At 50.8% G+C, this 57,671-nt stretch carries 53 protein-coding genes (1 of these 53 running past the window's edge); 30 read left to right on the top strand and 23 right to left on the bottom strand.

All coding sequences use genetic code 11. The annotated features are described in order from the left end of the window. From lolA to BZK41_RS00240, 6 genes are all read left to right on the top strand, one after another. A protein-coding gene (gene lolA / locus BZK41_RS00265) for an outer membrane lipoprotein chaperone LolA (RefSeq protein WP_003831898.1) crosses the window boundary here: on the top strand, nucleotides 1-302 show its end. 310 nt of this gene lie to the left of the window's left edge; only the last 302 of its 612 coding nucleotides appear in the window; the start codon falls outside the window, past its left edge; the stop codon is at nucleotides 300-302. Nucleotides 303-312: 10 nt separating this feature from the next. After that, a complete protein-coding gene (gene rarA, locus BZK41_RS00260; RefSeq protein ID WP_079936795.1) occupies nucleotides 313-1,656 on the top strand; it encodes a replication-associated recombination protein RarA in 1,344 nt (447 codons plus the stop codon). Nucleotides 1,657-1,748: 92 nt separating this feature from the next. Then, nucleotides 1,749-3,041: a serine--tRNA ligase gene (gene serS / locus BZK41_RS00255; RefSeq protein ID WP_003831902.1), complete on the top strand. Its 1,293-nt coding sequence runs from the start codon at nucleotides 1,749-1,751 to the stop codon at nucleotides 3,039-3,041. 236 nt (nucleotides 3,042-3,277) lie between these two features. Next, entirely contained in the window at nucleotides 3,278-5,722 is a 2,445-nt protein-coding gene (gene dmsA / locus BZK41_RS00250; protein ID WP_079936794.1) for a dimethylsulfoxide reductase subunit A, read from the top strand. Between the two features lie 10 nt (nucleotides 5,723-5,732). Continuing rightward, complete coding sequence (gene dmsB / locus BZK41_RS00245) at nucleotides 5,733-6,350, top strand: dimethylsulfoxide reductase iron-sulfur subunit DmsB (RefSeq protein WP_003831905.1); 618 nt, start codon at nucleotides 5,733-5,735, stop codon at nucleotides 6,348-6,350. Between the two features lies 1 nt (nucleotide 6,351). After that, a complete protein-coding gene (locus tag BZK41_RS00240; RefSeq protein WP_079936793.1) occupies nucleotides 6,352-7,215 on the top strand; it encodes a dimethyl sulfoxide reductase anchor subunit family protein in 864 nt (287 codons plus the stop codon). A 110-nt stretch (nucleotides 7,216-7,325) separates the two neighbouring features. Here BZK41_RS00240 and ycaC read toward each other — a convergent pair whose 3' ends face one another. Beyond that, on the bottom strand, nucleotides 7,326-7,952 hold the full coding sequence (gene ycaC / locus BZK41_RS00235; protein WP_003035746.1) for an isochorismate family cysteine hydrolase YcaC: 627 nt from the start codon (nucleotides 7,950-7,952) through the stop codon (nucleotides 7,326-7,328). A 385-nt stretch (nucleotides 7,953-8,337) separates the two neighbouring features. Here ycaC and BZK41_RS00230 point away from each other — a divergent pair, with 385 nt between their 5' ends. Continuing rightward, a complete protein-coding gene (locus tag BZK41_RS00230) occupies nucleotides 8,338-9,486 on the top strand; it encodes an MFS transporter (protein WP_079936792.1) in 1,149 nt (382 codons plus the stop codon). Between the two features lie 213 nt (nucleotides 9,487-9,699). Then, on the top strand, nucleotides 9,700-11,121 hold the full coding sequence (locus BZK41_RS00225; protein WP_079936791.1) for an amino acid permease: 1,422 nt from the start codon (nucleotides 9,700-9,702) through the stop codon (nucleotides 11,119-11,121). Nucleotides 11,122-11,239: 118 nt separating this feature from the next. On the opposite strand, the gene pflA is transcribed toward BZK41_RS00225, so the two are convergent. The 4 genes from pflA to ycaO all read right to left on the bottom strand — a co-directional run bounded on the left by pflA (nucleotide 11,240) and on the right by ycaO (nucleotide 17,655). Then, nucleotides 11,240-11,980: a pyruvate formate lyase 1-activating protein gene (gene pflA / locus BZK41_RS00220; protein ID WP_003035751.1), complete on the bottom strand. Its 741-nt coding sequence runs from the start codon at nucleotides 11,978-11,980 to the stop codon at nucleotides 11,240-11,242. 310 nt (nucleotides 11,981-12,290) lie between these two features. After that, the gene (pflB, locus tag BZK41_RS00215; protein WP_003035753.1) at nucleotides 12,291-14,573 is read right to left on the bottom strand and encodes a formate C-acetyltransferase; all 2,283 of its coding nucleotides are present in this window, start codon (nucleotides 14,571-14,573) and stop codon (nucleotides 12,291-12,293) included. A 59-nt stretch (nucleotides 14,574-14,632) separates the two neighbouring features. Next, nucleotides 14,633-15,490: a formate transporter FocA gene (gene focA, locus BZK41_RS00210; protein ID WP_003035756.1), complete on the bottom strand. Its 858-nt coding sequence runs from the start codon at nucleotides 15,488-15,490 to the stop codon at nucleotides 14,633-14,635. 404 nt (nucleotides 15,491-15,894) lie between these two features. Then, complete coding sequence (ycaO, locus tag BZK41_RS00205; RefSeq protein ID WP_079937009.1) at nucleotides 15,895-17,655, bottom strand: 30S ribosomal protein S12 methylthiotransferase accessory factor YcaO; 1,761 nt, start codon at nucleotides 17,653-17,655, stop codon at nucleotides 15,895-15,897. Nucleotides 17,656-17,791: 136 nt separating this feature from the next. Between ycaO and BZK41_RS00200 the strand changes: the two genes are divergently transcribed. The 13 genes from BZK41_RS00200 to BZK41_RS00140 all read left to right on the top strand — a co-directional run bounded on the left by BZK41_RS00200 (nucleotide 17,792) and on the right by BZK41_RS00140 (nucleotide 32,764). Then, nucleotides 17,792-18,484 carry a DUF421 domain-containing protein gene (locus BZK41_RS00200; protein WP_079936790.1) on the top strand — a complete coding sequence of 231 codons (693 nt, stop codon included), beginning with the start codon at nucleotides 17,792-17,794 and terminating at the stop codon, nucleotides 18,482-18,484. A gap of 212 nt (nucleotides 18,485-18,696) precedes the next feature. Continuing rightward, nucleotides 18,697-19,785: a 3-phosphoserine/phosphohydroxythreonine transaminase gene (serC, locus tag BZK41_RS00195; protein WP_032942886.1), complete on the top strand. Its 1,089-nt coding sequence runs from the start codon at nucleotides 18,697-18,699 to the stop codon at nucleotides 19,783-19,785. A gap of 69 nt (nucleotides 19,786-19,854) precedes the next feature. Then, nucleotides 19,855-21,138 carry a 3-phosphoshikimate 1-carboxyvinyltransferase gene (aroA, locus tag BZK41_RS00190; protein WP_079936789.1) on the top strand — a complete coding sequence of 428 codons (1,284 nt, stop codon included), beginning with the start codon at nucleotides 19,855-19,857 and terminating at the stop codon, nucleotides 21,136-21,138. 171 nt (nucleotides 21,139-21,309) lie between these two features. Then, on the top strand, nucleotides 21,310-21,993 hold the full coding sequence (gene cmk, locus BZK41_RS00185) for a (d)CMP kinase (protein WP_079936788.1): 684 nt from the start codon (nucleotides 21,310-21,312) through the stop codon (nucleotides 21,991-21,993). Between the two features lie 113 nt (nucleotides 21,994-22,106). Then, on the top strand, nucleotides 22,107-23,780 hold the full coding sequence (gene rpsA, locus BZK41_RS00180; RefSeq protein ID WP_003035776.1) for a 30S ribosomal protein S1: 1,674 nt from the start codon (nucleotides 22,107-22,109) through the stop codon (nucleotides 23,778-23,780). Between the two features lie 159 nt (nucleotides 23,781-23,939). Continuing rightward, the gene (gene ihfB / locus BZK41_RS00175) at nucleotides 23,940-24,224 is read left to right on the top strand and encodes an integration host factor subunit beta (RefSeq protein ID WP_003035780.1); all 285 of its coding nucleotides are present in this window, start codon (nucleotides 23,940-23,942) and stop codon (nucleotides 24,222-24,224) included. Nucleotides 24,225-24,430: 206 nt separating this feature from the next. Then, nucleotides 24,431-26,695: a ComEC family protein gene (locus BZK41_RS00170; protein WP_079936787.1), complete on the top strand. Its 2,265-nt coding sequence runs from the start codon at nucleotides 24,431-24,433 to the stop codon at nucleotides 26,693-26,695. Between the two features lie 36 nt (nucleotides 26,696-26,731). Further along, nucleotides 26,732-28,480 carry a lipid A ABC transporter ATP-binding protein/permease MsbA gene (msbA, locus tag BZK41_RS00165; protein WP_079936786.1) on the top strand — a complete coding sequence of 583 codons (1,749 nt, stop codon included), beginning with the start codon at nucleotides 26,732-26,734 and terminating at the stop codon, nucleotides 28,478-28,480. Further along, nucleotides 28,477-29,454: a tetraacyldisaccharide 4'-kinase gene (gene lpxK, locus BZK41_RS00160; RefSeq protein ID WP_079936785.1), complete on the top strand. Its 978-nt coding sequence runs from the start codon at nucleotides 28,477-28,479 to the stop codon at nucleotides 29,452-29,454. The genes msbA and lpxK overlap by 4 nt, the downstream gene beginning before the upstream one ends. Before the next feature lie 41 nt (nucleotides 29,455-29,495). Beyond that, nucleotides 29,496-30,728: a winged helix-turn-helix domain-containing protein gene (locus BZK41_RS00155; protein ID WP_079936784.1), complete on the top strand. Its 1,233-nt coding sequence runs from the start codon at nucleotides 29,496-29,498 to the stop codon at nucleotides 30,726-30,728. 51 nt (nucleotides 30,729-30,779) lie between these two features. Beyond that, a complete protein-coding gene (gene ycaR, locus BZK41_RS00150; protein ID WP_003035793.1) occupies nucleotides 30,780-30,962 on the top strand; it encodes a protein YcaR in 183 nt (60 codons plus the stop codon). Further along, nucleotides 30,959-31,705 (top strand): 3-deoxy-manno-octulosonate cytidylyltransferase, encoded by a 747-nt coding sequence (gene kdsB / locus BZK41_RS00145; protein WP_003831932.1) that lies wholly within the window; start codon nucleotides 30,959-30,961, stop codon nucleotides 31,703-31,705. The genes ycaR and kdsB overlap by 4 nt, the downstream gene beginning before the upstream one ends. Before the next feature lie 165 nt (nucleotides 31,706-31,870). Continuing rightward, nucleotides 31,871-32,764, top strand: coding sequence for a YcbJ family phosphotransferase (locus BZK41_RS00140; protein WP_079936783.1), 894 nt, complete (start codon nucleotides 31,871-31,873; stop codon nucleotides 32,762-32,764). 116 nt (nucleotides 32,765-32,880) lie between these two features. On the opposite strand, the gene elyC is transcribed toward BZK41_RS00140, so the two are convergent. Then, nucleotides 32,881-33,645: an envelope biogenesis factor ElyC gene (gene elyC / locus BZK41_RS00135; RefSeq protein ID WP_079936782.1), complete on the bottom strand. Its 765-nt coding sequence runs from the start codon at nucleotides 33,643-33,645 to the stop codon at nucleotides 32,881-32,883. Between the two features lie 135 nt (nucleotides 33,646-33,780). Between elyC and cmoM the strand changes: the two genes are divergently transcribed. The 7 genes from cmoM (at nucleotide 33,781) to BZK41_RS00100 (ending at nucleotide 44,457) form a co-directional block, all read left to right on the top strand. Then, the gene (gene cmoM / locus BZK41_RS00130; RefSeq protein ID WP_079936781.1) at nucleotides 33,781-34,584 is read left to right on the top strand and encodes a tRNA uridine 5-oxyacetic acid(34) methyltransferase CmoM; all 804 of its coding nucleotides are present in this window, start codon (nucleotides 33,781-33,783) and stop codon (nucleotides 34,582-34,584) included. Then, the gene (gene mukF / locus BZK41_RS00125; protein WP_003836877.1) at nucleotides 34,577-35,899 is read left to right on the top strand and encodes a chromosome partition protein MukF; all 1,323 of its coding nucleotides are present in this window, start codon (nucleotides 34,577-34,579) and stop codon (nucleotides 35,897-35,899) included. Before cmoM ends, mukF begins: the two co-directional genes overlap by 8 nt. Beyond that, nucleotides 35,880-36,584 (top strand): chromosome partition protein MukE, encoded by a 705-nt coding sequence (mukE, locus tag BZK41_RS00120; RefSeq protein ID WP_003035809.1) that lies wholly within the window; start codon nucleotides 35,880-35,882, stop codon nucleotides 36,582-36,584. The genes mukF and mukE overlap by 20 nt, the downstream gene beginning before the upstream one ends. After that, entirely contained in the window at nucleotides 36,584-41,044 is a 4,461-nt protein-coding gene (gene mukB / locus BZK41_RS00115) for a chromosome partition protein MukB (RefSeq protein WP_079936780.1), read from the top strand. The genes mukE and mukB overlap by 1 nt, the downstream gene beginning before the upstream one ends. Before the next feature lie 259 nt (nucleotides 41,045-41,303). Further along, a complete protein-coding gene (gene ldtD, locus BZK41_RS00110; RefSeq protein WP_079936779.1) occupies nucleotides 41,304-43,055 on the top strand; it encodes a L,D-transpeptidase in 1,752 nt (583 codons plus the stop codon). Between the two features lie 177 nt (nucleotides 43,056-43,232). Next, the gene (locus BZK41_RS00105) at nucleotides 43,233-43,781 is read left to right on the top strand and encodes a YcbK family protein (protein ID WP_003831948.1); all 549 of its coding nucleotides are present in this window, start codon (nucleotides 43,233-43,235) and stop codon (nucleotides 43,779-43,781) included. A 28-nt stretch (nucleotides 43,782-43,809) separates the two neighbouring features. After that, nucleotides 43,810-44,457, top strand: a complete 648-nt coding sequence (locus tag BZK41_RS00100) for an MBL fold metallo-hydrolase (RefSeq protein WP_079936778.1) — start codon at nucleotides 43,810-43,812, stop codon at nucleotides 44,455-44,457. A gap of 53 nt (nucleotides 44,458-44,510) precedes the next feature. On the opposite strand, the gene aspC is transcribed toward BZK41_RS00100, so the two are convergent. From aspC to BZK41_RS00015, 17 genes are all read right to left on the bottom strand, one after another. Then, nucleotides 44,511-45,701 (bottom strand): aspartate transaminase, encoded by a 1,191-nt coding sequence (aspC, locus tag BZK41_RS00095; RefSeq protein WP_079936777.1) that lies wholly within the window; start codon nucleotides 45,699-45,701, stop codon nucleotides 44,511-44,513. 183 nt (nucleotides 45,702-45,884) lie between these two features. Further along, nucleotides 45,885-46,973: a porin OmpF gene (gene ompF, locus BZK41_RS00090; protein ID WP_003035828.1), complete on the bottom strand. Its 1,089-nt coding sequence runs from the start codon at nucleotides 46,971-46,973 to the stop codon at nucleotides 45,885-45,887. A 600-nt stretch (nucleotides 46,974-47,573) separates the two neighbouring features. Continuing rightward, nucleotides 47,574-48,974, bottom strand: a complete 1,401-nt coding sequence (asnS, locus tag BZK41_RS00085; protein WP_079936776.1) for an asparagine--tRNA ligase — start codon at nucleotides 48,972-48,974, stop codon at nucleotides 47,574-47,576. 167 nt (nucleotides 48,975-49,141) lie between these two features. Next, nucleotides 49,142-50,344 carry a nicotinate phosphoribosyltransferase gene (gene pncB, locus BZK41_RS00080; RefSeq protein ID WP_079936775.1) on the bottom strand — a complete coding sequence of 401 codons (1,203 nt, stop codon included), beginning with the start codon at nucleotides 50,342-50,344 and terminating at the stop codon, nucleotides 49,142-49,144. A 197-nt stretch (nucleotides 50,345-50,541) separates the two neighbouring features. Beyond that, nucleotides 50,542-51,831: a site-specific integrase gene (locus tag BZK41_RS00075; RefSeq protein WP_048214561.1), complete on the bottom strand. Its 1,290-nt coding sequence runs from the start codon at nucleotides 51,829-51,831 to the stop codon at nucleotides 50,542-50,544. 44 nt (nucleotides 51,832-51,875) lie between these two features. Further along, entirely contained in the window at nucleotides 51,876-52,133 is a 258-nt protein-coding gene (locus BZK41_RS00070) for an excisionase family protein (RefSeq protein ID WP_079936774.1), read from the bottom strand. After that, on the bottom strand, nucleotides 52,117-52,488 hold the full coding sequence (locus BZK41_RS00065; RefSeq protein WP_139762560.1) for a hypothetical protein: 372 nt from the start codon (nucleotides 52,486-52,488) through the stop codon (nucleotides 52,117-52,119). Before BZK41_RS00065 ends, BZK41_RS00070 begins: the two co-directional genes overlap by 17 nt. Nucleotides 52,489-52,588: 100 nt before the next feature. Next, a complete protein-coding gene (locus BZK41_RS00060; RefSeq protein ID WP_079936772.1) occupies nucleotides 52,589-52,813 on the bottom strand; it encodes a hypothetical protein in 225 nt (74 codons plus the stop codon). Then, nucleotides 52,810-53,235, bottom strand: coding sequence for a hypothetical protein (locus BZK41_RS00055; protein WP_079936771.1), 426 nt, complete (start codon nucleotides 53,233-53,235; stop codon nucleotides 52,810-52,812). The genes BZK41_RS00060 and BZK41_RS00055 overlap by 4 nt, the downstream gene beginning before the upstream one ends. Beyond that, on the bottom strand, nucleotides 53,232-53,990 hold the full coding sequence (locus BZK41_RS00050) for a BRO family protein (RefSeq protein WP_079936770.1): 759 nt from the start codon (nucleotides 53,988-53,990) through the stop codon (nucleotides 53,232-53,234). Before BZK41_RS00050 ends, BZK41_RS00055 begins: the two co-directional genes overlap by 4 nt. Next, a complete protein-coding gene (locus BZK41_RS00045) occupies nucleotides 53,983-54,267 on the bottom strand; it encodes a hypothetical protein (RefSeq protein WP_139762559.1) in 285 nt (94 codons plus the stop codon). The genes BZK41_RS00050 and BZK41_RS00045 overlap by 8 nt, the downstream gene beginning before the upstream one ends. A 5-nt stretch (nucleotides 54,268-54,272) precedes the next feature. After that, on the bottom strand, nucleotides 54,273-54,779 hold the full coding sequence (locus tag BZK41_RS00040) for a hypothetical protein (RefSeq protein ID WP_079936769.1): 507 nt from the start codon (nucleotides 54,777-54,779) through the stop codon (nucleotides 54,273-54,275). Beyond that, nucleotides 54,769-55,008: a hypothetical protein gene (locus BZK41_RS00035; RefSeq protein WP_079936768.1), complete on the bottom strand. Its 240-nt coding sequence runs from the start codon at nucleotides 55,006-55,008 to the stop codon at nucleotides 54,769-54,771. Before BZK41_RS00035 ends, BZK41_RS00040 begins: the two co-directional genes overlap by 11 nt. After that, nucleotides 54,998-55,345, bottom strand: coding sequence for a hypothetical protein (locus tag BZK41_RS00030; protein WP_079936767.1), 348 nt, complete (start codon nucleotides 55,343-55,345; stop codon nucleotides 54,998-55,000). Before BZK41_RS00030 ends, BZK41_RS00035 begins: the two co-directional genes overlap by 11 nt. Nucleotides 55,346-55,441: 96 nt before the next feature. Beyond that, a complete protein-coding gene (locus tag BZK41_RS00025; RefSeq protein ID WP_232018020.1) occupies nucleotides 55,442-55,726 on the bottom strand; it encodes a hypothetical protein in 285 nt (94 codons plus the stop codon). 60 nt (nucleotides 55,727-55,786) lie between these two features. Next, on the bottom strand, nucleotides 55,787-56,008 hold the full coding sequence (locus BZK41_RS00020) for a hypothetical protein (protein ID WP_079936766.1): 222 nt from the start codon (nucleotides 56,006-56,008) through the stop codon (nucleotides 55,787-55,789). A 191-nt stretch (nucleotides 56,009-56,199) separates the two neighbouring features. Next, a complete protein-coding gene (locus BZK41_RS00015; RefSeq protein WP_079936765.1) occupies nucleotides 56,200-56,901 on the bottom strand; it encodes a helix-turn-helix transcriptional regulator in 702 nt (233 codons plus the stop codon). Between the two features lie 124 nt (nucleotides 56,902-57,025). Here BZK41_RS00015 and BZK41_RS00010 point away from each other — a divergent pair, with 124 nt between their 5' ends. Further along, nucleotides 57,026-57,253: a YdaS family helix-turn-helix protein gene (locus tag BZK41_RS00010; RefSeq protein WP_047345111.1), complete on the top strand. Its 228-nt coding sequence runs from the start codon at nucleotides 57,026-57,028 to the stop codon at nucleotides 57,251-57,253. Nucleotide 57,254: 1 nt separating this feature from the next. Beyond that, nucleotides 57,255-57,548, top strand: a complete 294-nt coding sequence (locus tag BZK41_RS00005) for a hypothetical protein (RefSeq protein WP_079936764.1) — start codon at nucleotides 57,255-57,257, stop codon at nucleotides 57,546-57,548. Nucleotides 57,549-57,671 lie beyond the last annotated feature (123 nt).

The raw sequence follows: 57,671 nt of genomic DNA, 5'->3' as shown, positions 1-57,671 counted from the left end.
ACGCCACGGGCAACACGCCGTTCATGCTGATTGCGCGTAACCAGGCCAGCGACTGGCAGCAGTACAACATTAAGCAAAACGGCGACGACTTCGTGCTGACGCCAAAAACCAGCAGCGGTAACCTGAAGCAGTTTACTATCAATGTTGGGCGGGACGGGACGATCCACCAATTTAGCGCCGTTGAGCAAGACGATCAGCGCAGCAGTTATCAGCTGAAATCACAGCAGAATGGTGCGATTGAACCTTCGAAATTCACCTTTACCCCGCCGCAAGGTGTAACGGTTGACGATCAACGTAAGTAGAGGCGTGTGAGTGAGCAATCTGTCGCTCGACTTTTCTGATAATACCTTTCAGCCACTGGCCGCACGCATGCGGCCAGAAAATTTAGCACAGTACATCGGCCAGCAGCATCTGCTGGCTGCAGGTAAACCCTTGCCGCGCGCCATCGAGGCCGGGCACCTGCACTCTATGATTTTATGGGGGCCGCCGGGGACGGGGAAAACCACGCTAGCCGAAGTTATTGCCCGTTACGCCAACGCCGATGTTGAACGAATTTCGGCGGTTACCTCTGGTGTAAAAGAAATTCGTGAAGCAATTGAGCGGGCGCGTCAAAATCGTAACGCGGGTCGACGTACGATCCTGTTCGTGGACGAAGTTCACCGTTTTAATAAAAGCCAGCAGGATGCGTTTTTACCGCATATTGAAGACGGTACCATCACGTTTATTGGCGCCACCACAGAAAACCCCTCGTTTGAACTTAACTCGGCACTCTTGTCGCGGGCGCGTGTTTATTTACTGAAGTCGTTAACCACCGACGATATTGAACAGGTGCTTGATCAGGCGATGTCAGATAAAGCCCGTGGTTACGGCGACCAGGATATCGTACTGCCGCCAGAGACGCGTCGGGCGATTGCCGAACTGGTTAATGGCGACGCGCGGCGAGCGCTGAATACGCTGGAAATGATGGCCGATATGGCCGAAGTTGATGATTCTGGCAAGCGCGTATTGAAACCAGAATTGCTCACTGAAATTGCCGGTGAGCGCAGCGCACGCTTCGATAACAAAGGCGATCGTTTTTACGATCTCATCTCCGCATTACATAAGTCGGTTCGCGGCAGTGCTCCGGATGCAGCGCTTTATTGGTATGCACGCATCATTAGTGCAGGCGGTGACCCGCTGTATGTTGCTCGTCGCTGTCTGGCAATTGCCTCTGAAGATGTGGGCAATGCCGACCCTCGCGCCATGCAGGTGGCAATTTCCGCATGGGACTGCTTTACCCGCGTGGGACCAGCGGAAGGCGAACGTGCGATTGCACAGGCGATTGTTTATCTGGCCTGTGCGCCGAAGAGTAATGCGGTTTATACCGCCTTTAAAGCCGCGCTGGCAGATGCCCGCGAACGACCGGATTACGACGTGCCGGTCCACCTGCGCAATGCGCCGACCAAGCTGATGAAAGAAATGGGCTATGGTCAGGAGTATCGTTACGCCCATGATGAACCAAATGCCTATGCCGCTGGAGAAGAGTACTTCCCGCAGGAAATGGCACAAACGCGCTATTATCACCCCACAAACAGAGGTCTTGAAGGCAAGATTGGCGAAAAGCTCGCCTGGCTCGCCGGACAGGATCAAAATAGCCCTATAAAACGCTACCGTTAGTGTTATCGTTGCGGTAATGTTGTCTCTGTATCCCTGTGACCGCAGGCTGTGGTCACTTTCTCCTATTTTAATTCGATAAGCACAGGATAAGCATGCTCGATCCCAATCTGCTGCGTAATGAGCCAGACGCAGTCGCAGAAAAACTGGCAAGCCGGGGCTTTAAGCTGGATGTAGATAAGCTGCGCGCTCTTGAAGAGCGTCGTAAAGTTCTGCAGGTACAAACTGAAAACCTGCAGGCAGAGCGTAACTCTCGATCGAAATCCATCGGCCAGGCAAAAGCGCGCGGGGAAGATATCGAGTCTTTACGTCTGGAAGTGAACAAACTGGGCGAAGAGCTGGATGCCGCGAAAGCTGAACTTGATACCTTACAGGCCGAGATCCGCGACATTGCGCTGACCATTCCTAACCTGCCAGCGGACGACGTTCCGGTGGGTAAAGATGAAAATGACAACGTCGAAGTCAGCCGTTGGGGTACTCCGCGTGAGTTCGATTTTGAAGTGCGCGATCACGTTACCCTGGGTGAAATGCACACGGGTCTTGATTTTGCCGCTGCGGTTAAGCTGACCGGCTCTCGTTTCGTCGTGATGAAAGGGCAGATCGCGCGTATGCACCGTGCGCTGTCTCAGTTCATGCTGGATCTGCATACCGAACAGCATGGTTACAGCGAAAACTACGTTCCGTATCTGGTTAACCATGACACGCTGTACGGTACAGGCCAACTGCCGAAATTCGCTGGCGATCTGTTCCACACCCGTCCGCTGGATGAAGAAGCTGACAGCAGCAACTATGCGCTGATCCCAACGGCTGAAGTTCCGCTGACTAACCTGGTGCGTGACGAAATCATTGACGAAGATGCGCTGCCGATCAAAATGACCGCGCATACGCCGTGCTTCCGTTCTGAAGCAGGTTCTTACGGTCGTGATACCCGTGGTCTGATCCGTATGCACCAGTTCGATAAAGTTGAGATGGTGCAGATCGTTCGCCCGGAAGACTCTATGGACGCGCTGGAAGAGATGACCGGTCATGCCGAGAAGGTCCTGCAACTGCTGGGTCTGCCGTACCGTAAGATCATCCTGTGCACAGGCGATATGGGCTTCGGCGCATGCAAAACGTACGATCTGGAAGTGTGGATCCCGGCGCAGAACACCTATCGCGAAATCTCCTCTTGCTCTAACGTGTGGGATTTCCAGGCCCGTCGCATGCAGGCGCGTTGCCGCAGCAAATCCGACAAAAAGACCCGTTTAGTACATACGCTGAACGGTTCCGGTCTGGCGGTTGGGCGTACGCTGGTTGCGGTGATGGAAAACTATCAGCAGGCTGATGGCCGTATTCAGGTTCCGGAAGTGTTACGTCCGTACATGAATGGCCTGGAATTTATCGGCTAAGCTACCTTTCTTTGCTAAAAAAGCGCCTCAGGGCGCTTTTTTTATGCCCGTTTGACGTCGGACAATAACACCTACCTCCATAGGAGTAATACTGCCTTCGAATGAAAGTCAGTATTTATCTCTGTCTTTTTGCAAATTCAGTATCTACCAGTCTGTATATCGCTATTAACGCTATATAAAAATATATACAACGAGTATTTCTCTTTTGTTTATTGTGAGCAGCAGAGTGAGCCACTATGAAAACTAAGATCCCCGATGCCATGCTGGCAGCTGAGGTTAGTCGCCGAGGTTTGGTGAAAACGACGGCGATAGGCGGACTGGCGGTGGCCAGTAGCGCGTTTACCCTGCCATTTACCCGAATTGCAAATGCTGCAGAAGCCCTTAATCCGACACAGTCCAATGAGAAAGTCATCTGGAGCGCGTGTACGGTGAACTGTGGTAGCCGCTGTCCTCTGCGTATGCACGTGGTAGACGGTGAAATAAAGTATGTTGAAACCGACAACACCGGTGATGACAACTACGACGGCTTGCACCAGGTACGTGCCTGTCTGCGTGGTCGCTCCATGCGCCGTCGCGTTTATAATCCCGACCGTCTGAAATACCCGATGAAACGCGTCGGCAAACGCGGCGAAGGTAAATTTGAACGTATCAGCTGGGATGAAGCTTACGACATCATTGCCAGCAATATGCAGCGTCTTATCAAAGACTACGGCAACGAGTCTATCTACCTGAACTACGGCACAGGTACGCTGGGCGGTACCCTGACACGCTCCTGGCCGCCGGGCAAAACGCTGGTGGCACGGTTGATGAACTGCTGTGGTGGTTACCTGAATCACTACGGTGACTACTCTTCAGCGCAAATCGCTGCCGGGTTGAACTACACCTACGGCGGCTGGGCAGACGGTAACAGCCCGTCCGACATTGAAAACAGCAAGCTGGTGGTTCTGTTCGGGAATAACCCAGGTGAAACCCGTATGAGCGGGGGTGGGGTAACCTATTACCTTGAACAGGCGCGACAGAAATCCAATGCCCGCATGATCATTATCGATCCTCGCTACACGGATACTGGCGCGGGTCGTGAAGATGAGTGGATCCCGATCCGCCCAGGTACCGATGCGGCGCTGGTTAATGGTCTGGCGTATGTGCTGATCACCGAAAACATGGTCGATCAACCGTTCCTTGACAAATATTGCGTGGGTTACGACGAGAAAACCTTACCGGCCAACGCACCGAAAAACGGTCACTATAAGGCGTATATTCTTGGGCAGGGCAAAGATGGTATCGCCAAGACCCCGGAATGGGCAGCGCAAATTACCGGTATTCCTGCTGAACGAATCGTCAAACTGGCCCGTGAAATCGGTAGCGCTAAACCGGCATACATCAGCCAGGGGTGGGGACCGCAGCGTCATGCTAACGGTGAAATAGCGACCCGTGCCATTTCTATGCTGGCTATTCTGACCGGTAACGTTGGGATTAACGGCGGCAACAGCGGGGCGCGTGAGGGCTCATACAGTTTGCCGTTTGAACGTATGCCTACGCTGGAAAACCCTGTAGAAACCAGCATCTCTATGTTTATGTGGACGGACGCCATTGAGCGAGGTCCGGAGATGACGGCGCTGCGTGACGGTGTTCGTGGGAAAGATAAGCTCGATGTTCCGATTAAGATGATCTGGAACTATGCGGGTAACTGCCTGATTAACCAGCACTCTGACATCAACCGCACACATGAAATCCTGCAGGACGATAAGAAGTGCGAGATGATCGTTGTCATCGACTGCCATATGACCTCCTCGGCGAAATATGCGGATATTTTGCTGCCGGACTGCACCGCTTCGGAGCAGATGGACTTCGCACTGGATGCCTCTTGCGGAAATATGTCGTATGTGATTTTCACCGATCAGGCGATCAAACCACGCTTCGAATGTAAGACTATCTACCAGATGACCAGCGAGCTGGCGAAACGCCTTGGCGTTGAGCAGCAGTTTACAGAAGGTCGTACTCAGGAAGAGTGGATGCGTCATCTCTACGAGCAGTCGCGCAAAGCCATTCCAGAACTGCCAACGTTTGAAGAATTCCGCAAGCAGGGGATCTTTAAACAGCGCGACCCGCAAGGGCATCATGTGGCGTACAAGGCGTTCCGTGAGGATCCTAAAGCTAATCCGCTGACCACGCCGTCAGGTAAGATCGAAATTTATTCGCAGCAGCTTGCCGAGATCGCGTCAACCTGGGAACTGCCGGAAGGTGATGTGATCGATCCGCTGCCGATTTATACCCCAGGCTTTGAGAGCTTAAACGATCCGCTGGTGGAGAAATTCCCTCTGCAGTTGACCGGTTTCCACTACAAGTCTCGCGTCCACTCGACCTATGGCAACGTGGATGTTCTGAAAGCATCCTGCCGCCAGGAAATGTGGATCAACCCGATGGATGCACAGCGGCGCGGCATTAACAACGGCGACAAGGTGCGCATCTTTAACGATCGTGGTGAAGTGCATATCGAGGCGAAAGTAACGCCGCGTATGATGCCAGGCGTGGTGGCATTGGGCGAAGGGGCGTGGTATGACCCAGACGCAAAACGCGTGGACCAGGGCGGTTGTATTAACGTCCTGACGACCCAGCGTCCGTCTCCTCTCGCGAAGGGGAATCCATCACACACGAACCTTGTTCAGGTTGAAAAGGTGTAAGGAGTAACCGATGACAACCCAGTATGGATTTTTTATTGATTCCAGCCGTTGCACCGGTTGCAAAACCTGCGAACTGGCCTGCAAAGATTTCAAAAATTTAACCCCTGAAGTCAGCTTCCGCCGCATTTATGAGTACGCGGGCGGTGACTGGCAGGAAGACAACGGCGTCTGGCATCAGAACGTCTTTGCCTATTACCTCTCCATTGCGTGTAACCACTGTGAAGACCCGGCCTGTACCAAGGTGTGTCCGAGCGGTGCGATGCACAAACGTGAAGATGGCTTTGTTGTTGTCGATGAAGATGTGTGCATCGGCTGCCGCTATTGCCACATGGCCTGTCCTTACGGCGCACCACAGTACAATGCTGACAAAGGGCACATGACCAAATGCGATGGCTGCCATGAGCGCGTCGCTGAAGGTAAGAAACCTATTTGCGTCGAGTCCTGTCCACTACGTGCGCTGGATTTTGGCCCAATTGATGAACTGCGCAAGAAACACGGTACTTTGGCTGCGGTTGCGCCACTGCCGGGAGCGCACTTTACCAAACCGAGTATTGTCATCAAACCTAACGCCAATAGCCGCCCAACCGGGGATACCACAGGTTATCTGGCCAATCCGAAGGAGGTGTAAGATGGGAAGTGGATGGCATGAATGGCCGCTGATGATCTTCACGGTCTTCGGACAGTGTGTGGTTGGCGGTTTTATTGTTCTGGCACTTGCGTTGATGAAAGGTGACTTACGCCCAGAATCGCAGCAGCGCGTGATTACCTGTATGTTTGGGTTGTGGGTATTAATGGGCATTGGTTTTATTGCCTCCATGCTCCACCTGGGCTCACCGATGCGTGCCTTTAACTCTCTCAATCGCGTTGGGTCATCTGCGTTGAGTAACGAAATTGCCAGCGGCTCACTCTTCTTTGCTGTTGGCGGTATCGGCTGGCTGCTGGCTATGTTGAAAAAAATGTCGCCCGCATTACGCAATCTATGGTTAGCTGTCACCATGGTGCTGGGTGTGGTTTTTGTCTGGATGATGGTGCGCGTGTATAACACCATTGATACCGTACCGACCTGGTACAGCGTCTGGACACCGCTGGGTTTCTTCCTGACGATGTTTATGGGCGGTCCGCTGCTGGGATATCTGTTACTGAGAATTGCTGGTGTGGATGGTTGGGCGATGCGCCTGCTGCCGGCTATATCAGTGCTTGCTCTGGTCGTGAGCGCCATCATGTCGGTAATGCAGGGAACTGAACTGGCAACGATCCACAGTTCGATTCAACAGGCATCTGCACTGGTTCCGGATTACGGTTCGCTGATGGCGTGGCGGATTGTGGCACTGGCGTTAGCGCTGTGCTGCTGGATAGTACCGCAGGTGAAGGGTTACCAGCCTGCCCTTCCACTGCTTTCCGTCGCGTTTATTCTGCTGTTGGTCGGCGAGCTGATTGGTCGTGGCGTATTCTACGGGCTGCATATGACCGTCGGTATGGCGGTGGCGAGTTAATTCATAACATGCCGGATGGCGGTTCGCGTTTTATCAAGCCTACAGTATCCGTAGGCCTTAACGCTGCGCGCCATCCGGCGATATGCCAGGCCAGGGGTTTGCCCCAGTCTTTACTTCTGCTTAGTTAACGTGTCATAGCTGGTCATCAGATTGCGATAATCCGGAATGTGATTAGAGAACAATGTCGCCAGACCTTCGATATCGTTGCGCCAGTCGCGGTGCAGTTCGCACGCTACTCCGAACCATGTCATCAATTGAGCGCCTGCTTGAGACATCCGGTCCCATGCTGAATGGCGGGTAATTTCATTAAACGTACCTGAAGCATCGGTGACAACAAAAACGTCAAAACCTTCTTCAATAGCCGAGAGCGCAGGGAAGGCGACGCAAACTTCCGTCACGACACCAGCGATAATCAGCTGCTTTTTGCCGGTCGCTTTTACTGCCTTCACGAAATCTTCGTTATCCCACGCGTTAATGTTTCCTGGGCGAGCAATATAGGGCGCATCGGGAAATTGGGCTTTCAGTTCCGGAACCAGCGGTCCGTTTGGTCCTGTTTCAAAACTGGTTGTCAGAATGGTTGGGAGGTTGAAGTATTTTGCTAAGTCACCCAGGGCTAGCACGTTGTTTTTAAATTTATCGGGATCGATATCCCGAACCAGTGAGAGCAGGCCAGCCTGATGGTCGACCAGCAGTACTGCCGCATTGTCTTTATCAAGTCTTACGTAAGGTTTAGTCATGGTATTTCTCCTGTTCAGTATCAGTGGGGGAAATTTGATGAGTTTAAGTCTACGAAAAGAACGATATTTGGATTAGATAGATAAATAAGAACTCACTGTTCTATTTTGGAGACAATGCGGCTCAGCATCCCGCATAGAGTTTAGTAAGAAATAAAAGTAAGGGGAGTCCATGAAATTTTTCGACTGAACGTACCGCGAGATTTTTGTTTTAGATCAATAAAAACAAGCAGATGTGTTTTTGTGTTTTTTATCTATTCACATTAAGAATCAGTAATGCAAATCGATCGACCAGAAAGCGCCTCAGCCCTCTGATTACGCCGATTGACAATGTTTTTAGCAGTGGCATGATGCGCATGAAATTTGAACTTCCTCACGGTTTTTATTCATGTCTACCTATACCCGACCCGTCATGCTATTGCTGTGCGGGCTACTTCTGTTGACCCTGGCGATCGCCGTGTTAAACACGCTCGTCCCGCTTTGGCTCGCCCATGAAAATCTGCCCACCTGGCAGGTAGGCGTAGTGAGCTCGTCTTATTTTACCGGTAATCTGGTAGGGACGTTGCTGACAGGGTATTTAATAAAGCACCTTGGTTTTAACCGCAGCTATTACATCGCCTCGCTTATTTTTGCCGCGGGTTGTGTCGGGCTGGGGATCATGGTGGGATTCTGGAGCTGGATGACCTGGCGTTTTATCGCCGGTGTTGGCTGCGCCATGATCTGGGTGGTCGTGGAAAGCGCGCTGATGTGCAGCGGGACGTCACGTAATCGCGGACGATTACTTGCCGCTTATATGATGATCTATTACGTGGGAACGTTTTTAGGCCAACTGCTGGTCAGTAAAGTATCAACAGAATTGATGAACGTCCTGCCGTGGGTGACGGGTACTATCCTGGCGGGTGTTCTGCCATTGCTCTTTACGCGCATCGCCAATCAGCAGGGTGATGAACAGCAATCTACGCCTATTGCCTCCATGCTGAAGCTGCGTCAGGCGCGTCTGGGTGTTAATGGCTGCATTATTTCCGGGATCGTGCTGGGATCTTTGTATGGTTTGATGCCGCTGTATCTCAATCATCAGGGAGTGAGTAACGCCAGCATTGGTTTCTGGATGGCGGTTTTGGTAAGTGCTGGTATTCTGGGACAATGGCCAATTGGCCGTCTGGCGGACAAGCTGGGACGTCTGTTGGTTTTACGCGTCCAGGTTTTCGTGGTGATCGTCGGAAGTATCGCCATGCTGAATCAGGCGGCGATGGCGCCTGCGTTGTTTATGTTGGGTGCGGCAGGTTTTACCCTCTATCCGGTCGCGATGGCCTGGGCCTGTGAAAAGGTAGAACATCATCAACTGGTCGCCATGAATCAGGCATTGTTATTGAGCTATACCGTGGGCAGTCTGCTGGGTCCTTCATTTACAGCGATGCTGATGCAGAATTATTCAGATAGCTTGCTGTTTATCATGATCGCCAGCGTATCGTTTATTTATTTACTGATGCTGCTGCGTAAGACGGGCCATACGCCCAATTCTATTGCGCACATTTGACGTGATTTAACAGAATGTGAACAGGTTCCCATACATATTGTTTATGTATGCTTTATGGGAACCTGCATTATTTAATCACACACTTCTTTCCTGAAAATAAAGTGTGCAGAAGGTTATAGTTTTACATCCTGCCGTTTCCGCTCTCTCATTTTACCGCGCATAATCCCACGCCTTATTTATTGATAATCAAAAAGCTTCCACAAAGGATTGCGTATGTCTGGTGTGCAGGAAAAACAATTGCGGTGGTACAACATTGCATTGATGTCATTTATTACCGTTTGGGGTTTTGGCAACGTCGTTAACAACTATGCTAATCAGGGATTGGTTGTTGTCTCCTCCTGGATATTTATTTTCGCGCTCTATTTTATTCCTTATGCGTTGATCGTCGGGCAGCTTGGCTCAACCTTTAAAGAGGGTAAAGGCGGCGTCAGTACCTGGATTAAACATACCATGGGGCCAGGGTTGGCCTATCTTGCTGCCTGGACCTATTGGGTTGTGCATATACCTTATCTGGCGCAAAAACCGCAGGCTATTCTGATTGCGCTGGGATGGGCGCTGAAGGGCGATGGTTCGCTGATAAAAGAGTACACCGTCGTGGCATTGCAGGGGCTGACGCTGGCGCTTTTTGTCTTTTTCATGTGGGTTGCGTCCCGTGGCATGAAGTCGCTGAAAATTGTTGGGTCAGTTGCAGGCATCGCGATGTTTGTGATGTCCATTTTGTATGTCGTGATGGCGGTAACTGCGCCTGCAATTACGGATGTGCAGATAGCGACAACCAATATCACCTGGGAATCGTTTATCCCGCACATCGATTTTACCTACATTACCACGATCTCCATGCTGGTCTTTGCCGTGGGCGGCGCGGAGAAAATTTCACCCTACGTTAATCAGACACGTAATCCGGGCAAAGAATTTCCGAAAGGGATGCTCGTTCTGGCTGTTATGGTAGCGGTATGCGCGATTCTCGGGTCGCTGGCTATGGGAATGATGTTTGACTCCCGGCATATTCCAGATGACCTGATGACGAATGGTCAATATTACGCCTTCCAGAAATTGGGTGAGTTTTATGGCATGGGTAATTCGCTGATGGTTATTTACGCGATTGCCAATACGCTGGGACAGATTGCGGCTTTGGTATTTTCTATTGATGCACCGCTTAAAGTTCTGCTGGGCGATGCTGATCGTAAATATATTCCCGAGAGCCTGTGTAAAACCAACGCTTCCGGTACGCCGGTAAATGGTTATATTCTGACTCTGGTGCTGGTGGCGATTCTGATTATGTTGCCAACACTAGGAATTGGCGACATGAACAATTTGTATAAATGGCTATTGAATCTTAACTCTGTCGTGATGCCATTGCGTTATTTATGGGTGTTTGTGGCGTTCATTGCCGTTATTCGCCTGGCGCAAAAATATAAATCGGAATATGTCTTTATTCGCAACCGATCGCTTGCGATGACCGTAGGGATCTGGTGCTTCGCCTTTACCGCCTTTGCCTGTCTGACCGGGATCTTCCCGAAAATGGAAGCCTTTACCCCTGAGTGGACATTCCAGCTCACGCTGAATATTGTGACGCCGTTTGTGCTGGTAGGACTGGGATTGATTTTCCCGCTACTGGCGAGAAGAGGGCGCTAAAGACGAGAGCAGGAGATAGCGTCGCTTTCTCCTGTTAACCGTACCTTCGATTTAAATATTGTCGCTTAGATAGCAAAACGGCTGCCATTTGGGGCAGCCGTTTCGTGGAGGCTAAAACTCAATACATCACTTTATGTCCATATTGCTCGAGAATGCCCTTCACGCGCTCCATGGTCTCTTTCTTCGGCGGTTTAACGCCATCCAGTTTGTACTCTTCGCCCATTGCCACCCATTTGTGTTTGCCCAGTTCGTGGTAAGGCAGCAGCTCGATTTTTTCAACGTTGCCCATATCGCGGGTAAATTCGCCGAGACGGTGTGCGGAGTCGTCGTCATCAGACCAGCCAGGGACGACAACATAGCGGATCCACACTTTGATGTCTTTGTTTGACAGGTAACGCGCGAACTCCAGCGTACGATGGTTAGATACGCCGACCAGATTCTGATGGATTTCATCGTTCATCTGTTTGAGATCGAGCATGACCAGGTCGGTGACTTCCAGCAGCTCATCGATCACCGGATCGTAGCGGCGAACAAAACCGTTAGTATCCAGACAAGTATGAATACCTTCTTTTTTACAGGCGCGGAACCAGTCACGTACGAATTCAGCTTGCAGGATAGCTTCGCCGCCGGACGCCGTCACGCCGCCGCCGGATGCGTTCATAAAGTGACGATAGGTCACCACTTCTTTCATTAATTCGTCGACGGTGACTTCTTTACCGCCGTGCGTATCCCACGTGTCTCGGTTATGGCAATACAGGCAGCGCATCAGGCAGCCCTGAAAGAAGGTAATAAAACGGATGCCCGGGCCATCAACAGTGCCACAGGATTCAAAGGAGTGAATGCGACCAATAACTGACATTGCGGTGTTTCTCCAGGTGTGGCCCATCCGGGGCCAGTGTTAGTGCACAGTTATTAACTGTGTCGAGTCTGTTTTGGCAGTTATCCATACTTTTCGTCTTTCAAGCTGCATCTTTGTTAGCTTCCTTCGCTCACCCCAGCCACGTACTTCTGTACGCTCCAGGGGATTCACTCCGTTGCTGCCTCAATGCAACTCGAAATCCATCGAGTATATAAGTATAGATAGCTGACAAAGCAGGCTATTAAAAAGGCCCCACTTACGTGGAGCCTTTATTGTACGCTTTTTAAAGTACGATTTCAGTCAAAACCAATTACATGGTCTGAGTGAAGGTACGAGTAATAACGTCCTGCTGCTGTTCTTTAGTCAGGGAGTTAAAACGTACTGCGTAGCCAGAAACGCGGATGGTCAGCTGCGGATATTTTTCCGGATGTTCCATCGCATCCAGCAGCATTTCACGGTTCATGACGTTCACGTTCAGGTGCTGACCACCTTCGATGGACGCTTCGTGGTGGAAGTAACCATCCATCAGACCCGCCAGGTTGGTCTTACGAACTTCGTCGTCTTTACCCAGAGCGTTCGGAACGATAGAGAAGGTGTAAGAGATACCATCTTTAGCGTAAGCAAACGGCAGTTTAGCAACGGAGGTCAGAGAGGCAACAGCACCTTTCTGGTCACGGCCGTGCATTGGGTTAGCACCCGGTCCGAACGGCGCGCCAGCACGACGACCATCTGGGGTGTTACCAGTTTTCTTACCATAAACCACGTTAGAGGTGATGGTCAGAACAGACTGAGTCGGGATAGCGTTACGATAAGTAGTCAGTTTCTGAATTTTCTTCATGAAACGTTCTACCAGGTCAACCGCCATGTCATCAACGCGAGAGTCGTTGTTACCAAACTGCGGGTATTCGCCTTCGATTTCGAAGTCGATAGCCAGACCGTCTTCGTCACGAATCGGTTTAACTTTCGCATATTTGATTGCAGACAGGGAGTCAGCAGCAACGGACAGACCAGCGATACCACACGCCATGGTGCGGATAACGTCACGGTCGTGCAGCGCCATCAGAGAGGCTTCGTAGCTGTACTTGTCGTGCATGTAGTGGATAACGTTCAGTGCAGTGACGTACTGTTTAGCCAGCCAATCCATGAAGTGATCCATGCGATCCATAACTTCGTCGAAGTTCAGAACGTCGCCTTTGATCGGTTCAGATTTAGGACCAACCTGCATTTTCAGTTTTTCATCAACGCCACCGTTGATTGCGTACAGCATGGTTTTCGCCAGGTTTGCACGCGCACCGAAGAACTGCATTTGTTTACCAACAACCATCGGGCTTACGCAGCAAGCGATAGCGTAGTCGTCGTTGTTGAAGTCCGGACGCATCAGGTCATCGTTCTCATACTGCAGAGAAGAGGTGTCGATGGACACTTTAGCGGCGAATTTCTTGAAGTTCAGAGGCAGTTTTTCAGACCACAGAACAGTGATGTTCGGCTCCGGAGAAGGACCCATGGTGTACAGGGTGTTCAGGAAGCGGAAGCTGTTTTTGGTAACCAGAGTACGGCCATCAACGCCCATACCACCGATTGATTCAGTTGCCCAAATCGGGTCACCGGAGAACAGTTCATCATATTCAGGAGTACGCAGGAAGCGAACCATACGCAGTTTCATGACCAGGTGGTCGATCATTTCCTGTGCGTCTTGCTCGGTGATTTTGCCTGCTTTCAGGTCACGTTCGATGTAAGCATCCAGGAAGGTGGATACGCGACCGAAGGACATTGCTGCACCGTTCTGAGATTTAACTGCGGCCAGGTAGCCGAAGTAAGTCCACTGGATAGCTTCCTGAGCGTTGGTAGCCGGACCAGAGATATCGCAGCCATATTTAGCAGCCATTTCTTTGATCTGACCCAGAGCGCGGTGCTGTTCAGCGATTTCTTCACGCAGACGGATAGTTGCTTCCAGGTTTACGCCGTTTTCCAGATCGGACTGCAGAGAGACGAACTGAGCGTATTTGTCTTTCATCAGGTAGTCGATACCGTACAGCGCAACGCGACGGTAGTCACCGATGATACGGCCACGGCCATACGCATCAGGCAGACCAGTCAGAACACCGGATTTACGGCAGTTCAGAATGTCTTTGGTGTAAACATCGAATACGCCCTGGTTGTGGGTTTTGCGGTATTCGGTGAAGATTTTTTTCAGCATCGGGTCCAGTTCGCGATTGTACGCTTTGCAGGAACCTTCAACCATTTTGATGCCGCCAAACGGAATGATCGCACGTTTCAGCGGAGCTTCAGTCTGCAGACCAACAATCTTCTCGAGCGCTTTGTTGATGTAGCCAGCGTCGTGAGAAGTGATGGTAGAAGCAACGGAGGTGTCAAAGTCAACAGGCGCGTGAGTGCGGTTTTCCTGTTTAACGCCTTCCATCACGCTGTCCCACAGTGCAGTGGTCGCATCAGTTGCGCCAGCCAGGAAGGACTCGTCACCCTCATACGGAGTGTAGTTTTTCTGAATGAAGTCACGTACGTTTACTTCATTCTGCCAGTCACCTTTGGTAAAACCTTCCCAGGCTGTGGCTAACTTTTCATTAAGCTCGGACATGTAACACCTACCTTCTTAAGTGGATTTTTTATTTACTGCGTGTAATGGGCATCATCAGATTAATGATGATCGTTACCACGCAGATAAATGACCCAGTATGTCAACCCGACCAACAAACCGCCGCCGATAATGTTACCGATCGTAACCGGAATCAGGTTATCGGTGATGAAATTCATCACGGTCAGGTGAGAAAAATTCTCCGGAGAAGACCCAACTGCGGTCCAGAATTCCGGGGTGGCGAAATCGCGTATTACAATACCCATAGGGATCATAAACATGTTTGCGATACTGTGCTCAAAACCACTGGCAACAAACATTGCGACCGGTAATACCATGATAAACGCTTTGTCCATCAGGCTGCGGCCCGAGTAGCTCATCCATACGGCCAGACACACCATCAGGTTAGCCAGGATACCAAGGCTCACTGCCTCAACAAAAGTATGGTGCACTTTGTGGTCGGCTGTCTGCAGGACGTTGAGCCCCCACGCGCCGTTGGCGGTCATGTATTCGCCGGAAAGCCACATCAGTAGCACGAAGAGCAAGCAACCAACCAGGTTACCGACATAAACGTTAAGCCAGTTTTTAGCCAATTGGCCCCAGGTAATACGACCACTGGCTTTAGCAACGACGATCAGTACGGTTGAGGTGAAGAGGTCTGCGCCGCAGACAACACAAAGAATCAGCCCCAGGGAAAAGCAGATACCACCTACTAATTTTGCCATGCCGAAAGGCATAGTTCCGGTACCGGTTGTGGCGGTGATATAGAAAACAAAGGCAATTGAAATGAATACACCGGCAGTAATTGCCAGATAGAACGTCTTAAGCGGATGTTTCGTTGCTTTATAGACGCCTGCTTCTTCGGCAACTTTGGCCATTGCAGCAGGTAGAATAAGATCAAAAGGGTTGTCAGCTTTCACACTAACTCTCTCTTTATTAAGTCGGCGACGAGATACTAACAAAGCATTATAGATGAGAATTTGATATAGATCATATCTCGCCTGGCTTATAGGCCCGTAAGACGCATGGTTTTTATGCGATTACGGTGTAACGTGTTGATTATCCATATAAAAATAAATTTTAAAAATTATAAAGTGAGTTGAATTTTTTCTTTCAGCCTCCTGTCGGGCGGTTAATTAAAATGGAGTAATTGAGATAAAAAACCACATTAATAAGCTAAATTTTTTAATATCAACTACTAATATTTAACCTTGTTTTTACATTTATTTTTTGATTTGACCAAAATAAAAAACAGGGCGCTTTAAGCGCCCCGTAATATAGCCCAGACAATACATTTAGCCTACTCGAGGCAAGTTGTTTGTCACTATTTTGACCAGTGTGCAGCTTTCGCGCGTTGCAATTTCTCATAGGCTTTCAGCAGAGACTGATGTGCCGGGAATGCGTGCAGATCGCTGTCTACTGGCTGAAGTCCATAAAATGGCGCTTCACCACTCAGTGCCGCACTTGCCGCTTCAACTGCCTCTGCGCCGTACATGCGGACAAATGCGTTCAGATATTGCAGCGGCTGACGGTCTTCTTCCTGAGACAGCAGCAACAATGTTTGCAGGCAGCGATAGTAGTTTGCACGTTCCGCGCTAAAGACGGAGGCGTTAAATTCCATCGTCCATTCTGTCCACACCAGTGCCTGCTCCAGATCGCCACCGGCCAGCGCCAGCATTACTTTAAGCTCGCCAATACGCAGGGTGTACCAACCGTTATCCGCACCGGTCGCCAGGCCGAGCAGCTCGCGCACGCGGGTGAAGTCGTCAAAACCTTCTTCATCCAACTGTTCAATCAGATTGAGATAGTCTTCTTTATCCCACTCACTGCCTGGCAGAGAGAGAATGGTGTCACGCAGATGGGCGCCCATGGCGTTGTTGGCTAACCACAGATCTTCTGCCGGATAGATGTCAGACATTCCCGGAACAATAATGCGGCACGCGTAAACGCTCAGATGCTCATAGTCAGCGATATACACTTCTTTATCTTCAGCATTGAAGATGGCCATCAGGGTGGCGAACTCTTCTTCCGTGGTGCCGGAGAAATTCCAGTCAACGAACGGATAGTCGGCATCCTGCTTGAACAGATCCCAGGAGATCAGACCGCTGGAATCGATGAAGTGAGTTTCAAGGTTGGTATGTTCTGCCACTTCCTCATCGTCGAAGGTCGGTGGGGTGAAGACATCAAGATCCTTCAGACCACGGCCCTGCAGCAGTTCAGTCACGGTACGCTCCAGCGCAACGCCGAAATCCGGGTGTGCGCCGAAGGAGGCAAAGCAGGTACCGTTGGCCGGGTTGAACAGGACAACGCAAATCACTGGGTACTTGCCGCCCAGCGAGCCATCATAGGCAAAAATTGGGAAACCTTCTGCTTCCAGTGTGGCGATGGACTCCACCACTGCCGGATAGCGCGCCATCACCTCGGCCGGGATTTCCGGCAGGCTGATGCTTTCGGCGATAATGCGGTTCTTCACATGGCGCTCAAAGACTTCAGACAGACCCTGAACGCGAGCTTCGTTAGGCGTGTTACCTGCAGACATGCCGTTAGAAACATACAGGTTGCCGATAATATTCATCGGAATGTAGACGGTCTGGTTATCCGACTGGCGGGTAAACGGCAGGCCGCAGACGCCACGCTCTTCATTACCAGACTGCAGATCGATAAGCATGCTGCCGGTCAGTTCGTTATCTGGATCGTAAAACGCACGCAGACGTGTATCCAGTAAACCTTCTGGAACATCGTCTTCTTCAGTCAGCGGGAACCATTTTTCGTTCGGGTAATGTACGAACGGGCCATTGGCGATAGTTTCGCCCAGCCAGAAATCCGCAAAGAAGTAGTTAGTCGACAGACGCTCAAAGTATTCGCCCAGCGCAGAAGCCAGCGCCGCTTTTTTTGTCGCGCCTTTACCGTTGGTGAAGCACAGCGCGCATTCTTTGTCGCGAATATGTACAGACCAGACGTTAGGGACGGGATTCAACCACGAAGCTTCTTCAATTTGAAAACCGAGGTCGAGCAATTTTTGCTGGAAGCGAGCGATGGAGTCTTCCAGAGCGGCATCTTTGCCGGGGATAAATGTTTGCGTCATGAAAATCACTTTTGTCGTACGGAAAGCGCGCAATGATACGGGTTTTCAATGAATGGCGCTATCGTCGCCGGAGCCCATGCGTAAATAAAAGCATTGGCTATGCTTTCTTACAGCCAACCACGTTTAGAGCATATTAATGAAAGCTTTCGATTTACACCGTATGGCGCTTGATAAGGTGCCCATGGATTTTCTTGGGGAAGTTGCGCTACGCAGCCTTTACACCTTTATATTGGTTTTTCTGTTTTTAAAAATCACCGGACGTCGCGGCGTACGCCAGATGTCGCTTTTTGAAGTGCTGATTATCCTTACGCTGGGTTCCGCCGCGGGAGACGTGGCATTCTATGACGATGTCCCGATGCTGCCGGTGCTGGTGGTCTTTATTACTCTTGCTGTGCTGTATCGGCTGGTGATGTGGCTGATGGCGCATAGTGAAAAAATGGAGGACCTGCTGGAGGGCAAACCTGTTGTGATCATTGAGGACGGTGAGCTGGCATGGTCAAAGCTCAATAGCGCCAATATGACGGAATTTGAATTCTTTATGGAATTACGTTTGAACGGCGTGGAGCAATTGGGACAGGTGAAACTGGCCATTCTGGAGACGAATGGGCAAATCAGCGTCTATTTCTTTGCCGATGAAGACGTAAAGCCGGGGCTCAGTATTCTGCCTAAACGTTGTACGCAACGATTTAAAGTAATACCTGAAGCAGGGAACTATGCCTGCATACGTTGTAGCGAAGTGGTGCAAATGAATGCCGGAGATCATCAATTATGTCCGCGCTGTGCAAATCCAGAATGGTCGAAGGCCAGTCGGGCAAAACGGGTTACCTGACAGCAAAAATCTCGGTTTTTACCCGTCAATCCGATAGATTCTGTTGTGTGACCGATGACACGTTTTTACCCTTGCCAGTTTTACCCATTGCGGCGCGTGTCACTGAATGATAAAACCGATATCCACAGGAATAACTTATACCAATGTCTGTCACCGGATTATCGTCAATGACAGGATGTTGATTGGACAACAACACAACGTGGTGAGGGGAAATGGCTCAGGTCTTCAATTTTAGTTCAGGTCCGGCAATGTTACCGGCAGAAGTACTTAAACTGGCTCAACAGGATCTTTGTGACTGGAACGGTCTTGGCACGTCAGTGATGGAAATTAGCCACCGTGGCAAAGAGTTCATCCAGGTAGCAGAGGAAGCGGAGCAGGATTTTCGCGATCTTCTCAGCATCCCCTCCAACTATAAAGTGTTGTTCTGCCATGGCGGTGGTCGCGGGCAGTTCGCGGGTATCCCGTTAAATATTCTGGGCGATAAAACCACCGCGGATTACGTCGATGCCGGTTATTGGGCCGCCAGTGCAATTAAAGAAGCGAAAAAATACTGCACGCCAAACGTTATTGATGCCAAAGTCACCGTGGACGGCTTGCGTGCTGTTAAGCCGATGAGTGAATGGCAGCTTTCTGATAACGCGGCGTACCTGCACTATTGTCCGAACGAAACCATCGATGGCATTGCGATCGATGAAACGCCGAATTTTGCCAGCAATGTAGTGGTCACGGCGGATCTGTCCTCTACCATTCTTTCCGCACCGCTTGACGTTAGCCGTTATGGCGTAATTTATGCCGGGGCTCAGAAAAACATCGGTCCGGCCGGCCTGACGATTGTCATCGTCCGTGAAGATTTGCTGGGTAAAGCTCATGTCTCATGCCCGTCAATCCTCGACTATACCGTGCTGAATGACAACGATTCCATGTTCAATACACCGCCAACCTTTGCCTGGTATCTGTCTGGCCTGGTCTTTAAATGGCTGAAAAAGCAGGGCGGTGTTAATGCGATGGATAAAATTAACCAGCAAAAAGCGGAACTGCTGTACGGCGTAATTGATAACAGCGATTTCTACCGTAACGATGTGGCGAAATCCAACCGTTCACGCATGAACGTACCGTTCCAGCTGGCTGACAGCGCATTGGATAAACTGTTCCTGGAAGAGTCTTTTGCTGCGGGCCTGCACGCGCTGAAAGGGCATCGTGTGGTCGGCGGTATGCGTGCGTCCATCTACAATGCCATGCCGCTTGAAGGTGTTAAAGCACTGACCGATTTCATGGTCGATTTCGAACGCCGTCGCGGCTAATCTGCTGTACTTTTCATCCCCACAGCCCGTCTGTGGGGTTTTTATGTCTGTTTTTGAGAGTCGAGTTTCATGGAATCCCTGACGTTACAACCCATTGCGCGGGTGGATGGCACCATCAATCTGCCTGGATCCAAAAGTGTTTCTAACCGCGCTTTGCTGCTGGCTGCATTAGCCAATGGCACCACTGTCCTGACCAATCTGCTGGACAGTGATGATGTTCGCCATATGCTCAATGCTCTGAATGCGTTAGGGATTAGCTATACCCTTTCTGCCGATCGTACCTGCTGCGAGATAATTGGCAATGGCGGTGCGCTGCACGCAGAAGGCGCAGTTGAGCTGTTCCTTGGCAACGCCGGAACCGCAATGCGCCCGCTGGCCGCAGCACTATGTCTGGGCAGCAATGACATCGTGCTGACGGGCGAACCGCGCATGAAAGAGCGCCCGATCGGCCATCTGGTTGATGCGCTGCGCCAGGGCGGAGCCAAAATTGATTATCTGGAGCAGGAAAACTATCCACCTTTACGTCTGCGCGGTGGCTTTACCGGAGGCCAGGTTGAGGTAGACGGTAGCGTTTCCAGCCAGTTCCTCACTGCGCTGCTGATGACTGCGCCGCTGGCGCCGCAGGATACGACGATCGCAATTAAAGGTGACCTGGTATCCAAACCTTACATTGATATCACACTGAACCTGATGAAAACGTTTGGTGTTGAAATTGAAAATCAAAACTACCAGCGCTTTGTCGTGAAGGGGCAGCAGCAGTATCAGTCACCGGGTGCATACCTGGTTGAAGGCGATGCTTCTTCCGCTTCCTATTTCCTCGCAGCGGGCGCCATTAAAGGTGGCACGGTAAAAGTTACCGGGATTGGCCGCAACAGCATGCAGGGTGATATTCGTTTTGCTGATGTACTGGAAAAAATGGGTGCGACTATTACATGGGGCGACGATTTCATTGCCTGTACTCACGGCGAGTTGAACGCAGTGGATATGGATATGAACCATATTCCTGATGCGGCGATGACCATTGCAACGGCGGCGCTGTTTGCGAAAGGCACCACGACATTACGTAATATCTACAACTGGCGCGTCAAAGAGACCGATCGTCTGTTCGCGATGGCGACGGAGTTACGCAAAGTGGGCGCGGAAGTGGAAGAGGGGCATGATTTTATCCGCATCACCCCGCCTGCAACATTGCAATTTGCGGACGTCGCGACCTACAACGATCACCGCATGGCGATGTGTTTCTCGCTGGTGGCGCTGTCTGACACGCCGGTGACCATTCTTGACCCAAAATGTACCGCCAAAACCTTCCCGGATTATTTCGAACAGCTGGCTCGTATTAGTACACCTGCCTGATTTTATTGCCGCACTTTCGGGTGCGGCACATTCTGACATCTCCGATTGCCTATTTATTCTACACTCAGCTTCAATGATTCTGCATTTTTCACACAAAGATAACGATCGTTGGCGTTGGCGCGTATAATGCGCGGCGTTCACGTTAATGTACGCCCGTTTAAGGAGAAAAAGATGACGGCAATTGCCCCGGTTATTACCATTGATGGCCCAAGCGGTGCAGGTAAAGGCACCTTGTGCAAGGCAATGGCGGAAGCATTGCAGTGGCATCTGTTAGATTCAGGCGCGATCTACCGCGTACTGGCGCTCGCAGCGTTACATCACCATGTTGATGTCACATCTGAAGATGCTCTGGTACCGCTTGCCACACACCTGGATGTGCGTTTTATCTCAACAGACGGCAACCTTGAAGTCATTCTTGAAGGTGAAGATGTCAGTGGTGAAATACGTACCCAGGAAGTGGCGAATGCCGCCTCTCAGGTCGCGGCTTTTCCCCGCGTGCGTGAAGCGCTTTTACGTCGTCAACGCGCGTTTCGCGAAACCCCAGGTCTGATTGCCGATGGACGTGATATGGGAACCGTGGTGTTCCCGGATGCGCCGGTGAAAATTTTTCTGGACGCCTCCTCGAAAGAACGTGCGCATAGACGTATGCTACAGTTGCAGGAGAAGGGCTTTAGTGTTAACTTTGAACGCCTTTTGGCCGAGATCGAAGAACGCGATTATCGCGATCGTAACCGTGCTGTAGCGCCGCTGGTTCCCGCTGCTGATGCTTTAGTTTTGGATTCAACCCGATTAAGCATTGAGCAAGTGATTGAAAAAGCGTTACAATACGCGCGCCAAAAACTGGCTCTCGCTTAAGTGCGACCGAATTTGCAGTACCCCCGTTGCAATGGATTGACAGCGGGTATGTTAAACAACCCCATCCGGCATGGAGCCAGGTGGACGTTAAATATGAAACCTGAAGATTAAACATGACTGAATCTTTTGCTCAACTGTTTGAAGAATCCTTAAAAGAAATCGAAACCCGTCCGGGTTCCATCGTTCGTGGTGTTGTTGTTGCTATCGACAAAGACGTAGTACTGGTTGACGCTGGTCTGAAATCTGAGTCCGCCATTCCGGCAGAGCAGTTCAAAAACGCCCAGGGCGAGCTGGAAATCCAGGTTGGTGACGAAGTTGACGTTGCTCTGGATGCAGTAGAAGACGGCTTCGGTGAAACCCTGCTGTCCCGTGAAAAAGCTAAACGTCACGAAGCTTGGATCACGCTGGAAAAAGCTTACGAAGAAGCTGCAACCGTTACTGGTGTTATCAATGGCAAAGTCAAGGGTGGCTTCACTGTTGAGCTGAATGGTATTCGCGCGTTCCTGCCGGGTTCCCTGGTAGACGTTCGTCCGGTCCGCGACACGCTGCACCTGGAAGGCAAAGAGCTTGAATTCAAAGTAATCAAGCTGGATCAGAAGCGTAACAACGTTGTTGTTTCCCGTCGTGCCGTTATCGAATCCGAAAACAGCGCAGAACGCGATCAGCTGCTGGAAAACCTGCAGGAAGGCATGGAAGTTAAAGGTATCGTTAAGAACCTCACTGACTACGGTGCATTCGTTGATCTGGGTGGCGTTGACGGCCTGCTGCACATCACCGACATGGCATGGAAACGCGTTAAGCATCCGAGCGAAATCGTAAACGTTGGCGACGAAATCACTGTTAAAGTGCTGAAGTTCGACCGCGAGCGTACTCGTGTATCTCTGGGCCTGAAACAGCTGGGCGAAGATCCATGGGTAGCTATCGCTAAGCGTTATCCGGAAGGTACCAAACTGACTGGTCGCGTGACCAACCTGACCGATTACGGCTGCTTCGTTGAAATCGAAGAAGGCGTTGAAGGCCTGGTTCACGTTTCCGAAATGGATTGGACCAACAAAAACATCCATCCGTCCAAAGTTGTTAACGTTGGCGATGTAGTGGAAGTTATGGTTCTGGATATCGACGAAGAACGTCGTCGTATCTCCCTGGGTCTGAAGCAGTGCAAAAACAACCCATGGCAGCAGTTCGCGGAAACCCACAACAAGGGCGACCGTGTTGAAGGTAAAATCAAGTCTATCACTGACTTCGGTATCTTCATCGGCCTGGACGGCGGCATCGACGGCCTGGTTCACCTGTCTGACATCTCCTGGAACGTTGCAGGCGAAGAAGCAGTTCGTGAATACAAAAAAGGCGACGAAATCGCAGCAGTTGTTCTGCAGGTTGACGCAGAGCGTGAGCGTATCTCTCTGGGCGTTAAACAGCTCGCAGAAGATCCGTTCAACAACTGGGTTGCACTGAACAAGAAAGGCGCAATCGTAAACGGTAAAGTCACTGCAGTTGACGCTAAAGGCGCAACCGTAGAACTGGCTGACGGCGTTGAAGGTTACCTGCGCGCTTCTGAAGCTTCACGTGACCGCGTTGAAGATGCAACTCTGGTTCTGAGCGTAGGCGACGACGTTGAAGCTAAATTCACCGGCGTTGATCGTAAGAACCGTGCAATCAGCCTGTCTGTTCGTGCTAAAGACGAAGCTGATGAGAAAGATGCAATCGCAACTGTTAACAAACAGGAAGATGCTAACTTCTCTAACAACGCAATGGCTGAAGCTTTCAAAGCAGCTAAAGGCGAGTAATATCGAGTGCTCTAAATCCTTTGTGCTGTTAACAGCACAAAGGGTGACGAGTAGCTTGACAGATTACAGGATTCGTCCTGTAATCAATGACAAAGGGCGGCTACGGCCGCCCTTAATCAATGCAGCAGCTAATTATGCCTTTAAGGAACCGGAGGAATCATGACCAAGTCAGAATTGATTGAAAGACTTGCAACCCAGCAACCTCATATTCCCGCGAAAGCGGTTGAAGATGCAGTTAAAGAGATGCTGGAACATATGGCCTCGACTCTTGCGCAGGGCGAGCGTATTGAAATCCGCGGTTTCGGCAGCTTCTCTTTGCATTACCGCGCACCACGCACCGGACGTAATCCGAAGACCGGCGATAAAGTGGATCTGGAAGGGAAATACGTTCCGCACTTTAAACCAGGTAAAGAATTGCGCGATCGCGCCAATATTTACGGTTAAGTTTTTAGCGAGACTTAACGCCGAGAAAAGCACCCAAATGGGTGCTTTTTTCATTTCTGTCCGCCTATCCTGGAATCCTCATCCCAGTTAATTTGTACGTTACAACCACCACTGAATGTCTGCGGAACTCAGGTCGTATAACGATAAATTTATGCCAGACAACCGTCGAAGAGTACTGCACACTCCCTGTAACAGGGAGGTGATTGATGAAAATAACAACGGTGAGTACCTGTGCATTATTCGGCATTCTCCCACTCATGCTATTACCTACGCTGCCAGGCATGTTGTGTATCGGTATTGTATTTTGTCTGGCATGTCTGCTCTGTTTTCTCCCCCACAAATATATACGTTCCGTCGGAATAACCCTGCTGTTTTTTCTTTGGGGAATCCTGGCCGCGAAAGAGGCTCTGTGGGCCGGTAATACACTGCCTGCGAAAACCCAGCAAGCCATTGTGCGGATAACTGGAACTGACAATATAACAACGCACTACGGCCAGATCACTCACCTTCAGGGGAAACGAATCTTTCCTGCGCAAGGAGTCGTCTTGTACGGGCAGTATTTACCCGGTGATGTTTGTGCGGGTCAGACATGGGCGATGACGTTGAAAGTCCGCGCCGTACACGGTCAATTAAACGAAGGCGGATTTGATAGCCAGCGTTACGCGTTGGCGCAGCATCAACCGCTGACGGGACGATTCTTGCAGGCTTCGGTAATCACACCACAATGCAGTTTGCGTTCTCGGTATCTCACCTCGCTGAAAACGGCACTTGCCGACTATCCCTGGCAGCAGGTCATACTGGGTCTGGGAATGGGGGAGCGCTTGTCCGTGTCACAAGAGGTGAAAACGATTATGCGTGATACCGGCACGGCTCATTTGATGGCAATCTCCGGGCTGCATATTGCATTTGCCGCATTACTGGCCGCAGGATTGATACGTGCTGGACAATTTTTTATGCCAACAAGGTGGATTTGCTGGCAGATGCCATTAGTGGGTGGGATTGTCTGCGCCACATTTTATGCCTGGCTGACGGGGCTGCAACCCCCGGCATTACGAACGGTTGTTGCGCTGCTAGTCTGGGGGGCGCTGAGACTTAGCGGCAGGCAGTGGAGTGGATGGTCGGTCTGGATTTGCTGTCTGGCAGCCATTCTGGTGGTGGATCCTGTTGCTGTTCTTTCGCAAAGCCTATGGTTGTCTGCATCCGCCGTTGCGGCACTGCTGTTCTGGTACCAATGGGTACCGCTCCCGGACTGGCCGCTGTCGCGTGCTGGACGTCAATTTCTGGCGCTGGCGCATCTGCAATTGGGTATTACGCTTCTGCTTCTTCCCGTACAGATCGCAATGTTTCACGGTTTTAGTCTGACCTCGTTTCTGGCTAATTTGTTTGCTGTCCCTTTGGTCACGTTTGTTTCCGTACCCTTGATATTAGCAGGTATGATCGTGCACTTAGCCGGGTCGATGATGATTGAGTCGAACCTGTGGTATCTAGCGGATCGTTCTCTGGCGCTGCTATTTTGGGGGCTCAGGAGCCTGCCTGAAGGGTGGGTTAATATTGATGCACGCTGGCAATGGCTCGCATTTTTACCCGGAATGATGATTATCGCATGGCGACTAAATATCTTGCGTACGCTACCGGTGGTCTGTTTCTCTGTGCTCCTTTTGCTGAGTGGGCCTCTTTGGCGAGCACCGCGTACAGATGTGTGGCAAGTGCATATGCTGGATGTCGGGCAGGGGCTGGCGATGGTGATCGCGCGTAATGGGAAAGCGCTGCTTTACGACACCGGTCTGGCATGGCCTGAAGGCGATTGCGCGCAACAGCTGATTATTCCCTGGTTGCGTTGGCATAATCTGGAGCCGGAAGGGGTCATTTTAAGCCATGAGCATATGGATCATCGTGGCGGGTTGCGTTCGCTGCAGCAAGTCTGGCCGTCGCTATGGATAAGAAGTCCGCTGGGCTGGAAAGACCATCTCCCGTGTTTTCGCGGAGAACGTTGGCAATGGCAAGGGTTAACCTTCAGTGCGCACTGGCCTGTGCGTGGAAATACAGGGCAGGGGAATAACCACTCCTGCGTGGTTAAGGTTGATGACGGGTATCAGAGTATTCTGCTGACCGGGGATATTGAGTCCCCCGCTGAACAAAAAATGCTAAGTCACTATTGGCAGCACCTTCAGTCGACGGTGATGCAGGTTCCGCATCATGGCAGCAATACCTCATCATCATTAGCATTGATTCAGCGGGTCGGCGGACAGGCCGCGTTGGCCTCCGCATCCCGTTACAATGCCTGGCGTCTGCCATCCTGGAAAGTGAAGCAACGTTATCGGCAACAAAACTATCAGTGGCTGGATACACCACATCAGGGGCAGATTACGCTGGATTTTTACCAAAAAAACTGGCGAATACGCAGCATGCGGGATCAGATTTTACCTCGTTGGTATCATCAGTGGTTTGGCGTGTCGGAGGATAACGGGTAGAATATGCGGCTATTCTAACAAATGCTGGTTTTTTGAATGCATAACGATAAAGATCTCTCTACGTGGCAGACGTTTCGCCGACTATGGCCAACCATAGCGCCTTTTAAATCGGGTCTGATCGTGGCGGGTATAGCGTTAGTCCTTAACGCGGCCAGCGATACCTTCATGTTATCGCTCCTTAAGCCATTACTGGATGATGGTTTTGGTAAAACTGATCGCTCGGTGCTGCTGTGGATGCCACTGGTGGTCATTGGGCTGATGATAGTTCGTGGCTTAACCAGCTATGTCTCCAGCTACTGTATCTCATGGGTGTCAGGCAAAGTGGTTATGACCATGCGCCGCCGCCTGTTTGGCCATATGATGGGCATGCCCGTCTCATTTTTTGATAAACAGTCTACAGGGACATTGTTATCGCGTATTACCTATGATTCAGAGCAGGTTGCGTCATCGTCTTCCGGCGCGCTGATCACCGTGGTACGTGAAGGGGCCTCAATCATTGGCCTGTTTATCATGATGTTCTATTACAGCTGGCAGCTGTCACTGATCCTGATTGTACTGGCGCCAATTGTGTCAGTGGCAATCCGTGTAGTTTCCAAGCGCTTTCGCAGCATCAGTAAAAACATGCAAAACACCATGGGGCAGGTTACGACCAGTGCGGAGCAGATGCTGAAAGGCCACAAAGAAGTTCTGATTTTTGGTGGTCAGGAAGTCGAAACCAAGCGCTTTGATAAGGTCAGCAACAAGATGCGTTTGCAGGGCATGAAGATGGTTTCCGCTTCTTCTATCTCCGACCCTATTATCCAGCTGATTGCGTCTTTGGCACTGGCCTTTGTGTTATATGCGGCCAGCTTCCCAAGCATAATGGAAAACCTGACAGCAGGGACTATTACGGTTGTCTTCTCCTCAATGATCGCATTAATGCGTCCGTTGAAATCGCTGACCAACGTCAACGCGCAGTTCCAGCGCGGTATGGCGGCATGCCAGACCTTATTTACGATTCTGGATAGCGAGCAGGAGAAAGATGAAGGTAAACGCGTTATCGAGCGTGCTACTGGCGATCTTGAGTTCCGCAACGTGACTTTCACTTATCCGGGACGTGAAGTACCGGCTCTGCGTAACATCAATCTGAATATTCCAGCGGGCAAAACCGTTGCTCTGGTTGGCCGTTCGGGCTCAGGAAAATCCACTCTCGCCAGCCTGATTACGCGCTTCTACGATGTTGATGAAGGGCAGATTCTGATGGACGGACACGATCTGCGCGAATATACCCTGGCATCGTTGCGCGATCAGGTTGCGTTGGTTTCGCAGAATGTGCACCTGTTTAACGATACGGTTGCCAACAACATCGCCTACGCGCGTACCGATATGTACAGCCGTGAGCAGATCGAAAAAGCGGCGCAGATGGCCTACGCCATGGACTTCATCAACAAGATGGACAATGGCCTGGATACGGTGATTGGTGAAAACGGCGTCCTGCTTTCCGGCGGACAACGTCAGCGTATCGCTATCGCCCGTGCCTTGTTGCGTGACAGCCCAATTCTGATCCTTGATGAAGCAACATCGGCTCTTGATACTGAATCTGAACGCGCGATTCAGTCTGCGCTGGATGAGCTACAGAAAAACCGTACTTCTCTGGTCATTGCTCACCGTCTTTCAACCATTGAACAAGCCGACGAAATCATCGTGGTGGAGGATGGTCTGATTGTCGAACGCGGAACCCATAGCGAGCTGATTGAGCAGCGCGGGGTGTATGCGCAATTACACAAAATGCAATTTGGTCAATGATCGCACGTATCTGGTCTGGTGAATCGCCGTTGTGGCGATTGTTACTTCCACTCTCCTGGCTGTATGGCCTGGTGAGTGGCGCGATCCGCTTATGCTACAAGTTGGGGCTTAAACGCGCATGGCGCGCGCCAGTCCCGGTTGTGGTGGTCGGAAACCTTACCGCGGGCGGAAACGGTAAAACGCCGGTGGTGATTTGGTTGGTAGAACAACTGCGACAACGCGGGATTCGCGTGGGTGTGGTGTCGCGTGGTTATGGCGGGAAAGCGACTGCTTACCCGCTGTTGCTAACCGCTGATACCACTACCGCAGAAGCGGGCGATGAACCTGTGCTGATCGCCCAACGTACCGGTGTGCCGGTAGCGGTATCCCCGGTAAGATCGGATGCGGTAAAAGCCATTTTGGCCCAACACGACGTGCAGATTATTGTGACGGACGATGGGCTACAGCACTATCGTCTGGCGCGAGATGTTGAAATCGTAGTCATTGACGGCGAACGTCGGTTTGGCAACGGCTGGTGGCTTCCCGCTGGTCCTATGCGGGAACGCGCGGGTCGCCTTAAATCGGTGGATGCGACTATTGTTAACGGTGGCGTTGCGCAGCCAGGGGAAATCCCTATGCGACTTGAACCGGGGCTGGCCGTTAATTTACGTACAGGTGAACGCTGTGATGTGGCGCAATTGTCCAATATTGTCGCCATGGCGGGCATTGGTCATCCACCGCGTTTTTTTGCCACGCTGAAAGCATGCGGTGCCAGCGTGCAAAAAAGCATTGCGCTGGCAGACCATCAGTCTCTGACCTACAGTGACGTCAGTGCGTTTGTAGACGCCGGGCAAACGCTGGTAATGACGGAAAAAGATGCGGTTAAGTGCCGGGCATTTGCCGATGAAAACTGGTGGTATTTACCTGTTGACGCACATTTGTCAGGCGATCGGCCTGATGTATTGCTGAATAGCTTAATCTCGCTGACTCGCTAACTGATTCACGCTGCGGCAGCGAATCATTTATGAGGCCATAAATGTCGTTGCCGCGCCTTTCTCTGACGGATGCCCGTCATCTTCACCTTGCTGCTCAAGGTCTGCTGAAAAAAACACGCCGCCGGGCAACACCGGCAGATATTCTCGCGACCATTTCGCGCATGTCGTTACTGCAAATCGACACCATCAATATTGTGGCGCGCAGTCCTTACCTGGTGCTGTTTAGTCGTTTAGGCGATTATTCACCCCAGTGGCTGGACGACTCGCTACAGCAGGGCGAACTGATGGAATACTGGGCGCACGAGGCCTGCTTTTTGCCGCGCAGCGATTTTATGCTGATACGTCACCGCATGCTGGCCCCAGAGAACATGGGCTGGAAATATAAAGCGGCGTGGATGAAAGAGCATGCGCTTGAGATTGAGCAACTGCTCCAGCACATCCAGCATAACGGACCGGTACGCTCAGTTGATTTTGAGCATCCGCGCAAAGGTACCAGCGGCTGGTGGGAATGGAAACCGCAAAAGCGTCATCTTGAAGGGTTGTTTACCGCCGGGAAAGTGATGGTCGTGGAACGGCGTAATTTCCAGCGAGTGTATGATTTAACCCATCGCGTCATGCCACACTGGGACGATGAACGTGACCCACTTTCGCAGGAAGATGCTGAAAGCGTCATGCTGGATAACAGCGCCCGCAGTCTGGGGATTTTCCGCGAACAATGGTTGGCAGACTACTACCGCCTGAAGCGCCCGGCGCTAAAAAACTGGTGCAACGAACGGGCGGAACAGCAACAGATTATTCCTGTCGACGTTGAAGGGCTTGGAACTCTGTGGCTGCATAGCCACCTTCAGCCGCTGCTTGAACAGGCGCTGGCGGGCAAATTAACGGCGACACACAGCGCAGTATTATCGCCTTTTGATCCGGTGGTCTGGGATCGTAAACGGGCAGAGCAGCTATTCGATTTTAGCTATCGGCTGGAGTGTTACACGCCAGCACCAAAACGTCAGTACGGTTATTTCGTCTTACCGCTGCTGCATCGCGGACAGTTAGTTGGGCGGATGGATGCCAAAATGCACCGCAAAACAGGTGTGCTGGACGTTATTTCGCTGTGGTTACAGGATGGGGTTAAGCCTGGGGTGACGTTGCAAAAAGGATTGTTTCAGGCGATTGACGATTTTGCCCGCTGGCAGCAGGCAACACGCGTGACGTTGGGACGTTATCCTGAAGGTTTATTTGCTGATGCACGCCATGGTTGGGAAATAGACCCAGCCCTTTAAGCGATTATGTTAATATTTACGGATTCACAATCCGGTCCATCTGGAGGAACTATGGATCATCGTCTGCTTGAAATCATTGCCTGCCCGGTATGCAATGGCAAACTCTGGTTTAACCAGGAAAAACAGGAACTGATTTGTAAACTGGATAACCTTGCTTTCCCACTGCGTGATGGCATTCCCGTGTTACTGGAAACCGAAGCCCGCGTTCTGACTGCTGATGAGAGTAAATCATGAGTTTTGTGGTCATTATTCCTGCGCGTTATGCGTCCACACGTTTGCCGGGCAAGCCGTTGCTGGATATCAACGGTAAGCCGATGATCGTGCATGTGTTGGAGCGTGCACGTGAATCTGGCGCTGAACGTATTATCGTGGCGACCGATCATGAAGATGTCGCTCGCGCGGTAGAAGCGGTGGGGGGCGAAGTATGCATGACCCGCGCCGATCACCAGTCTGGTACGGAGCGCCTGGCGGAAGTCGTCGAGAAATGTGGTTTTAGCGATGATACCGTTATTGTGAACGTACAGGGTGATGAGCCGATGATTCCGGCGGTCATTATTCGCCAGGTGGCTGAGAATCTGGCGCAACGTCAGGTCGGTATGGCGACTCTTGCGGCTCCGATTCACAGTGCGGAAGAGGCATTTAATCCGAATGCGGTAAAAGTCGTTTTGGATGCTGAAGGATATGCGCTCTATTTTTCACGCGCGACCATCCCATGGGATCGCGATCGTTTCGCCAAAAGTCTGGAAACGGTGGGCGACACCTTCCTGCGCCATCTGGGCATTTACGGCTATCGTGCCGGTTTTATTCGCCGCTATGTTAACTGGCAGCCTAGCCCGCTTGAGCATATCGAAATGCTGGAGCAGCTGCGAGTGCTGTGGTACGGCGAAAAAATTCACGTTGCCGTCGCAAAAGAAGTCCCGGGTACCGGCGTAGACACTGCCGAAGATCTCGAGCGCGTTCGCGCCGAAATGCATTAGTTTTTCTCACGGCACTCCCCCCATATTGAGGTGTATTTTTGGGAGGAGTGTCGTATCGTTGCGCTTTCCCTCCACTTTTCTTTTCATCAATTGATCTCATCCGGGTGACATCTGTCTGCTCGACGCTCATTATGAAAGCAGTAGCATTTATGAGGGCAATCTGAAATGGAACAGTTGCGTGCCGAACTCAGCCACCTGCTGGGCGAAAAACTCAGTCGCATAGAATGCGTGAATGAAAAAGTGGATACGGCCCTGTGGTCACTGTACGACAGCCAGGGAAATCCGATGCCGCTGATGGCGAGAAGTTTCACCACGCCAGGTATGGCGCAGCAGCTGGCTTGGAAAACCTCCATGTTGGCGCGCAGCGGTACGGTGCGTATGCCCGTCATTTACGGGGTCTTAACCCACGAAGAGCATCCCGGCCCCGATGTGTTACTGCTTGAGCGTTTACGTGGCGTGCCGGTGGAAGCGCCAGCCCGAACGCCCGAACGCTGGGAACATTTAAAAGATCAGATCGTAGAAGGTCTGCTGTCATGGCATCGGCAGGATAGCCGTGGCTGCGTGGGAATGGTGGATAACACGCAAGAGAATATCTGGCCATCCTGGTATCGCCAACGTGTTGAGGTACTGTGGACCACGTTAAATCAGTTCAACAATACTGGCTTGACGATGCAGGATAAGCGGATCCTGTTTCGCACCCGTGAGTGTTTGCCCGCTTTATTTGAAGGATTCAATGATAACTGCGTGCTGATCCACGGTAATTTTAGTTTACGTAGCATGCTCAAAGACGCCCGTAGCGATCAGCTTCTGGCTATGGTGGGACCGGGGTTGATGCTGTGGGCGCCCAGAGAGTATGAATTGTTCCGTTTAATGGATAACGCGCTGGCAGAAAGTCTGCTTTGGCAATACCTGCAACGCGCGCCCGTGGCGGAGTCCTTCATCTGGCGGCGCTGGTTGTATGTGTTATGGGATGAAGTGACGCAACTGGTCAACACCGGACGTTTTAATCGCTCCAACTTTGACCTGGCAACAAAATCATTACTGCCGTGGCTCGCCTGACTATCCCGTTGCGGCATTGCCGGATGGCGGCGTGAGCGCCTTGTCCGGCCTACAATTCTGCGCTGAACACGCAGGACTGATAAGACGCGGTAGCGTCTTATCAGACAACATTTCTGTCAATGTTCTGATCCCTTTAGCCACTGCCAGATTCGCCCCAACGTTTCGTAACCAACACGATCGCTGTGCATCAACCAGACGGGAGAGGGGATCGCGCGCTCCCACGGATTAAGCGGTGAATTAATCGCTAACTGGTTGGCTGGCGCGGGCAGCGGATGTAACCCGGCCTGCTGGAAGAAGATCATCGCCCGCGGTAAGTGTGAGGCAGACGTTACCAGCAGGAAAGGCGCATTGCCGATGGCCTGCTTTACCGCTGCGGCTTCTTCTTCAGTATCTTTGGGGTGATCCAGCGTGATGATATCACCGGGCGGAACCCCCAGCGACTGTGCCACGCGGGCACCAACTTCTGCCGCACTCACGGTGTTGGTCTTTGCAATGCCTCCTGTGAAGATCAGTTTCGATCCTGGATTGGCTCGCCACAAACGCAGACCTTCATTCAGACGCGGAAGACTGTTGCTGATCAGGTTTGAACTTGGTGCCCACTGAGGATTCCAGGTATACCCTCCGCCCAGCACCACAATGTATTCCACTTTTTGTGTATCCTGCCAGGTTGGATAGCTGTCCTCAATCGGTTTCAGCAGACTATCGGCGACGGGTTGCAAACTAAGCAGTAAAAGCGCCAGCCAACTCAGGCTAATACACACTTTCCCTGTTTTTTGAAAGCGGCTAAACCAGAGCAGAGCCAGGCCTATGCCCATCATTATTAACATCAGTGGCAGCGGCAGCATCATACCGCCAATCACTTTCTTCAGCGTAAAAAGCATCCTTTTTGGTTCCTTTTTTAACCATACAGCAGGGGATCTGCAGCGATATTACACCAGGAAGGTTCATTCTCGCCGCGGGTGTGACAAAATAGCGGTTTTACTTAGTCACCCTAAAGCCAGCATGTGGAGAGCCCGATGCGGGATCGCAATTTTGATGACATTGCAGAGAAGTTTTCCCGTAACATTTACGGCACCACCAAAGGTCAGCTCCGTCAGACGATCCTCTGGCAGGATCTGGACAAACTTCTTGCCGACTACGCGGGCCAAACGTTGCGTGTGCTTGATGCGGGTGGCGGAGAAGGGCAGACAGCCATTCTGATGGCGCAGCGGGGCCATCATGTTACCTTATGCGATCTTTCTGCTGAGATGGTGGCGCGAGCGCAACGGGCGGCAGAAGAGCAAGGTGTGAGCGACAACATGCATTTTATACATTGTGCCGCTCAGGACATCCCACAGCATTTGGATTCTCAGGTTGATCTGATATTGTTTCATGCTGTGCTGGAATGGGTGGCCGATCCGCAAGCTGTCTTAAAAACATTGTGGTCGATGTTACGCCCGGGCGGTGCTTTATCGCTGATGTTCTACAATGCAAACGGTCTGTTGATGCGTAATGTGTTGGTCGGTAATTTCGGCTATGTACAGCAGGGAATGTATAAAAAGAAACGGCGCACGTTGTCTCCCGATTTCCCGCGCGACCCTCAGCAGGTCTATGGCTGGCTGGAGGAGATTGGCTGGGAGATAACCGGTAAAACGGGCGTAAGGGTGTTTCATGATTATCTGCGTGATAAACAAAAACAGCATGACTGTTTTGATGATTTAACAGAAATAGAAACGCGCTATTGCCGCCAGGAACCGTTTATCAGCCTTGGGCGCTATATTCATGTCACCGCGATTAAACGTCCGGCCCGAGCCGCAGATGCAAGGATAACCTATGAGTGAATTTTCCCAGACAGTCCCCGAACTGGTTGCCTGGGCCAGAAAAAATGACTTCTCCATCTCTCTGCCGGTAGACAGACTTTCGTTCCTGCTGGCGGTCGCCACATTGAACGGTGAGCGACTTGACGGTGAGATGAGTGAAGGTGAACTGGTGGATGCGTTCCGCCATGTGAGTGATGCGTTTGAGCAAACCAGCGAAACCATCGGCGTCCGCGCCAACAACGCGATCAACGATATGGTGCGTCAACGTCTGCTGAACCGCTTTACCAGCGAGCAGGCTGAAGGCAACGCCATTTACCGTTTAACGCCGCTCGGGATTGGCATCACAGATTACTATATTCGTCAGCGCGAGTTCTCTACGTTGCGTCTTTCCATGCAATTGTCGATTGTTGCAGGCGAACTGAAGCGCGCGGCGGATGCGGCAGCGGAAGGTGGCGATGAGTTCCACTGGCATCGCAACGTCTATGCGCCATTGAAATACTCGGTGGCGGAGATTTTCGACAGTATCGATCTAACCCAGCGCATCATGGATGAACAGCAGCAGCAGGTAAAAGACGACATCGCACAGTTGCTAAACAAAGACTGGCGGGCGGCGATTTCCAGCTGTGAACTGCTGCTGTCTGAAACATCTGGTACGCTGCGTGAGCTGCAAGATACGCTGGAAGCGGCGGGGGATAAGCTGCAGGCTAACCTGTTACGCATCCAGGACGCCACGATGACGCATGACGATTTGCATTTTGTCGATCGGCTGGTGTTTGATTTACAAAGCAAGCTCGACCGCATTATTAGCTGGGGCCAGCAGTCCATTGACTTGTGGATCGGCTACGATCGTCACGTGCATAAATTTATCCGTACTGCGATCGATATGGATAAAAACCGCGTCTTCGCCCAGCGTCTGCGTCAGTCTGTGCAGACCTACTTTGACGACCCATGGGCGCTGACCTATGCCAACGCCGATCGTCTGCTGGATATGCGTGACGAGGAGATGGTGCTGCGTGACGAAGAGGTCACCGGTGAACTTCCGGAAGATCTGGAATATGAAGAATTTAACGAGATCCGTGAGCAGTTGGCGGCGATCATCGAAGAACAGCTGGCTATCTACAAATCCAGACAAACACCACTGGATCTCGGTTTGGTAGTGCGCGAGTATCTGGCGCAATACCCACGTGCGCGTCATTTCGACGTCGCGCGTATTGTTATCGATCAGGCGGTACGCCTTGGCGTAGCGCAAGCAGACTTCACCGGACTGCCAGCCAAATGGCAGCCGATTAATGATTACGGAGCCAAGGTACAGGCGCATGTCATTGACAAATATTGAACAAGTGATGCCGGTAAAGCTGGCGCAGGCGCTGGCGAATCCGTTATTTCCGGCGCTGGATAGTGCCTTACGTTCGGGTCGCCATATCGGTCTGGATGAACTGGATAATCATGCCTTCCTGATGGATTTTCAGGAATATTTTGAAGAATTTTACAGCCGCTATAACGTGGAATTGATCCGTGCGCCGGAAGGGTTCTTCTACCTTCGTCCGCGTTCAACGACGCTCATTCCGCGTTCGGTCCTGTCTGAACTGGACATGATGGTGGGTAAAATTCTTTGCTATCTCTATCTCAGCCCGGAACGCCTGGCGAACGAAGGGATTTTTACCCAGCAAGAGCTGTACGACGAGCTGCTAACGCTGGCAGACGAAGCGAAGTTACTGAAGCTGGTGAACAATCGTTCAACCGGTTCTGACGTTGACCGGCAAAAGCTACAGGAAAAAGTGCGTTCTTCGCTCAACCGCTTGCGCCGCTTAGGCATGGTGTGGTTTCTGGGACACGACAGCAGCAAATTCCGTATTACGGAATCTGTCTTCCGCTTTGGCGCGGATGTGCGTAGCGGTGACGATCCGCGTGAAGCACAGCGTCGCTTAATTCGTGATGGTGAAGCGATGGCGGTCGAGAACCGTCTGCAGCTCAACGATGAGCCCGAAGAGAATCAGCCGGACAGTGGAGAAGAAGAATAATGATTGAACGCGGTAAATTTCGCTCACTTACGCTGATTAACTGGAATGGTTTTTTTGCCCGTACGTTTGATCTCGATGAGCTGGTCACCACGCTGTCCGGTGGTAACGGTGCGGGTAAATCCACCACCATGGCGGCATTTGTTACGGCGCTCATTCCGGACTTAACCCTGCTGCATTTCCGTAACACCACCGAAGCCGGTGCAACCAGTGGTTCACGCGATAAAGGCCTGCACGGTAAGCTGAAAGCAGGGGTTTGTTATTCAATGCTCGACGTCCTCAACTCGCGTCATCAGCGCGTGGTCGTGGGTGTGCGTCTGCAACAGGTTGCCGGTCGTGATCGCAAAGTGGATATCAAACCGTTTGCCATTCAGGGGCTGCCGATGTCGGTACAGCCAACCCAACTGGTGACGGAAACGCTGAACGAACGCCAGGCGCGCGTACTGTCTCTACCTGAGCTGAAAGAGAAGCTTGATGAGATGGAAGGCGTGCAGTTTAAGCAGTTCAACTCAATAACCGATTATCACTCGCTGATGTTCGATCTGGGCATCATTGCCCGTCGTCTGCGCTCCGCGTCTGATCGTAGTAAATTCTACCGTCTGATTGAAGCCTCGCTGTACGGCGGGATCTCCAGCGCCATTACCCGTTCACTGCGTGACTACCTGCTGCCGGAAAACAGCGGCGTACGTAAAGCGTTCCAGGATATGGAAGCCGCGCTGCGTGAAAACCGTATGACGCTGGAAGCGATTCGCGTAACCCAGTCTGACCGCGACCTGTTTAAGCATTTAATCAGCGAAGCGACCAACTATGTGGCCGCGGATTATATGCGCCACGCCAACGAACGTCGTATCCATCTGGATAAAGCACTGGAATATCGTCGTGAACTGTATACCTCTCGCAAGCAACTGGCGGCAGAGCAGTACAAACACGTGGATATGGCGCGTGAACTGGGTGAGCACAACGGTGCGGAAGGCGATCTGGAAGCTGATTACCAGGCCGCAAGCGATCACCTGAATCTGGTGCAAACCGCACTGCGTCAGCAGGAAAAAATTGAACGCTACGAGGCGGATCTCGAAGAACTGCAGGTCCGTCTTGAAGAACAAAACGAGGTGGTCGCGGAAGCCGTTGACCGCCAGGATGAAAACGAAGCCCGTGCGGAAGCCGCTGAGCTGGAAGTGGATGAGCTGAAAAGTCAGCTTGCCGATTACCAGCAGGCGCTCGACGTCCAGCAGACGCGAGCCATCCAGTATACCCAGGCAATCCAGGCCCTAAATCGGGCGAAAGAGCTTTGCCACTTACCGGATCTGACAGCCGACAGCGCCGCCGAATGGCTGGAGACTTTCCAGGCCAAAGAGCAGGAAGCTACTGAAAAGCTGCTGACGCTGGAACAAAAAATGAGCGTGGCGCAAACCGCGCATAGCCAGTTCGAACAGGCTTATCAGCTGGTGGCGGCGATCAACGGCCCGCTGGCGCGTGGTGAAGCCTGGAGCGTGGCGCGTGAGCTGCTGCGCGAAGGCGTTGAACAGCGCCACCTGGCGGAACAGGTTCAGCCGTTGCGTATGCGACTGAGCGAACTGGAGCAGCGTCTGCGCGAACAGCAGGACGCCGAGCGTCTGCTGGCCGAATTCTGCAAGCGTCAGGGTAAACAGTTCGATATCGATGAGCTGGAAGCGCTGCACCAGGAGCTGGAAGCGCGCATCGCCGCCTTGTCGGACAGCGTTTCGTCTGCCAGCGAACAGCGTATGACGCTGCGTCAGGAACAGGAACAACTGCAATCCCGTATTCAACATTTGATGAAACGGGCTCCTGTCTGGCTGGCCGCGCAAAATAGCCTGAACCAGCTTAGCGAGCAGTGCGGCGAAGAGTTTACCTCAAGCCAGGACGTAACCGAGTATCTGCAACAACTGCTGGAGCGCGAGCGTGAGGCCATTGTTGAGCGTGACGAAGTCGGCGCGCGTAAAAATGCGGTTGATGAAGAGATTGAACGTCTAAGTCAGCCGGGCGGGGCGGAAGATCAGCGCCTCAACGCGCTGGCGGAACGCTTCGGCGGCGTGCTGCTGTCAGAAATTTATGACGATGTTAGCCTTGAAGATGCGCCGTACTTCTCTGCGCTGTACGGCCCTTCGCGTCATGCCATCGTGGTGCCGGATCTGTCGCTGATTACCGAACAGCTTGAAGGGCTGACGGATTGCCCGGAAGATCTCTATTTCATCGAAGGGGATCCGCAGTCGTTTGATGACAGCGTCTTCAGCGTTGATGAACTGGAAAATGCGGTGGTGGTGAAAACTGCCGAGCGTCAGTGGCGTTATTCTCGCTTCCCGACGGTGCCGATTTTTGGTCGCGCTGCCCGTGAAAGCCGTATCGAAACCCTGCATGCCGAGCGTGAAGGGCTGTCTGAACGTTTCGCAACGCTCTCCTTTGACGTTCAGAAAACCCAACGTCTGCATCAGGCGTTCAGCCGCTTTATCGGCAGCCATCTGTCGGTGGCGTTTGAAGCCGATCCAGAAGCGGAAATTCGCCAACTGAATAGCCGTCGCGTTGAACTGGAACGTGCGCTGACCAATCATGAAAATGATAACCAGCAAAGCCGCATGCAGTTTGAACAGGCGAAAGAGGGCGTCTCTGCGCTGAACCGTCTGCTGCCGCGCTTGAATCTGCTGGCAGATGACACGCTGGCCGACCGCGTAGACGAAATTCGCGAGCGTCTGGATGAAGCTCAGGAAGCCGCGCGTTTTGTACAGCAACATGGCAATCAGTTGGCGAAACTGGAACCTATCGTTTCGGTTCTGCAAAATGACCCTGAGCAGTTTGAACAGCTGAAGGAAGACTATGCGTATTCCCAGCAGATGCAACGCGACGCACGTCAACAGGCTTTTGCGCTGACCGAAGTCGTACAGCGTCGGGCGCACTTTAGCTATTCCGACTCAGCCGAAATGCTGAGCGGCAATAGCGATCTGAACGAAAAATTGCGTGAACGCCTGGAACAGGCGGAAGCCGAACGTACCCGCGCTCGTGAAGCGCTGCGCAGCCACGCCGCACAGTTAAGCCAGTACAACCAGGTCATGGCATCGCTAAAAAGCTCTTATGACACCAAAAAAGAGCTGCTTAACGATTTACAACGTGAACTGCAGGATATCGGCGTTCGTGCGGACAGCGGTGCCGAAGAGCGCGCGCGTATCCGTCGTGATGAACTGCATGCGCAGCTCAGCAACAACCGTGCACGCCGTAACCAACTTGAGAAAGCACTGACCTTCTGCGAAGCGGAGATGGAAAACCTGACCCGCAGACTGCGCAAGCTGGAACGTGATTATCATGAAATGCGCGAGCAGGTAGTCACCGCCAAAGCCGGCTGGTGTGCAGTCATGCGGATGGTGAAAGATAACGGTGTGGAACGTCGTCTGCACCGCCGCGAGTTGGCCTATCTTTCCGGTGACGAACTGCGTTCGATGTCGGATAAGGCGCTCGGTGCGCTACGTCTGGCGGTTGCGGATAACGAGCATCTGCGCGATGTGTTGCGTCTGTCTGAAGATCCAAAACGTCCAGAGCGCAAAATTCAGTTCTTCGTCGCGGTTTACCAGCATCTGCGTGAACGTATTCGCCAGGATATTATTCGTACCGACGATCCGGTTGAAGCCATCGAACAGATGGAGATTGAGCTGAGCCGTTTGACGGAAGAGTTAACTTCCCGTGAACAGAAGCTGGCGATCAGCTCACGCAGCGTGGCGAACATTATTCGTAAGACTATTCAACGCGAACAGAACCGTATTCGCATGTTGAACCAGGGCCTGCAAAGCGTGTCGTTTGGTCAGGTTAACAGCGTTCGTTTGAACGTCAACGTACGTGAAACGCATGCTACCTTGCTGGACGTACTTTCCGAGCAGCATGAACAGCATCAGGATCTGTTTAACAGCAATCGCCTGACCTTCTCAGAAGCGCTGGCGAAGCTGTATCAGCGTCTGAATCCGCAGATAGACATGGGGCAACGCACGCCGCAAACCATTGGTGAAGAGCTGCTGGACTATCGTAACTATCTGGAAATGGAAGTTGAGGTTAACCGTGGCTCTGACGGCTGGCTGCGTGCTGAGTCTGGTGCGCTGTCAACGGGGGAAGCGATCGGGACCGGGATGTCTATTCTGGTGATGGTGGTGCAAAGCTGGGAAGATGAAGGTCGCAGATTGCGCGGGAAAGATATCTCGCCTTGCCGCCTGCTGTTCCTTGATGAGGCTGCACGACTCGATGCGCGTTCTATTGCGACCCTGTTTGAGCTGTGTGAGCGTTTGCAGATGCAGCTGATTATCGCTGCGCCGGAAAACATCAGCCCAGAGAAAGGCACTACCTACAAACTGGTGCGTAAAGTCTTCCAGAACACCGAGCACGTTCACGTGGTGGGGCTGCGCGGGTTTGCGCCTCAGTTACCGGAACCGCTGCCGGGGACTGAAGATGCCTCCTCGCAGGCAAGCTAAGCAAAAAAGGCGGCTATATGGCCGCCTTATTTTTTTCCGAAAAGACTTCATGCCTGGTGTAATTTCTTTAGACTTCTTTACATTAGGTTAGGCAAAAACTTTTTGATGTTTATATACTAAAGGTAAGCCCAACGCGTCACGGGCTTGCTCGTCATACTTCAGTTTGTATTGGCGTTTTACAGGTCTGTCCCCGCCAAATAAAGGGGAACACAGGCGGCCTGGCTATTCAGAGTATGATAAAGAAAACAGGGGGCAAGGGATGTTGCTTAATAAAATGTGTGGTCGTCGGCTGTCGGCAATCAGTTTGTGCCTGGCCGTAACATTCGCTCCACTGTTCAATGCGCAGGCCGATGAGCCTGAAATGATCCCTGGCGATAGCTCTGCGACCGTCAGTGAACAGCCAACAGCGTTATCGCAGCCGCAGGTTCAATCTTCTGCGACGGCTATCATGGCGGGTATTCAACCGCTGCCAGAAGGCGTGTCTGTTGATAAAGCCCGCGCCGAAATACACTCTCAACTGCCAGCAGGCTATACGCCGGTTTACATGAGCCAGCTGGAACTGCTGTATGCCGCACGCGAAATGAAGCCGATGTGGGAAAATCGTGATGCGGTAAAGGCCTTTCAACAACAGTTAGCCGAGGTAGCGATTGCCGGCTTTCAGCCGCAGTTTACTACTTGGGTTGCACTTCTGACCGATCCGGCAGTAACCGGTCAGGCGAGAGACATCGTGCTCTCTGATGCGATGATGGGGTATCTGCACTTTATCGCTAACATCCCTGTCAAAGGTAATCGCTGGCTTTACAGCGATAAGCCCTATGCGCTAACGACGCCGCCGATTTCCGTCATCAACCAGTGGCAGGTCGCACTGGATAACGGTCAACTGACGTCGTTTATTGCCAGCCTGGCGCCTCAGCATCCGCAGTATGCAGCCATGCATGAATCGCTGCTCAAGCTGGTGGGTGATACACGTCCCTGGCCGCAGCTCACCAGTACAGCAACGCTACGTCCGGGGGAGTGGAGTAAAGATATCCCCGCGCTGCGTGAAATTTTGCGCCGAACCGGGATGCTGGAGCCTGCCGTCAGTACGTCTGGCAAAGAAGGTCGTGGTACCTACGATCGTGAACTGGTTGATGCAGTAAAGCGTTTTCAGACGTGGCAGGGACTTGGCGCAGATGGCGCGATTGGCCCAGCGACGCGTGACTGGCTGAACGTGACGCCCGCTCAGCGTGCGGGCGTGCTGGCGTTAAATATTCAGCGCTTACGCCTGCTGCCGAGTGAGCTGTCTACCGGTATCATGGTGAACATTCCTGCCTATTCGCTGGTTTATTATCAGAATGGCAATCAGGTGCTGGCCTCGCGCGTTATTGTCGGGCGTCCAGATCGCAAAACGCCGATGATGAGCAGTGCGCTGAATAACGTGGTTGTTAACCCGCCGTGGAACGTGCCGCCGACGCTGGCACGTAAAGATATTCTGCCTAAGTTATGGAATGACCCGGGATATCTTGAACGTCATGGCTATACCGTAATGCGCGGCTGGAACAGTAAAGAGACGATAGATCCGTGGCAGGTTGACTGGGCCACCATCACTGCGTCCAATCTGCCGTTCCGCTTTCAGCAGGCTCCGGGCGCACGTAACTCGCTCGGACGCTATAAATTCAATATGCCGAGTTCGGACGCTATTTATCTGCACGATACGCCGAACCACAATCTGTTCCAGAAAGATACGCGGGCGTTAAGCTCCGGATGCGTGCGTGTGAACAAGGCATCTGAGCTGGCGAATATGCTGCTACAGGATGCGGGTTGGAATGATACGCGCATCTCGGATGCCCTGAAGCAAGGGGATACGCGGTATGTGAATATTCGCCAGAATATTCCGGTCAACCTCTACTATCTAACCGCATTTGTCGGCCCGGATGGGCGCACGCAGTATCGTACAGATATTTACAATTACGATCTGACAGCGCGATCCAGCGCACAAATTGTGTCAAAAGCCGAGCAATTAATCAGATAAATGAAGCAGTTCGAGGAAAATGATTGTCGTAAGTTATGCTGGAAACGGGGCAAAATGGCTACAAGCCCCGTATTTCCTGGGGTTGGGAGCCTTGACGTGGACTACTTAGCCAGATAAGGTTTCCCGCGTGCGCTAGAGCATACATACGATAACATTGACCTTGTAGACCTTAATACCATGGACAAATTTGACGCTAATCGCCGCAAACTGCTGGCGCTTGGTGGCATTGCCCTCGGCGCTGCCATCTTGCCTACGCCTGCGTTTGCAACACTCTCTACCCCACGTCCGCGTATATTGACTCTGAATAACCTGCATACCGGTGAGTCAATAAAAGCAGAGTTTTTTGATGGCAGGGGCTATATTCAGGACGAATTAGCAAAACTTAACCACTTTTTCCGTGATTTTCGGGCCAATAAAGTGAAATCCATTGACCCGGGACTGTTTGATCAACTCTTCCGTCTGCAGGGCCTGCTGGGCACGCGTAAACCCGTACAGCTGATCTCAGGCTATCGCTCTATCGATACCAATAATGAACTCCGTGCACGTAGCCGTGGTGTGGCCAAGAAAAGCTACCACACTAAAGGTCAGGCCATGGATTTCCATATTGAAGGCATCGCATTAAGTAATATTCGCAAAGCTGCGTTATCTATGCGCGCAGGTGGTGTAGGATACTACCCCAGCAGTAACTTTGTGCATATTGACACCGGCCCTGCACGGCACTGGTGATCCATAAGCTTAATGAAACAGGAGCTGTATGAACTATCGTATTATTCCGGTCACTGCATTCGCCCAGAACTGCTCGCTAATCTGGTGTGAGCAGACTCGTCTGGCCGCGCTGGTCGATCCCGGCGGCGATGCCGGGAAAATCAAACAGGAAGTGGATGCCAGCGGTCTGACGCTAATGCAGATCCTGCTTACTCACGGTCATCTTGACCATGTTGGAGCGGCGGCTGAACTGGCACAGCATTATGGTGTACCGGTTATTGGCCCGGAAAAAGAAGATGAGTTCTGGTTACAGGGACTCCCTGCTCAGAGCCGCATGTTTGGCCTCGGAGATTGTGAGCCGCTGACGCCCGATCGCTGGTTGAACGAAGGTGATCGGGTCAGCGTTGGCAACGTGACGTTACAGGTGCTGCATTGTCCGGGCCACACACCGGGACATGTGGTCTTCTTTGATGAGCAATCAAAGTTACTGATTTCTGGTGACGTGATTTTCAAAGGCGGCGTAGGGCGCAGCGATTTTCCGCGCGGAGATCACAGCCAACTGATCGATTCGATTAAACGTAAACTGTTGCCGCTGGGCGATGACGTGACGTTTATTCCAGGTCACGGCCCACTTTCTACGCTGGGTAATGAACGGCTACATAACCCGTTCCTGCAGGATGAAATGCCTGTCTGGTAATTCGTTTAATAAATAAAAAGGCCGCGTTTGCGGCCTTTTTTGTGCACGATAGATTACAGTACCGCAACAATCGCTTCGCACAGCGGCGCCATGTTATCTGGCGTCATTCCAGCTACGTTTACACGTCCGGAAGCGACAGCGTAGACACCAAACTCTTCACGCAGACGCAGAACCTGTTCTTTTGTCAGGCCGCTAAACGAGAACATGCCGTTCTGTTTGATGATAAAGCTGAAGTCGCGGTTTGCACCTTTCTCTTGCAACGTATTCACGAACAGTAAACGCATGCGCTGAATGCGTTGGCGCATATCAGTCAGTTCCTGTTCCCAGATGGCACGCAGCGCGTCGTTGCTCAGAATCGTGGCCACTACGGATGCACCGTGTGCTGGTGGGTTGGAATAGTTAGCGCGAATGGCTGATTTCATCTGGCTGAACGCACGGTCAACGGTTTCCGCATCGGCAGCAACCAGCGTACAGGCGCCTACACGCTCGTTGTACAGTCCAAAGTTCTTGGAGTAGGAGCTGGCGACGATCAGCTCTTTGTGCAGAGCCGCAAATGCGCGCAGACCTTCTGCATCTTCTTCCAGGCCACGGGCAAAGCCCTGGTATGCGAAGTCGAACAGCGGTAACCAACCTTTTTCGACAGACATCTGAGCCAGCGTTTGCCACTGTTCCAGCGTAGGATCGATGCCGGTAGGGTTATGGCAGCAGCCGTGGAATAGCACCACGTCGCCAGCCTGCGCTTCGCTGAGGCTTGCCAGCAGCGCATCAAAATCTAATGAGTGGTTTGCTGCATCGTAATATTTGTATTCACAAACTTCCAGGCCTGCAGAGTTAAAGACGCTCTTATGGTTCGGCCAGCTTGGATTGCTCACCCATACGCGTTTAGCCGACGTATTTTTTGCCAGGAAATCAGCTGCCACGCGCAGTGCACCAGTGCCGCCAGGGGTCTGTGCTGTACGTGCACGCTTATCGTTGATCAGCGAACTTTCTTTACCAAACAGTAATTCCTGAGTGCAGCGACCAAACTCTGGAATACCGTCAATGCCAAGGTAATTTTTGGTGGTTTCATTTTCCAGTATATATTGCTCGGCTTTTTTAACGCTGGTCAGCACCGGCGTTTTGCCTGTCTCATCTTTATATACACCGATCCCGAGGTTTATTTTTCCAGGGCGGTCATCGGCACGAAACAAATCAGCCAGACCCAAAATGGGGTCGGCAGGAGCGGCGGTAATGTTCTCAAACATGACGAGGTTCCATAGTGATTACAGAAGGGAAGTCCGCTATCAGGTTAACGGTAGATTTACAAAATGCCAACCGTTACTGACGAAAAGCTGAGGTGTTTTTTTAAGACGCAAGAATTCGCTAGCAGATATAAAAAAACAGGACCGAAGTCCTGTTTTATAGGCATTTAACAAAGAGGTCTGCTATTAGAACTGGTAAACGATACCGAGTGCTACGGTGTCGTCAGAGTTCACACCCAGTTTGTTGTCAGAATCGATCTGGTTGATCTGGTAGTCAACATAGGTGGACATGTTTTTGTTGAAGTAGTAGGTTGCGCCCACTTCAATGTAGTTCACCAGATCTTCGTTGCCTACACCTTCTACGTCTTTCGCTTTAGATTTGTTGTAGGAGATGGACGGGCGCAGACCGAAATCGAACTGGTACTGAGCGACAACAAAGAAATCTTGCGTTTTGTTGGCGAAGCCGCTGGTGGTCACGCCATTCTGGGTAGTAGAGAGGCGGGTTGCGTTACGGGTTTCACCGTAGTTCGCTGCCAGATAGATGTTGTTAGCATCATACTTCAGGCCGGTTGCCCACTGCTCAGCTTTTTTGCCGCCGTTAGCGTAGAAAGAGTTTTCCTGCGCATTGGTACGGTCAGCTGCACCGTAAGCACCAACGATACCGAAGCCATCCATTTCGTAGCTTACAGAACCGCCAACGCCGTCGCCGTTAGAACGACCGGTATTGCCATCACGCTCGTTTTTACCCAGATACTGGATACCGAAGTTCAGGCCATCAACCAGACCGAAGAAGTTAGAGTTACGGTAGGTCGCAACACCACCCACACGGCCAACGAAGAAGTTGTCGCTGTACGCGGTATCACCACCAAATTCTGGCAGCATATCGGTGTAACCCAGGGCATCGTAAACGATACCGTAGTTACGACCGTAGTCGAAAGAGCCCAGATCGGCATATTTCAGACCGGCAAATGCCAGACGGGTTTTGTTACCGTTCTGAGCGTCGCTGCCGCCTTCAGAGTTGTTACCGGCAAAGTTGTATTCCCACTGACCGTAACCGGACAGATCGGAATTAATCTGAGTTTCCCCTTTGAAACCAAGACGGGCATAAGTCTGATCGCCATCGTTGCCAGCGTTATCAGAAAAATAGTGCAGACCTACGGTTTTACCGTATACATCCAGCTTGTTGCCATCTTTGTTATAAACTTCTGCAGCGTTAGCTGCCCCGGCTACCAGCAGAGCAGGGATAACCACTGCCAGAATATTGCGCTTCATCATTATTTATTACCCTCATCGGTTTTTATATGACACCTGCCACTGCCGCCAATAAATTCCGTCAATGAAAATTTACGGAACTATTGATGAGAGTTTGGTGTCTTTATGTGTCTGACAGGCATCTTTCCATTCAAACTACCGTTTCGCTACCGTCAAAGTGCTACAAATATAAAGATTTGGTTTCAAAAAGAAAAAATGTGTAACAAAATGTTATTTTTGTGCAACTTTGTGAACAGCGTCAAACTTCGGATACCCCTGCGCTGAAAATTCTCGTTTTTATTTCTATTTATATGATTTTCTTATATTTAATTTTGCTAAGGTTATTTTTTATCCGTTATGCCGGAAAGTTCGGCTTTTACAGGTAACGATTTTTGGACGTCTGGAATGTCGTGTGAAGGGCTAAAAAATGTACTATTTAATCAGAAAATGCTAATCCACAATAAAATTGCTGATTATTTTTTGTGCAAATGTGTTGCGATGAAATATTACGTAACAGGTAGAGGGAATTGAAAGGTTGTGTTTAACGTGAGATGGGTATCCAGATAACATGAAAAGGGTATAAAAAAGGCCAGCAATGCTGGCCTTTGAAACAATAACGCACGTTTAGAAGGTGGCGTTACGCGGAGTACGCGGGAACGGAATAACATCACGGACGTTCTGCACGCCGGTGACGTAAGCGATCAGACGCTCGAATCCCAATCCGAAGCCGGAATGCGGAACGGTACCGTAGCGACGCAGATCGCGATACCACCAGTAATCCTCTTTGTTCAGACCCATTTCCAGCATACGGGCATCCAGCACGTCCAGACGCTCTTCACGCTGAGAACCACCGATGATTTCACCGATTCCCGGGGCGAGTACGTCCATTGCAGCAACGGTTTTACCGTCTTCGTTAAGGCGCATATAAAACGCTTTGATGTCTTTCGGGTAGTTTTTCACCACCACCGGCGCTTTAAAGTGCTCTTCGGCAAGGTAACGCTCATGCTCAGAAGACAGATCCACACCCCAGTAAACCGGGTTTTCGAACTGTTTGCCGCATTTTTCCAGAATGCTTACCGCGTCGGTGTAATCCACCTGCGCGAAGTCAGCGTCAATGAAACGTTCCAGGCGTGAAATCGCGTCCTTGTCGACACGTTCAGCAAAGAATTTCATATCATCCGCACGCTCTGCCAGAACGGCTTTAAACGCGTACTTCAGCATCGCTTCAGCCAGGCCTGCAATATCGTTCAGGTCAGCAAAAGCCACTTCTGGTTCCAGCATCCAGAACTCTGCCAGGTGACGACTGGTGTTAGAGTTTTCTGCACGGAACGTCGGGCCAAAAGTATAAATTTTGGACAGGGCGCAGGCGTAGGTTTCACCGTTCAGCTGACCGGAAACGGTCAGGAAGGCCTCTTTACCAAAGAAGTCTTTGTCGAAATCGACTTTGCCCTGATCGTTACGCGGCAGGTTTTCCAGATCCAGCGTAGAAACACGGAACATTTCACCGGCACCTTCCGTATCGGAAGCGGTAATCAGCGGCGTTGATACCCAAAAGAAACCCTGCTCGTGGAAGAAACGATGCAGAGCTTGCGCCAGCGTGTGACGTACACGCGCTACCGCACCAATCATGTTGGTACGCGGACGCATGTGCGCCACTTCACGCAGATACTCAATGCTGTGACGCTTGGCTGCCATTGGGTAAGTATCAGGATCTTCGACCCAGCCGCTGACTTCAACCTCAGTGGCCTGAATTTCAAAGCTCTGTCCTTGTCCAGGTGATGCAACGACTTTACCCGTTACGATAACTGAACAACCCGTCGTCAGGCGCAGTACGTCCTGATTGTAATTGGGCAGAGAATTATTGATGACGGCCTGTACAGGATCAAAGCAGGAACCGTCATAAACGGCGAGGAAGGAGATGCCAGCTTTTGAATCTCGGCGGGTACGCACCCATCCGCGCACGGTGACTTCGCTGTCAACGGCTACGCGGCCCTGGAGTACGTCGGCTACAGGCACAACGCTCATAATATTCTCTCTGTTAATAGTCGGATATATAAACACATGTCCACCCATAATGGGGGGGATACCTATGTTACCTGGCATCTGCAATCAGACAAGCAGAATTCGTAGCTGGAGTGAAAGATTTCGGAAATAAACGTGAATATGGGAGCCAAAATGGCTCCCTGGAAGGATTAACTGGCTTTTTTAATATGCGGGAGATCGAAGGCTTTGCGCAGTGCACGAACAAATGCTTTATCGTGGCAGATGGTTTTACCCGGGCTGTCAGATAACTTTGCCACCGGTTTGCCGTTACATTCCACCAGCTTAATAACGATATTGAGCGGCTTAACCTGCGGAATGTCGCATGTTAGCCGTGTCCCAATACCAAAACTCAACTGTACGCGGGAAGAGAAGTGGCGGTAGAGTTCAATCGCTTTTTTCAGATCGAGATTATCTGAGAAAACCAGCGTTTTGCTCAGCGGATCAATACCCAGTTTTTCATAATGGGCGATGGCTTTTTCACCCCATTCCACCGGATCGCCTGAGTCATGGCGTAGACCCTGATAGCGGGTCGCAAACTCAACGCCAAAGTCGCGTAAAAACGCGTCCATGGTGATGCAATCGGTCAATGCAATGCCGAGTTGGTCAGGGTATTCATTTAACCAGGCGGCCAGGGCTACGCGCTGGCTGGTGGCAAGTTCAGGACTGATTTGCTGATGAGCCTGGAACCACTCATGCGCCTGCGTACCCATTGGGGTTAATGACAGGCGGCGGGCCAGATCGTAGTTACTGGTGCCGACAAACCAGGGCTCTTGCTGCAGGCGTTTAACGATAGCCTGCTGTACTTCGCGCGAAAAACGACGACGCGTACCGAAATCCATCAAATGGAAGCGGGACATATCGACATCTTTCGTTAAAGCAGAGAATTCTACTAGTTTGCTTTCCAGCTCATTGAGTGCCTGCGGGACGCCTGATTCAGGTGAACGGTAACGGTGTACCAGTTCGCTAATCACCGCTAACAGCGGGACTTCCCACATGATCACTTCACGCCACGGACCGGTTAAGCGGATGTTTAGCTTACCGTTATCATTGGTGACGCAAACCTGTTCCGGGTTATAGCGGAAATCACGTAACCAGGTGAGGTAATCAGCTTTAAAGAAAGGCAGGCCGGAGAGCCACTGGTACTCATCCTCCTGCAGTCGCAGGTGCTGCATAGCATTCACCTGCTCACGAATAGAATCGGCATAAATACCGAGCAGGTCATCGCCACGGCAACGAAATTCAGCCGCTACTTGTACATCATAGTAGTGGTGAAAAACGGCTTGCTGCATATGCAACTTATAAGCGTCTGTATCCAGCAGCGAGTGCAGAACAGGAGAAGCGAATTGTGTCATAGGTGCGCAGTAGCATCCTCTCACGGGAGCGTTTAGTACAATAAACAACTAAGAAAACCGCTGGAGTATACCCTGTTTAGCAATTTATTGAACCCCGATCACACCATAAGCTCTCTTTCTGGTCGAGGGCAATTCGTGCCACGTGTTATGAAAATGTAGCGTTATTGCTATTAACTACTTGTATATAAAGATTTTTACTATGCTGAAACCATGCTTTGGGGCAGTGATGGGGCAAAGTGTGAAAGCGCCTGGTTGAGCAGAGAAACCTGTTCGGCGCTCTTCTCTGACATCCACTTTCCATACACCTTGTAAACCATCTGTGCATCTGCATGTCCCATTTGAGTTGCTATAAAGTTTGGGTTCGCACCCGCTGACAATGACCAGCACGCATAGGTATGCCGTGACTGGTACGCGTTGCGGTAACGAATACCGGCGCGCTTGATTATCGGAGCCCAAATTTTATTAATCGAATTAACCGCGTAGTGATATCCTCTTCGTGGCCCACGTTTTACGCATTGAGGGCTGAAAACGAAAGTGCATGGATGTATGACTGACTGGCCATATTCCCGCAATTTCACTTCAACCTCATACTGCCGGCCAAGGCGCGTAAGCTGGGCCTGATTCCTCAGAGCATCAATAGCTGGTTGAATGAGATAAATCACCCTGTCAGTGCCTGCGTCTGTTTTTGGCAGGGTGAACTCATCCGTCTGGGTAAGGTTGCGCTTCACAGTAATGGTCCCGGCATGCAGATCGATATCTTCCCAGGCCAAACCGCACAACTCCCCATGCCTCATTCCTGTATAGACTGCAAGCGACCAGAGATTTCGCATCTGCTGATGGCCGCATGCCTGGATAAACCTGATGAACTCATCTGTCGTGAGTGGATCGGGCTCACCCTTCGCTTTCTTGAGGCGGTTAATTCCGCTAAACGGGTTTTCCTTTGCATAACCGTTATCTGCTCCAAACTGGAAGATTTCGGCCATTAACATCATGTAATTGTTCACGGTGGAGGACTTCCGGCCTTTTACCTGCGTCCGGTGGTCCTTCTTCATTACGTGAAAACCTGTCAGCAACTCCTTCCTTACATACAGCAAATCCTCAGTGGTCACAGCAGAAACCAACTTGTTTTCGCCAATGCGCGGAAGCATGTTTTTTATGATGGACTCATACCGACTCATGGTGTTAGTGCTGATCTCCATTCGTTTCAGATCAGACCATTTTTCGGTAAGTTCCAGCACTGTAATTTCCTTTCTATCCTGGCCGAACCGGGCAAGGTTCGGCGAGTTTGGGAATTTTTCCGCATAGTTAAAATTCCCCATCCTTATTGCAAAACAAACCGATGAACGAAGCTCACCGGCTATCTTGCGATTTTTGGCTGTGTCAGGGACACCGAGGTTTTCCCTGACACGTTTGCCTTTGTACAGAAACCAGATGCGGAGTGAACCGCCGTGGTTTTCGACGCCTGTCGGGTATGATGCATTAGCCATTAATCCCTCCTGACGTCCAGGAGCATGGATGAGTGTACTGCTTTTCATGCTTTCTGCGCACCTGGTTGATTTTTTTTCTGTGCCTCGATCCAAATGTCGATCGCTTTCCTGTTGTACATACATTCGCTCGAAGGTTTGGGATTACCGTCTGGTGAGACGTGCAGGTATTCGCGACCCAGCATCCAGGATTCTTTTCTGGCACGGGTGATGGTCCCGGGTTTAAGTCCGGTAACTGCAATCAAAATTCTCTCGCTAACCCAGTCATTCGGCACCAGAAGAACGACATCAGCACTGGTCTGCATGGATTTTCTCCATTTTATCGTTAGCCTGGCGAATGCATCGATCAAAGGTGGAGGAGGGTACTACTGTCCTAAGCTCATTAATGAGGAAATCGTTGTGCTGCTGGTGCAGTTGCATATTGCGGTCTTTTTCAAGTTGGCGAAGAACTGCCAGTCGAGCTGTGATGATACGACGCTTACCTTTTACGATCTTTAGTGCGTATTCTGCTTTTTTACGCCAAACACTCCACTCACTGCTGCTATTTGATTTAGCCAACTGATCTTCAATGCTGAGCTGAGTTTCTTCAGCGATCACAAGCTGGGATAGACAGTCGTGAATTGTGTTTAGGTTTTCAGTATTGATATGCGATTTTTCCACTGTTAACCTCCGAAATTCGTCAAAAATTTGTACTCAATCAACGCCCCGAAAATAACGACCACTAATAACAGGCCAAACAGCATAGACAGGAGGAAAGATTTCATCGTGTCGCCTCCCGCTGAACAGTTTTATATGCACGCAGCATGTCGCGAGATTTACCTGATAAAGCCGTCTTGATTAAGAACATCCCACTACGGCTTGCAATGATGCTTGGTGTGCAGAGCAGCGTGGCATCGACCACCCGGTTATGTTTACGGAACTCAAACACCGTACTGGTGATAACGATGTTCGCTACGGCGCCATAGTCCTGGTATTGGATTTTCATGAAATTGAATCTCCGGCAGTTTCTTTTGTGTAGTTTTCCCATCCACCATAGCTGTTAACCATTTCGCCCAGCCGCGAGAAGCAATCATTCATCCATCGGATGCCCCTTGGGGTTAGTGTTGGTACAGTCCCCCAGTCGATGAAGTCAGAATTACTGCGGTGCATATATTTAATGAGGTCCAGAATGTTGATGTAATGGGCACGGCGTTTTTCCATATCCCATCCCTTATCTCCCAAATACGAATCGATAAAGCCCTTAATGGCTGGTTGGTCTAGTGAAATATCCCCGTACTGATGGCGGTACACCGGGCGACGATGCATGCTGACTAAGTGGAACAGGTAGGCATCAGACACCCATATCAGCGCTTGCTGGTGGGCCAGCTCAACAGAGCCAACCGGTACCCAAATTTCATTATTGTTCACTGTTCACCCTCCCATCCAATCACTTGGAACAGCCCCATCTTAGGGTGATACCACCGGGTGCCTCGAGGTTCAGCTTCAAACATCATTTTGGTGAATGCCGTCATAAATGGCTGCTCACGCACAATGGTCATGGTGGATTTGGTTCCTCTAGGCGCAATAAATGGGATAGGCTTATGGTCGATGTCATAAGCGGAGACTAACTGGCGACACTTTGCATCTGAAAGTCCGCACAGTGCTTTCAATTCCGAGTATCCAGCCCAACCAGGAGGCGTTGCACCACGAGCGATATGATCTACTAGCTCGGTAACCTCAACGACCTTGTCCTCAACGTGGTTAAGGCGACGCTCCTGCTCAACATTCAGCAGGGCCATTTCGGCAATGATCTCCGCCTGAGATTTAGGGTGTTGGTATCTATAGCTGCCAGTTTCGCGGATAGATGGCAGAACATCTTCGCATACCCAGTCTTGTACACGTTCAGCGGAAGCAAGCTGGCTACGGAGAATGAGCCGGTAAGCATCAGATTCAGATGCAAGTTGCATGCCACGAATTTTGTCGTTAAAACCCAATTCTCGCGATTCGCTATAATTAAGTTTAATCAATGACTTGCAGTGAGTTTTTAGCGCGTCAGCCGGATTTGCGTAACCCAGGGATTTTGCCAGCTCAACGGCATCAAATACTGGTTTTCCCTGGTAAAGCATCCCGCTCAGAGAAATGCTGAGATCCGACGAGTTAAATTTCATCAGTTGATTACTCATTGTCTTCTTCCTCCAGTTCCTTTGCTTCTCGTTCGGCAATTGCATCGAGTTCTGCATCAAGCGATTCGGCCTCGCCATAGGTCGCGATGCGGATAGATTTGAATGCTGGTTCGCTGAATTCAGCATGCCCCTTACAGAGCCCAGCAGTCGCAGAAACCACCGCCTCCATTTCGCTACTACTGCCGACAAAGATTGAATATTCGCGGCGCTCGGCATTTTCAGTCACCATGAATGTGACGCAGTACCACGCAGTGATAAGTTCGTTTTTCATCATCATTTACCTCAGTGCAAAATGTGTTGAACGGGTATTGCTTCGCCGACACGTAACCGAACAGCAAGATCCATAAACATCTCGTCGAGAAAACCGCTGAACCACGAATGACCGTCTTCTTTCAGGCGCTGATCGTTGGCATAGTAGAACTGGAATACAGCTAGATACCGTTCTTTAGGCTTGTGCTCTATCAGTGTCCCTTCTACATGCTCAATTAACAGGTTTTCGATAAGCTCCCGCGTTAAGCCAAAAACAAACTCACCAGTTTTAAATTGGTATTCACCGTCACGAAGGCCCCAGCGCTTTTCGCATTCAATCAGGTAGAGAAGGGCGACAGTACTGCGCATGGACTGGCAGATGGTTTCTGCCCACTCATGCTGCTCGTTTAAAGTCAGATCTCCTTTGCCATAGCGGTTTTCGTCAAGCATCCAGGCTGGAATTGTGACGTTGGATTGCTGGTGTATTTCTTTTAGCCTGGCGACAAGTTGTTTAACGTTTTCATTTTTGCTAACAGTCATTTGATATCTCCTCAAGGCGTAGCCCCGCTTCGCGAACCATTTCAATAAAAGTGTCCAGTGAGCAAATGTGCTCGTCGTCGAACAGCCGGCGGTCGCATGTCACACGACCTTTTTCGATGTAAAGAACAACGCGCCCTGTGAAATCAGGAAGCACATGTAGATCCACGTTCAACACGGGGCGGGGAATCTGCATTCCCTGATAAGTCATCATTTGCTGGTTAACTTGCATTCTGAGTCTCCTGTTTATTCGTTAACTCTTCAGCCAGCGTTGCAATAACAGCATTCATAAAATCCACGCCAAGCGGTGTTAGCTTGTTAATTCCGGTGCAATTTGAATAATGATTTGAAATTAATATTTCAGCTTCGGCTCGTTTATGATTTTCATGAATCATTGTTTCGAAAAACTTTATTAATGATTTTGTTAAAATGTCGCTATCCAGTTCGACAGGGAGTTTTGTTCCATCATTCATGTCAACTATCTGAAAATAATTACCAGTCCTTCTTTTTAGTGATGCCAGTTTTACCTGTACAAGTCGGCGGCGACGGTTCTCAATCAATATGTTCATAATTACCGCCCGTAAGCCTTGCGCAGAAAAAGGTTTGCAATATGCAGATAACTATTTCCATAAGAGGCAAAGATCTTTGCTGTCTTGTGTGCTTCTTTATCTTTCAGAAACGTCATTATTGCCCCCCATTTTTGAAGTGTTCTTCATTGTCATTGTGGTCATGAAGCAAAGTTCATTAAGTAACGATGTGAATCGCCCAGCCACCTTCACATCAGTGCGTGTGATTGCTGGCATGAGCAATTCAATAAATTCTGCGCGCAATTCCTGAGCGTACTTATTTGCTGTTTCTGCGGTTTTTGCTACGTCATTAATATAGAGAACGACTGATTTGCGATATGTACGATTAACTATTGGTAACTGAATAACATTATTATTTTTCATAAAATATTTCTCAAGGTGAGTTTGTTCGCACCATTAAAGGAGTTTATTGATAAATTAATTTCAAAGTTTATTTGTATCGAAATCTACAATTTTGTCGTTAACTTCTTCCAGTGTTTTAACGACCAGAGTTATAAGAGCATGCTCACGTTCTTCTTCCTGGCTAACCATCGTTTCAAGTAATAGCCATAAAGAAGCAGAGCAACAGCGTAGATCGTGAGACCAGTTCATGAGCATATCGCTTGTTTCAAGTCGGTCTAATTGAACTGTTTTATTGGTTTCCATGCTCCCTCCTACATTAAGTGAGTTAAGCAATTAAGAATGTCGTTTAATTACTTAAGTTGTAATAAGGATGGATCGTTATACGGAAAAGGTCAACCACTAAAGTGATTTTAATTTTAATTTCTAAAGTAATTTGTTGTTTGATAAGCAAAAAAAAGACCGCCTAAGCGGTCTGATTCGATAAGTTGGAGGGGTTAGGCAAAACGCTTGATCGCGGCAGATTGCTTAACTAATACTTTCGCTAAAACGTGAAACTGATCTTCATCAGTGGCATCAATTTGCCAAGAGCTATACAGCTTGTTATCTGATAGGACAACCAAGCTGTTCTTCTGCATCTGCAGCCGTTTTATATGAATGGTTTTACCGAACACAAACACGTAAATTCCGTCGCCGTCAAAGTAATTAACCGTTGTGTCAACAAAGATAAAGTCACCTGGATCAATGGTTCCCTCCATGCTGTCGCCCCTAACTGTAATCACTTTTATTGCGGAAGCAGGCCGGTTACCAAACATGCTTCTGGCATGCTCCTCTGTGAACTCAATGGCGCGAATGGTTTCGATAAACTCAGAAGACAAAAATGTGCCGGGGCCTGCACTCGCCTGTATATCCAGCAACTCAACCCTGTAAGCGCCAGTGCTAACAGACTCCACTACCTTCATGGGCAGCAGCTCAGAAGATTGATCGCTTACTGGCATTTCACCTGAAGCAAGCCATTCGGGTCGAACATTCAGAGCTTTTGCTAGCTCTACTGTTCTGCGCGAGCCAGAGGCATTGCCTGACGTTAACTTCCAAATACTTGATTGCGACATCCCAACTAATTTAGCCAGGGATGCTTGAGTCATTCCCGCCGCTCTCATGGCTTCCGTTAGCCTATCTGCAAAAGTGCTATTCGACATAATGATTACTCCAAAAGTTGTTAAAAATTTAGACCAAATGAAGAATCAAGTCAAAAAGTAATTGGCATCCTTGCAAGTAATTACTCTAATCGCTAAAGTAATATTTAATTACTAAGGGGGGTTTATGATTTCAGAGCCTATCGATATAGCAATCAGATGTGCCGGAAGCCAGGGCGCGCTTGCAAAGCAGTGTGGTGTATCGCAAGCAACGGTCTGGAAATGGCGTCATGGAAAAAAAGTTAAGGCCGAGCATGTATTGAAAATTGTGGCTGCGGCCAGTGGCCAAGTAGCTGCATATCAAATCAGACCTGACTTGCCGGAGCTATTCCCAAAGCCAGAAAAAGAGCAGTGATATGGCTCTTGATTATCAACCGGTTGATATGCCCGTGGCTTTTAGCCAGGCCGATGCCGATTGGATCAAGCAGCAGTTACTGAGCCTGGCGCCAGCAGCACGACAAAAAGCCATTCAGCGTTATGCAGCTGTGTACCAGGAATCGTTCGAAGCCGAGCCCGTTTCATACCGCAAGGAGAACCGGGCAAGGCATGAAGCAAATATGCGGCTTCGTCTGTTTGTGAGAAATCACGGCAGGGCTTTACAGGGGTATACCGCCGAACCTCCCCTGGCCGGAACGCCACCGCGTTCCTGATTGTTGCGGGTTTAAAGGTACCCGGACAAAAGCAGGCTTAAAGGTGCCTGTTCAGGTTGGCAACCCACTAACTCAATTCCCCGTATGTACTAGGTAAGTAGTACGTTTTTATGGGGAAGAGGG

It is taken from the genome of Citrobacter sp. A316 (genome assembly GCF_002042945.1).
GTDB lineage: Bacteria > Pseudomonadota > Gammaproteobacteria > Enterobacterales > Enterobacteriaceae > Citrobacter > Citrobacter portucalensis.
The sequence above is the reverse complement of the archived record's forward strand: the minus strand, read 5'-3'. Positions and strand labels throughout refer to the sequence as shown.

Bases quoted from the DNA above. Each gene is read 5' to 3' on its own strand.
- BZK41_RS00225 (WP_079936791.1), top strand. From the start codon at position 9,700: ATGTCTGGTGTGCAGGAAAAACAATTGCGGTGGTACAACATTGCATTG.
- mukF (WP_003836877.1), top strand. From the start codon at position 34,577: ATGAGTGAATTTTCCCAGACAGTCCCCGAACTGGTTGCCTGGGCCAGA.
- BZK41_RS00240 (WP_079936793.1), top strand. From the start codon at position 6,352: ATGGGAAGTGGATGGCATGAATGGCCGCTGATGATCTTCACGGTCTTC.
- pflB (WP_003035753.1), bottom strand. From the start codon at position 14,573: ATGTCCGAGCTTAATGAAAAGTTAGCCACAGCCTGGGAAGGTTTTACC.
- elyC (WP_079936782.1), bottom strand. From the start codon at position 33,645: ATGCTTTTTACGCTGAAGAAAGTGATTGGCGGTATGATGCTGCCGCTG.
- BZK41_RS00045 (WP_139762559.1), bottom strand. From the start codon at position 54,267: ATGATGATGAAAAACGAACTTATCACTGCGTGGTACTGCGTCACATTC.
- aspC (WP_079936777.1), bottom strand. From the start codon at position 45,701: ATGTTTGAGAACATTACCGCCGCTCCTGCCGACCCCATTTTGGGTCTG.
- BZK41_RS00200 (WP_079936790.1), top strand. From the start codon at position 17,792: ATGAAAGCTTTCGATTTACACCGTATGGCGCTTGATAAGGTGCCCATG.
- ycaO (WP_079937009.1), bottom strand. From the start codon at position 17,655: ATGACGCAAACATTTATCCCCGGCAAAGATGCCGCTCTGGAAGACTCC.
- mukB (WP_079936780.1), top strand. From the start codon at position 36,584: ATGATTGAACGCGGTAAATTTCGCTCACTTACGCTGATTAACTGGAAT.
- dmsA (WP_079936794.1), top strand. From the start codon at position 3,278: ATGAAAACTAAGATCCCCGATGCCATGCTGGCAGCTGAGGTTAGTCGC.
- rpsA (WP_003035776.1), top strand. From the start codon at position 22,107: ATGACTGAATCTTTTGCTCAACTGTTTGAAGAATCCTTAAAAGAAATC.
- BZK41_RS00040 (WP_079936769.1), bottom strand. From the start codon at position 54,779: ATGACTGTTAGCAAAAATGAAAACGTTAAACAACTTGTCGCCAGGCTA.
- BZK41_RS00030 (WP_079936767.1), bottom strand. From the start codon at position 55,345: ATGAACATATTGATTGAGAACCGTCGCCGCCGACTTGTACAGGTAAAA.
- serS (WP_003831902.1), top strand. From the start codon at position 1,749: ATGCTCGATCCCAATCTGCTGCGTAATGAGCCAGACGCAGTCGCAGAA.
- pflA (WP_003035751.1), bottom strand. From the start codon at position 11,980: ATGTCAGTTATTGGTCGCATTCACTCCTTTGAATCCTGTGGCACTGTT.
- lpxK (WP_079936785.1), top strand. From the start codon at position 28,477: ATGATCGCACGTATCTGGTCTGGTGAATCGCCGTTGTGGCGATTGTTA.
- BZK41_RS00050 (WP_079936770.1), bottom strand. From the start codon at position 53,990: ATGAGTAATCAACTGATGAAATTTAACTCGTCGGATCTCAGCATTTCT.
- asnS (WP_079936776.1), bottom strand. From the start codon at position 48,974: ATGAGCGTTGTGCCTGTAGCCGACGTACTCCAGGGCCGCGTAGCCGTT.
- ihfB (WP_003035780.1), top strand. From the start codon at position 23,940: ATGACCAAGTCAGAATTGATTGAAAGACTTGCAACCCAGCAACCTCAT.
- BZK41_RS00230 (WP_079936792.1), top strand. From the start codon at position 8,338: ATGTCTACCTATACCCGACCCGTCATGCTATTGCTGTGCGGGCTACTT.
- msbA (WP_079936786.1), top strand. From the start codon at position 26,732: ATGCATAACGATAAAGATCTCTCTACGTGGCAGACGTTTCGCCGACTA.
- cmoM (WP_079936781.1), top strand. From the start codon at position 33,781: ATGCGGGATCGCAATTTTGATGACATTGCAGAGAAGTTTTCCCGTAAC.
- BZK41_RS00005 (WP_079936764.1), top strand. From the start codon at position 57,255: ATGGCTCTTGATTATCAACCGGTTGATATGCCCGTGGCTTTTAGCCAG.
- BZK41_RS00075 (WP_048214561.1), bottom strand. From the start codon at position 51,831: ATGGCTAATGCATCATACCCGACAGGCGTCGAAAACCACGGCGGTTCA.
- BZK41_RS00015 (WP_079936765.1), bottom strand. From the start codon at position 56,901: ATGTCGAATAGCACTTTTGCAGATAGGCTAACGGAAGCCATGAGAGCG.
- BZK41_RS00020 (WP_079936766.1), bottom strand. From the start codon at position 56,008: ATGGAAACCAATAAAACAGTTCAATTAGACCGACTTGAAACAAGCGAT.
- pncB (WP_079936775.1), bottom strand. From the start codon at position 50,344: ATGACACAATTCGCTTCTCCTGTTCTGCACTCGCTGCTGGATACAGAC.
- ycaR (WP_003035793.1), top strand. From the start codon at position 30,780: ATGGATCATCGTCTGCTTGAAATCATTGCCTGCCCGGTATGCAATGGC.
- BZK41_RS00170 (WP_079936787.1), top strand. From the start codon at position 24,431: ATGAAAATAACAACGGTGAGTACCTGTGCATTATTCGGCATTCTCCCA.
- BZK41_RS00060 (WP_079936772.1), bottom strand. From the start codon at position 52,813: ATGAAAATCCAATACCAGGACTATGGCGCCGTAGCGAACATCGTTATC.
- BZK41_RS00155 (WP_079936784.1), top strand. From the start codon at position 29,496: ATGTCGTTGCCGCGCCTTTCTCTGACGGATGCCCGTCATCTTCACCTT.
- ycaC (WP_003035746.1), bottom strand. From the start codon at position 7,952: ATGACTAAACCTTACGTAAGACTTGATAAAGACAATGCGGCAGTACTG.
- cmk (WP_079936788.1), top strand. From the start codon at position 21,310: ATGACGGCAATTGCCCCGGTTATTACCATTGATGGCCCAAGCGGTGCA.
- ldtD (WP_079936779.1), top strand. From the start codon at position 41,304: ATGTTGCTTAATAAAATGTGTGGTCGTCGGCTGTCGGCAATCAGTTTG.
- BZK41_RS00025 (WP_232018020.1), bottom strand. From the start codon at position 55,726: ATGAAAAATAATAATGTTATTCAGTTACCAATAGTTAATCGTACATAT.
- kdsB (WP_003831932.1), top strand. From the start codon at position 30,959: ATGAGTTTTGTGGTCATTATTCCTGCGCGTTATGCGTCCACACGTTTG.
- aroA (WP_079936789.1), top strand. From the start codon at position 19,855: ATGGAATCCCTGACGTTACAACCCATTGCGCGGGTGGATGGCACCATC.
- dmsB (WP_003831905.1), top strand. From the start codon at position 5,733: ATGACAACCCAGTATGGATTTTTTATTGATTCCAGCCGTTGCACCGGT.
- serC (WP_032942886.1), top strand. From the start codon at position 18,697: ATGGCTCAGGTCTTCAATTTTAGTTCAGGTCCGGCAATGTTACCGGCA.
- ompF (WP_003035828.1), bottom strand. From the start codon at position 46,973: ATGATGAAGCGCAATATTCTGGCAGTGGTTATCCCTGCTCTGCTGGTA.
- BZK41_RS00105 (WP_003831948.1), top strand. From the start codon at position 43,233: ATGGACAAATTTGACGCTAATCGCCGCAAACTGCTGGCGCTTGGTGGC.
- mukE (WP_003035809.1), top strand. From the start codon at position 35,880: ATGTCATTGACAAATATTGAACAAGTGATGCCGGTAAAGCTGGCGCAG.
- BZK41_RS00035 (WP_079936768.1), bottom strand. From the start codon at position 55,008: ATGCAAGTTAACCAGCAAATGATGACTTATCAGGGAATGCAGATTCCC.
- BZK41_RS00100 (WP_079936778.1), top strand. From the start codon at position 43,810: ATGAACTATCGTATTATTCCGGTCACTGCATTCGCCCAGAACTGCTCG.
- BZK41_RS00010 (WP_047345111.1), top strand. From the start codon at position 57,026: ATGATTTCAGAGCCTATCGATATAGCAATCAGATGTGCCGGAAGCCAG.
- BZK41_RS00070 (WP_079936774.1), bottom strand. From the start codon at position 52,133: ATGCAGACCAGTGCTGATGTCGTTCTTCTGGTGCCGAATGACTGGGTT.
- BZK41_RS00140 (WP_079936783.1), top strand. From the start codon at position 31,871: ATGGAACAGTTGCGTGCCGAACTCAGCCACCTGCTGGGCGAAAAACTC.